At 59.6% G+C, this 54,918-nt stretch carries 56 protein-coding genes, 1 tRNA gene, 1 rRNA gene, 1 riboswitch and 1 other annotated feature (1 of these 60 only partly in view); of the genes, 47 read left to right on the forward strand and 11 right to left on the reverse strand.

The genetic code is table 11. From position 1 onward, the window contains the following. The first annotated feature begins 15 nt into the window (after positions 1-15). The 16 genes from rrf (at position 16) to D3F01_RS10445 (ending at position 13,256) form a co-directional block, all read left to right on the forward strand. Positions 16-132 (forward strand): 5S ribosomal RNA (gene rrf / locus D3F01_RS10370). Between the two features lie 153 nt (positions 133-285). Further along, complete coding sequence (locus D3F01_RS10375; protein WP_238078558.1) at positions 286-756, forward strand: LURP-one-related family protein; 471 nt, start codon at positions 286-288, stop codon at positions 754-756. 119 nt (positions 757-875) lie between these two features. Next, a complete protein-coding gene (locus D3F01_RS10380; protein ID WP_242888508.1) occupies positions 876-1,394 on the forward strand; it encodes a GNAT family N-acetyltransferase in 519 nt (172 codons plus the stop codon). Between the two features lie 66 nt (positions 1,395-1,460). After that, a complete protein-coding gene (locus D3F01_RS10385; protein ID WP_242888512.1) occupies positions 1,461-2,324 on the forward strand; it encodes a TraX family protein in 864 nt (287 codons plus the stop codon). 4 nt (positions 2,325-2,328) lie between these two features. After that, entirely contained in the window at positions 2,329-3,009 is a 681-nt protein-coding gene (locus D3F01_RS10390; RefSeq protein ID WP_242888518.1) for a response regulator transcription factor, read from the forward strand. Further along, entirely contained in the window at positions 2,991-3,932 is a 942-nt protein-coding gene (locus D3F01_RS10395) for a histidine kinase dimerization/phospho-acceptor domain-containing protein (RefSeq protein ID WP_223384337.1), read from the forward strand. Before D3F01_RS10390 ends, D3F01_RS10395 begins: the two co-directional genes overlap by 19 nt. 186 nt (positions 3,933-4,118) lie before the next feature. Beyond that, positions 4,119-5,030 (forward strand): hypothetical protein, encoded by a 912-nt coding sequence (locus D3F01_RS10400; RefSeq protein ID WP_242888521.1) that lies wholly within the window; start codon positions 4,119-4,121, stop codon positions 5,028-5,030. 103 nt (positions 5,031-5,133) lie between these two features. Continuing rightward, complete coding sequence (locus D3F01_RS10405; protein ID WP_242888524.1) at positions 5,134-5,928, forward strand: NAD(P)-dependent oxidoreductase; 795 nt, start codon at positions 5,134-5,136, stop codon at positions 5,926-5,928. Continuing rightward, a complete protein-coding gene (locus tag D3F01_RS10410; protein ID WP_154276863.1) occupies positions 5,925-6,515 on the forward strand; it encodes a dipicolinate synthase subunit B in 591 nt (196 codons plus the stop codon). Before D3F01_RS10405 ends, D3F01_RS10410 begins: the two co-directional genes overlap by 4 nt. A gap of 70 nt (positions 6,516-6,585) precedes the next feature. Continuing rightward, positions 6,586-7,902: a serine hydrolase gene (locus D3F01_RS10415; protein ID WP_242888527.1), complete on the forward strand. Its 1,317-nt coding sequence runs from the start codon at positions 6,586-6,588 to the stop codon at positions 7,900-7,902. A gap of 256 nt (positions 7,903-8,158) precedes the next feature. Then, complete coding sequence (rfbC, locus tag D3F01_RS10420; RefSeq protein WP_005935131.1) at positions 8,159-8,725, forward strand: dTDP-4-dehydrorhamnose 3,5-epimerase; 567 nt, start codon at positions 8,159-8,161, stop codon at positions 8,723-8,725. Between the two features lie 6 nt (positions 8,726-8,731). Then, complete coding sequence (locus D3F01_RS10425) at positions 8,732-9,541, forward strand: ABC transporter permease (RefSeq protein WP_223384331.1); 810 nt, start codon at positions 8,732-8,734, stop codon at positions 9,539-9,541. A 13-nt stretch (positions 9,542-9,554) separates the two neighbouring features. Then, the gene (locus tag D3F01_RS10430; RefSeq protein WP_097771572.1) at positions 9,555-10,298 is read left to right on the forward strand and encodes an ABC transporter ATP-binding protein; all 744 of its coding nucleotides are present in this window, start codon (positions 9,555-9,557) and stop codon (positions 10,296-10,298) included. Between the two features lie 3 nt (positions 10,299-10,301). Beyond that, complete coding sequence (locus tag D3F01_RS10435) at positions 10,302-12,191, forward strand: glycosyltransferase family 2 protein (protein ID WP_223455220.1); 1,890 nt, start codon at positions 10,302-10,304, stop codon at positions 12,189-12,191. After that, positions 12,188-12,724, forward strand: a complete 537-nt coding sequence (locus D3F01_RS10440; protein ID WP_097773294.1) for a DUF5662 family protein — start codon at positions 12,188-12,190, stop codon at positions 12,722-12,724. The genes D3F01_RS10435 and D3F01_RS10440 overlap by 4 nt, the downstream gene beginning before the upstream one ends. 22 nt (positions 12,725-12,746) lie before the next feature. Beyond that, the gene (locus D3F01_RS10445; RefSeq protein WP_242888529.1) at positions 12,747-13,256 is read left to right on the forward strand and encodes a hypothetical protein; all 510 of its coding nucleotides are present in this window, start codon (positions 12,747-12,749) and stop codon (positions 13,254-13,256) included. Between the two features lie 92 nt (positions 13,257-13,348). Here D3F01_RS10445 and D3F01_RS15960 read toward each other — a convergent pair whose 3' ends face one another. Then, entirely contained in the window at positions 13,349-13,474 is a 126-nt protein-coding gene (locus D3F01_RS15960; RefSeq protein ID WP_005935143.1) for a hypothetical protein, read from the reverse strand. Between the two features lie 345 nt (positions 13,475-13,819). Between D3F01_RS15960 and rsxC the strand changes: the two genes are divergently transcribed. The 7 genes from rsxC to D3F01_RS10480 all read left to right on the forward strand — a co-directional run bounded on the left by rsxC (position 13,820) and on the right by D3F01_RS10480 (position 20,162). After that, positions 13,820-15,142: an electron transport complex subunit RsxC gene (rsxC, locus tag D3F01_RS10450; protein WP_242888532.1), complete on the forward strand. Its 1,323-nt coding sequence runs from the start codon at positions 13,820-13,822 to the stop codon at positions 15,140-15,142. Beyond that, the gene (locus D3F01_RS10455; protein ID WP_005935147.1) at positions 15,142-16,101 is read left to right on the forward strand and encodes an RnfABCDGE type electron transport complex subunit D; all 960 of its coding nucleotides are present in this window, start codon (positions 15,142-15,144) and stop codon (positions 16,099-16,101) included. The genes rsxC and D3F01_RS10455 overlap by 1 nt, the downstream gene beginning before the upstream one ends. After that, complete coding sequence (locus D3F01_RS10460) at positions 16,098-16,646, forward strand: FMN-binding protein (protein WP_097771577.1); 549 nt, start codon at positions 16,098-16,100, stop codon at positions 16,644-16,646. The genes D3F01_RS10455 and D3F01_RS10460 overlap by 4 nt, the downstream gene beginning before the upstream one ends. A gap of 16 nt (positions 16,647-16,662) precedes the next feature. Further along, complete coding sequence (locus tag D3F01_RS10465) at positions 16,663-17,328, forward strand: electron transport complex subunit E (protein ID WP_005935151.1); 666 nt, start codon at positions 16,663-16,665, stop codon at positions 17,326-17,328. 1 nt (position 17,329) lies between these two features. Next, positions 17,330-17,962, forward strand: coding sequence for an Rnf-Nqr domain containing protein (locus tag D3F01_RS10470; protein WP_097771578.1), 633 nt, complete (start codon positions 17,330-17,332; stop codon positions 17,960-17,962). Positions 17,963-17,977: 15 nt separating this feature from the next. Beyond that, positions 17,978-18,895, forward strand: coding sequence for an RnfABCDGE type electron transport complex subunit B (locus D3F01_RS10475; protein WP_156069721.1), 918 nt, complete (start codon positions 17,978-17,980; stop codon positions 18,893-18,895). Positions 18,896-19,574: 679 nt separating this feature from the next. Beyond that, positions 19,575-20,162, forward strand: coding sequence for a sortase (locus D3F01_RS10480; protein WP_117534505.1), 588 nt, complete (start codon positions 19,575-19,577; stop codon positions 20,160-20,162). Between the two features lie 176 nt (positions 20,163-20,338). Here the strand turns inward: D3F01_RS10480 and D3F01_RS10485 are convergent, their stop codons facing one another. The 3 genes from D3F01_RS10485 to D3F01_RS10495 form a co-directional block, all read right to left on the reverse strand. After that, positions 20,339-21,238 carry a DegV family protein gene (locus D3F01_RS10485; protein ID WP_097771586.1) on the reverse strand — a complete coding sequence of 300 codons (900 nt, stop codon included), beginning with the start codon at positions 21,236-21,238 and terminating at the stop codon, positions 20,339-20,341. Positions 21,239-21,280: 42 nt separating this feature from the next. Then, a complete protein-coding gene (locus tag D3F01_RS10490) occupies positions 21,281-22,576 on the reverse strand; it encodes an adenylosuccinate synthase (protein ID WP_097771587.1) in 1,296 nt (431 codons plus the stop codon). 205 nt (positions 22,577-22,781) lie between these two features. Next, positions 22,782-22,985 carry a DUF896 domain-containing protein gene (locus D3F01_RS10495; protein WP_005935179.1) on the reverse strand — a complete coding sequence of 68 codons (204 nt, stop codon included), beginning with the start codon at positions 22,983-22,985 and terminating at the stop codon, positions 22,782-22,784. Positions 22,986-23,107: 122 nt separating this feature from the next. Here D3F01_RS10495 and D3F01_RS10500 point away from each other — a divergent pair, with 122 nt between their 5' ends. Next, on the forward strand, positions 23,108-23,728 hold the full coding sequence (locus D3F01_RS10500) for an epoxyqueuosine reductase QueH (protein ID WP_097773305.1): 621 nt from the start codon (positions 23,108-23,110) through the stop codon (positions 23,726-23,728). A 70-nt stretch (positions 23,729-23,798) separates the two neighbouring features. Here the strand turns inward: D3F01_RS10500 and D3F01_RS10505 are convergent, their stop codons facing one another. Continuing rightward, positions 23,799-24,929, reverse strand: a complete 1,131-nt coding sequence (locus tag D3F01_RS10505) for an MFS transporter (RefSeq protein WP_242888558.1) — start codon at positions 24,927-24,929, stop codon at positions 23,799-23,801. 269 nt (positions 24,930-25,198) lie between these two features. Between D3F01_RS10505 and D3F01_RS10510 the strand changes: the two genes are divergently transcribed. The 3 genes from D3F01_RS10510 to D3F01_RS10520 are packed head-to-tail and all read left to right on the forward strand — an operon-like array spanning position 25,199 to position 29,383. Beyond that, on the forward strand, positions 25,199-25,675 hold the full coding sequence (locus tag D3F01_RS10510; protein WP_242888562.1) for a MarR family winged helix-turn-helix transcriptional regulator: 477 nt from the start codon (positions 25,199-25,201) through the stop codon (positions 25,673-25,675). Between the two features lie 34 nt (positions 25,676-25,709). Next, positions 25,710-27,461: an ABC transporter ATP-binding protein gene (locus D3F01_RS10515; RefSeq protein WP_242888565.1), complete on the forward strand. Its 1,752-nt coding sequence runs from the start codon at positions 25,710-25,712 to the stop codon at positions 27,459-27,461. Continuing rightward, positions 27,461-29,383: an ABC transporter ATP-binding protein gene (locus tag D3F01_RS10520; protein WP_242888568.1), complete on the forward strand. Its 1,923-nt coding sequence runs from the start codon at positions 27,461-27,463 to the stop codon at positions 29,381-29,383. Before D3F01_RS10515 ends, D3F01_RS10520 begins: the two co-directional genes overlap by 1 nt. 393 nt (positions 29,384-29,776) lie before the next feature. Here the strand turns inward: D3F01_RS10520 and D3F01_RS10525 are convergent, their stop codons facing one another. Further along, positions 29,777-30,595, reverse strand: a complete 819-nt coding sequence (locus tag D3F01_RS10525; protein ID WP_242888569.1) for a PfkB family carbohydrate kinase — start codon at positions 30,593-30,595, stop codon at positions 29,777-29,779. Between the two features lie 48 nt (positions 30,596-30,643). Between D3F01_RS10525 and D3F01_RS15965 the strand changes: the two genes are divergently transcribed. The 3 genes from D3F01_RS15965 (at position 30,644) to D3F01_RS10535 (ending at position 32,961) form a co-directional block, all read left to right on the forward strand. Beyond that, complete coding sequence (locus D3F01_RS15965; RefSeq protein WP_278252036.1) at positions 30,644-30,772, forward strand: hypothetical protein; 129 nt, start codon at positions 30,644-30,646, stop codon at positions 30,770-30,772. 167 nt (positions 30,773-30,939) lie between these two features. Continuing rightward, positions 30,940-31,036: riboswitch (THF riboswitch) on the forward strand. Positions 31,037-31,183: 147 nt separating this feature from the next. After that, positions 31,184-31,693 (forward strand): folate family ECF transporter S component, encoded by a 510-nt coding sequence (locus tag D3F01_RS10530; RefSeq protein ID WP_242888571.1) that lies wholly within the window; start codon positions 31,184-31,186, stop codon positions 31,691-31,693. Then, positions 31,690-32,961, forward strand: coding sequence for a folylpolyglutamate synthase/dihydrofolate synthase family protein (locus D3F01_RS10535; RefSeq protein ID WP_242888573.1), 1,272 nt, complete (start codon positions 31,690-31,692; stop codon positions 32,959-32,961). Before D3F01_RS10530 ends, D3F01_RS10535 begins: the two co-directional genes overlap by 4 nt. 154 nt (positions 32,962-33,115) lie before the next feature. Here the strand turns inward: D3F01_RS10535 and fba are convergent, their stop codons facing one another. Continuing rightward, positions 33,116-33,979, reverse strand: a complete 864-nt coding sequence (gene fba, locus D3F01_RS10540) for a class II fructose-1,6-bisphosphate aldolase (RefSeq protein ID WP_097771599.1) — start codon at positions 33,977-33,979, stop codon at positions 33,116-33,118. 564 nt (positions 33,980-34,543) lie between these two features. On the opposite strand from fba, the gene rlmB reads away from it, so the two are divergent. From rlmB to D3F01_RS10605, 13 genes are all read left to right on the forward strand, one after another. After that, positions 34,544-35,347, forward strand: coding sequence for a 23S rRNA (guanosine(2251)-2'-O)-methyltransferase RlmB (gene rlmB, locus D3F01_RS10545; protein WP_097771600.1), 804 nt, complete (start codon positions 34,544-34,546; stop codon positions 35,345-35,347). A 45-nt stretch (positions 35,348-35,392) separates the two neighbouring features. Then, complete coding sequence (locus D3F01_RS10550; RefSeq protein WP_242888575.1) at positions 35,393-38,008, forward strand: cell envelope biogenesis protein OmpA; 2,616 nt, start codon at positions 35,393-35,395, stop codon at positions 38,006-38,008. A gap of 134 nt (positions 38,009-38,142) precedes the next feature. Next, positions 38,143-38,682, forward strand: a complete 540-nt coding sequence (gene rbr, locus D3F01_RS10555) for a rubrerythrin (RefSeq protein ID WP_242888581.1) — start codon at positions 38,143-38,145, stop codon at positions 38,680-38,682. A gap of 250 nt (positions 38,683-38,932) precedes the next feature. After that, entirely contained in the window at positions 38,933-39,919 is a 987-nt protein-coding gene (locus tag D3F01_RS10560) for an Ig-like domain-containing protein (protein WP_035394831.1), read from the forward strand. A gap of 417 nt (positions 39,920-40,336) precedes the next feature. Beyond that, positions 40,337-40,969, forward strand: a complete 633-nt coding sequence (locus D3F01_RS10565; protein WP_242888584.1) for a helix-turn-helix transcriptional regulator — start codon at positions 40,337-40,339, stop codon at positions 40,967-40,969. 127 nt (positions 40,970-41,096) lie between these two features. After that, complete coding sequence (locus tag D3F01_RS10570; RefSeq protein WP_242888586.1) at positions 41,097-42,158, forward strand: SseB family protein; 1,062 nt, start codon at positions 41,097-41,099, stop codon at positions 42,156-42,158. Between the two features lie 97 nt (positions 42,159-42,255). Next, complete coding sequence (dnaK, locus tag D3F01_RS10575) at positions 42,256-44,058, forward strand: molecular chaperone DnaK (protein WP_242888588.1); 1,803 nt, start codon at positions 42,256-42,258, stop codon at positions 44,056-44,058. Between the two features lie 81 nt (positions 44,059-44,139). Beyond that, positions 44,140-44,399: a binding site (T-box leader), on the forward strand. A 112-nt stretch (positions 44,400-44,511) separates the two neighbouring features. After that, positions 44,512-45,438: a MetQ/NlpA family ABC transporter substrate-binding protein gene (locus D3F01_RS10580; protein ID WP_035394877.1), complete on the forward strand. Its 927-nt coding sequence runs from the start codon at positions 44,512-44,514 to the stop codon at positions 45,436-45,438. A gap of 150 nt (positions 45,439-45,588) precedes the next feature. Further along, positions 45,589-46,602, forward strand: a complete 1,014-nt coding sequence (locus tag D3F01_RS10585) for an ATP-binding cassette domain-containing protein (RefSeq protein WP_097771606.1) — start codon at positions 45,589-45,591, stop codon at positions 46,600-46,602. Then, a complete protein-coding gene (locus tag D3F01_RS10590) occupies positions 46,599-47,255 on the forward strand; it encodes a methionine ABC transporter permease (RefSeq protein ID WP_097771607.1) in 657 nt (218 codons plus the stop codon). Before D3F01_RS10585 ends, D3F01_RS10590 begins: the two co-directional genes overlap by 4 nt. Positions 47,256-47,478: 223 nt before the next feature. Next, positions 47,479-48,753, forward strand: coding sequence for an O-acetylhomoserine aminocarboxypropyltransferase/cysteine synthase family protein (locus D3F01_RS10595; RefSeq protein WP_097771608.1), 1,275 nt, complete (start codon positions 47,479-47,481; stop codon positions 48,751-48,753). A gap of 171 nt (positions 48,754-48,924) precedes the next feature. After that, complete coding sequence (gene metA / locus D3F01_RS10600; RefSeq protein ID WP_005935244.1) at positions 48,925-49,863, forward strand: homoserine O-succinyltransferase; 939 nt, start codon at positions 48,925-48,927, stop codon at positions 49,861-49,863. A 120-nt stretch (positions 49,864-49,983) separates the two neighbouring features. Beyond that, the gene (locus D3F01_RS10605) at positions 49,984-51,015 is read left to right on the forward strand and encodes a P1 family peptidase (RefSeq protein WP_242888590.1); all 1,032 of its coding nucleotides are present in this window, start codon (positions 49,984-49,986) and stop codon (positions 51,013-51,015) included. An 83-nt stretch (positions 51,016-51,098) separates the two neighbouring features. On the opposite strand, the gene D3F01_RS10610 is transcribed toward D3F01_RS10605, so the two are convergent. From D3F01_RS10610 to D3F01_RS10620, 3 genes are read right to left on the reverse strand one after another with little or no spacing between them, the layout of a single operon-like run. Next, on the reverse strand, positions 51,099-51,974 hold the full coding sequence (locus D3F01_RS10610; RefSeq protein ID WP_207684595.1) for a LysR family transcriptional regulator: 876 nt from the start codon (positions 51,972-51,974) through the stop codon (positions 51,099-51,101). 11 nt (positions 51,975-51,985) lie between these two features. Further along, complete coding sequence (gene tsaA / locus D3F01_RS10615) at positions 51,986-52,678, reverse strand: tRNA (N6-threonylcarbamoyladenosine(37)-N6)-methyltransferase TrmO (RefSeq protein ID WP_242888592.1); 693 nt, start codon at positions 52,676-52,678, stop codon at positions 51,986-51,988. Position 52,679: 1 nt separating this feature from the next. Then, entirely contained in the window at positions 52,680-53,300 is a 621-nt protein-coding gene (locus D3F01_RS10620; RefSeq protein WP_242888593.1) for a S24 family peptidase, read from the reverse strand. 183 nt (positions 53,301-53,483) lie between these two features. Here D3F01_RS10620 and D3F01_RS10625 point away from each other — a divergent pair, with 183 nt between their 5' ends. After that, complete coding sequence (locus D3F01_RS10625; RefSeq protein ID WP_099357280.1) at positions 53,484-53,723, forward strand: helix-turn-helix transcriptional regulator; 240 nt, start codon at positions 53,484-53,486, stop codon at positions 53,721-53,723. Then, complete coding sequence (locus D3F01_RS10630) at positions 53,723-54,016, forward strand: SqdX protein (RefSeq protein WP_097771613.1); 294 nt, start codon at positions 53,723-53,725, stop codon at positions 54,014-54,016. Before D3F01_RS10625 ends, D3F01_RS10630 begins: the two co-directional genes overlap by 1 nt. A 39-nt stretch (positions 54,017-54,055) precedes the next feature. Here D3F01_RS10630 and D3F01_RS10635 read toward each other — a convergent pair whose 3' ends face one another. Beyond that, on the reverse strand, positions 54,056-54,220 hold the full coding sequence (locus D3F01_RS10635) for a FeoB-associated Cys-rich membrane protein (protein ID WP_097771614.1): 165 nt from the start codon (positions 54,218-54,220) through the stop codon (positions 54,056-54,058). Between the two features lie 158 nt (positions 54,221-54,378). Between D3F01_RS10635 and D3F01_RS10640 the strand changes: the two genes are divergently transcribed. Together D3F01_RS10640 and D3F01_RS10645 are read left to right on the forward strand one after the other, a co-directional pair. Next, positions 54,379-54,455, forward strand: a tRNA-Val gene (locus D3F01_RS10640). Positions 54,456-54,900: 445 nt separating this feature from the next. Then, positions 54,901-54,918, forward strand: partial view of a helix-turn-helix transcriptional regulator gene (locus tag D3F01_RS10645; RefSeq protein WP_117505945.1) — the 5' end (the start) only. 564 nt of this gene lie beyond the right edge of the window; 18 of the gene's 582 nt are visible here — the first part of the coding sequence; its start codon is at positions 54,901-54,903; its stop codon lies off the right edge, out of view.

The following is a 54,918-nucleotide window of genomic DNA, read 5'->3' on the forward strand; positions in this document are numbered from 1 at the left end:
GAACCAGTCATATTGGTCGGTGACGATGACGGTGAGGTTCCACCTGTTCCCATTCCGAACACAGAAGTTAAGCTCACTCGTGCCCAAGATAGTTCGCTGGAAACGGCGCGTGAAAATAGGTAGTCGCCGACTTAAACAAAACCCCTGAGGAAGAAATTCTTCAGGGGTTTGTTGTTTGAAAAAAAAAAAAAAATTGTAGCTTCTGCCTTAAAACCCGTCCCTGAATCGTATATGGGATAAGTATGTATTCCGTCTGCGGTGAAATCGCAAAAGAGGAGGGGCAGGATGAAGCTTTTATTCAAACAACGGATGTTTTCGTGGTTCGACAGCTACGATATCTATGATGAAAACGAGAACACGGTCTATGTGGTAAAGGGGCAGCTCTCGTGGGGGCACTGCCTGAAAATCTTCGACACGGAAGAGAACGAGCTTGGTACTGTCAAGCAGGAAGTGCTGACCTGGCTGCCCAAGTTTGAACTCTATGAAGGGGAAAACTATATCGGCTGCCTCGAAAAGGAACTGGGCTGGTTCAAGCCCAAGTACAACATCGATTTCAACGGCTGGCATGTGGAGGGGGATTTCCCTGGGTGGGATTACACCATTACAAAGCCGGTGGGAGAGACAGTCGCAACGGTTTCCAAAGAGCTGCTGCAGTGGACGGATACCTATGTGCTGGATATCGTTGACCCGGCAGACGCGCTCTATGTGCTGATGTTCGTGCTGGCTATCGATGCCGAAAAGTGTTCTGCAAAATGAAACTGGATCTGCCCGGCTGTGTGGGAATGCCCGCATGGCCGGGCTTTTTACATTGCGCAGGTTGGAAAACAGTGGTATCATTAAAAAGTACGATAAAACCTGAAAATAACGAGGTGCAAATGGAAGTATTTGAAATCGAGACAGAGCGTCTGCAGCTGCGGCAGTTCCGGGTGGAGGACGCGCAGGACGTATTTGCGATTTTCTCGGATGAGCAGACCACGCTGGATTGCGGCGGTTATCGTGCCTTTGATGCAATGGATGAGGAATATGACCGTCTGATGCAGAAATTTGCGGGACAGACCCGTTACAGCGTTGTCCGCAAGGCAGATGGGCGTGTGATCGGCGTGATCTCGCTGATGGATGCCGAGCGTGCCGTGCCCGGCTGGGAGCTGGGCATTGAGATGGCCCCGGATGTCCGGCGGCAGGGCTATGCCCGGGAAGCGCTGGCGGCTGTGATTCAGGCGTTCTTCGAGAAAACGGACACGGTGCTTTTCACGGGTGGGCATTATGCCTATAACACCATCTCCGGGGAGCTGATGAAAAAACTGGGCTTCACCTATGAGGGCATCGAACACAAGGCCATGCGCCATGCAGAGCGCGGCCCCACGGATCTGGTGTGCTATTATCTGGAAAAATAAGTTCTCCCTCAGAATTCCTACAGATTTCCCTGTTACAATGATAGCATCATCGAAAGGGGAATTTGTATGCTGACAAAATTGAAAAACGGGTTGGACGGTACCCAGCTCAAGACCATTGCACTGGCGCTGATGGTGCTGGACCACATTCATTATTTCTTTGAATTCACCGGCTGCATCCCAACAGTGTTCAGTATGTTGGGGCGGCTCAGTGCGCCGCTATTTCTGTTCTGCACGGTGGAGGGCTTTGCCCACACCCATGACCGCAGGCGGTATTTTATCCGCATCTGGGGTATCGGAACGGCCATGGCAGCGCTGGAATTTTTTATGATCTACGCCAAAGCCTTCCGGCGCGGGGATGGCTTCTACCCGCTGAACGCGATTTTCCAGGATCTGATGCTCCTGTGCATCGTCTGGCAGGGCATCGACTGGCTCCGGGAAAAGAAATGGGTCAGGGGTGTGGCGGCCATCGCGGCGGTGGCTGGCTGGCCGTTTGTGATGGTGGCGTTCCTGAGCGCTTTCCCCCAGATCCAGCAGATGCCGTGGGCTTCCACGGTGGTGGCATTTGTCATCACCAGCCCGCTGCCCCTGTGGACCAGCATCACGGACGGCGGCTGGAGCTTTCTGCTGGGCGGTGCGCTGCTGTATGCATTGCGTGGACGGCGCAAAGTGCAGCTGACGGTATGGGCACTGGTGATCTTCCTGTGTGATTTTGCGCTGACCTTCGGGATGGCTTGCCGGCAGGAGGGCTTTGTCTGGACCCAGATGTTCACCAACAACTATGAGTGGTTCGGCGTGTTTGCGGCCCTGCTGATGCTGCTGTACAACGGTCAGCGCGGCAGCGGGCATAAACAGCTGTTCTACTGGTTCTACCCGGCCCATGTGTATCTGCTGTACGGGGCGTCCTGCCTGCTTTATAACGTTTTGAGGTGATCTTGTGACAAATGTTCTGATGGTGGATGACAACCGGGACCTGTGCCAGGTAGTGCAGACGGCGCTGGAACGGGACGGCCACCGGGTGGAAACGCGGCTCTCCGGCGCGGAGCTTACTGAACAACTCTGCCGCTGGGCGGACTGCATTCTGCTGGATGTGATGATGCCCGGGGAGGATGGCTTTGCCGTCTGCCGCCGCATCCGGGGCCTGACCGATGCCCCCATTCTGTTTCTGACAGCCCGGACAGACGAAGCGTCTGTTCTGGAGGGGCTGGGCATCGGAGCAGACGATTACCTTGCAAAGCCTTTCCGGGTGGCAGAGCTGCGCGCCCGGGTGGCGGCGCATCTGCGGCGGCAGAACCGCACCCCGGTGCATCGGTTGGTGCGCGGCGGGGTCAGTTTTGACCTGTCCGCGCGGGAGGCAGCGGTGGGAGAAACTCCTCTGCCGCTGACCCGCTCCGAGTATGCCATCTGTGAGCATCTGGTGCTTCACGCCGGGCAGACCTTTACCAAGGAACAAATTTACGAAGCGGTTTTTGGTATTGACGGCACTGCGGACGACACTGCCATCACCCAGCACATCAAGAACATCCGGGCCAAGCTCCGGGCGGCGGGGGTGGCAGAGCCGGAAACACTGCTGAAAACCATCTGGGGAGTGGGATATCAATGGAAAAACGAGGGCTGATCTCCCTGCGGGGCGTACTGCTGCGATATCTGGTGCAGACCGTCTTTTGCTGTGTGCTGGCGCTGCTGTTGTGGTTTGCGGCGCTGATGTGCGTCATCAACAGCGGCCTGGCGCTCCCGGCCAATCAGGCCGCGCAGGCCTGCCAGAAGGCTGCACAGGACGTTTTGCCGGGCATGACTGCCGCCACCTTTGATGAGACCCAGCTGGACTCCTTGTGCCGTTACGCCCTGTTTGCCGCGCCGGACAGCAGCGAGGTGCTGGCCACCAACATGGATGCCGGGCACTTGCAGCGGGCAATGGAGAACCGGCAGGGGAAAACCCGCTGGCATTTTGGATACACACAGTATTATATGACATCAAAATTGCAGGACGGAACGGTCTGTCTGCTGCAATTTGACTATGCCGTACCCTACGCCGCCCCTGCGCTGCGGGGAAAGCTGCCAGACGTGCAGACGGTGCACTGCATTCTGGGCATTCTGCTCCTGGTGGGAGCGGTGGTGTGGAGCACCCACCGCTCCAGAAAGTTTCTGGCCCGGGAGACGGCCCGCCTGACCGAGGTCTCCCGGCAGGTGGCTGAGAAAAAGGGCGTGGAAGAGATCGATTTTTCCGGGGCGCAGGTGCGGGAATACGCCGAGACACTGGCTGCCCTGCAGACCATGGGGCAGGAGCTGACGGCCAGCCTGCAGGCCCAATGGAAAATGGAGCAGCAGCAGCGGGAGCAGATCATCCAGCTTTCCCATGAGCTCAAAACGCCGCTGGCCGTCATTGAGGGCAACGCCGACCTGCTGGCCGAGGACGAGGCCCTGACCCCGGAGCAGCGGGAACAGGTGGAGGCCATCCTGCGGGGCACCGAGCAGACCCGGACCTATCTGCTCAAGATCCGTGCTCAGGTGCAGACACCGCTGAAGTATAAGCGGCCCTGAGCAGACCCGAATGATGAAAAAGGAAGCCGCCCGGCTGTGTGGGAACGCCCGCATGGCCGGGCGGTTTGCATTGCAGGAGCAGAAAAACCGTGGTATCATAAAAAACGATAGGGTCTGAAAATAGAGGGGAAAATGAACACTTACGACCATTCGTTCGTCTATTCAAAAAAAGAGAGGGGAAAAACAATGAATTTTGAAGAGACAGAAGTCCTTTACAATGTTTACCGTGGAATCCTGCGGAACAATCGGAGCTTTCAACCGGGAAAGAACACGGCGGTGGAATATCGCATGGACTGCCCGGAGTATGCCGACCTCCTGAAAAAGTATCCCTTTGAGAAAATTGCAGGAAAAGGCACGGACCTGCAGCGGGCAATTCGGGTGCTGAAATACCTCTCGCCTAAGCTGACACACAGCCCGTGGTACGACGGCCATGTGGACTGCAACGCCCTGGCGCTTTTGGATTACAGTCTGGATAAACCGGAACAGGGCATCAACTGCCTGAATAAGGCTAAAATTCTGGAGGAGGTCTGCCTGGCACTGGGAATCTACGCACGGCGTGTGCGCTTCCTGCCCTATTCTCCCTTCGATTTTGATTGTCACGTTGTCACGGAGATCTACGACCGGTCGCAGGAAAAGTGGTGTATGCTGGACCCGACGACCAACGGGGATCTGGTAGATGAGCAGGGCACGATCCTGAGCCTGCTGGAAGCCAGAGAGCGGATGGCAGACACCCGATTTGTGACGTATTGCAAGGCGACGAGCAGGGAAAAGGATCTGCAGAAGCTCTACCGGAAAAATATCGCAAGAACCGCTTACTATGCAAAGAATCTGTTCCGCATTCAGGTGGACGCGGTCTCGCAGTTTGGAGAGAGTGGAAACTGGCTGAATTTCCCGCCGGAGCACTTTTCTATCCGGGAATGGAGCGTTGCAAGTGCAGAATACCGGTTGGAGATGGTGCCTGCCTACGCAAAGGGATATGCGGATTTTGATGAAGCCGTCCAGCTGCCGCGGATGCGTGAGGCCGTGGAGCGGACGCGAAACATGGAGGAGCCGGAGGCAATCTCTGCCGCCGCTCTGACCGAAAAGCCGATATCATAAAAAACAGATCGCCGCTGCTTTCCTGACGGAGAGCGGCGGCTTTTTCACACCCGGCGCTTCATGGGCATAGGATGACGCAGACCATGGGGAGGAGGGGCCGGGAATGGATGGACAAAGACGATTTGCGGTGATCGGAACGGACGCGCGGCTGGCGGCGGCAGGCCGGGCGCTGGCCCGTGCCGGGTTTGCGGTGGGCGGGCCGGAGCAGACGGCGCTGGCCGATTACATCTTACTGCCGCTGCCGCTGGACGAGAGCCGCACCCCGCTGGCGGAACTGCTGCGGGCCGCAAAACCGGGGGCACTGGCGCTGGGCGGAAAGCTCTCGGCGCAGGCAAGGCAGATCGCGGCGGAGGCGGGCGTGGAGCTGGTGGACTATTTTACCCGGGAGGAGCTGATCCTCTGCAACGCCATCCCGACAGCAGAGGGCTGCATCGGCATCCTGATGGCGGAGCGGACGCGGACGCTCTGGAACAGCGCCATCCTGCTGGCCGGTTTTGGGCCGGTGGGGCAGGCGCTTGGGGTACGGCTGGCGGCACTGGGCGCACAGGTGACGGTGGCCGCGCGGCGGCCGGCCCAGCGGGCACTGGCGGAGAGCTTCAGCCTGCGGGCGGTGGATCTGGCCCGGCTGGAACAGACTGCTCCGGCCTTTGACACGGTGGTGAACACCATCCCGGCCCCTGTTCTGACGGAAGCCGTGCTGGCAGCCCTGCGGCCCGGGAGCCTGATCGTGGATCTGGCATCCAGGCCGGGCGGCACTGACTTTGCCGCAGCCCGGCGGCTGGGGCACCGGGCCATCCATGCCCTGAGCCTGCCTGCGGCCTGCGCTCCCGAAACGGCGGGCGAGGCTCTGGCCCGGACGGTCTGTGAGATCCTGGCGGAAAGGGAGGAAACACCATGAAAAGGCAATTGCGCGGGACAGTGGCGTTTGCGGTCTGCGGGAGCTTCTGCACGCTGGGCGCGGCGGTGGCTCAGGCTGAACAGCTGGTGCGGCAGGGCTGGGAGCTGCTGCCGGTGATGAGCTATGCGGCCTCCGGCCTGAACACCCGCTTTGGCCGGGCGGATGAGTGGAAGGAGCGGCTGGAGACCCTGACCGGCCACAGGGTGCTGGATACCCTGCAGGATGTGGAGCCGCTGGGGCCGCGGCAGCTGGCCCGGGCACTGGTGGTGGCCCCCTGCACCGGCACCACACTGGCACGGCTGGCGGCGGGCCTTTCCGACACGCCGGTCACGCTGGCGGCAAAAAGCCTGCTGCGGGTCGGGTGCCCGGTGCTGCTGGCTGTCTCCACCAACGATGGGCTGGGGGCTTCCGGGGAGAACATCGCCCGGCTGATGCAGCGCAAGCACTATTACTTTGTGCCCTACGGACAGGACGATGCAGCGCAGAAACCCCAGAGCCTGAAGGCGGATCTCACCCTGCTGCCCGCTGCACTGGAGGCTGCCCTGCACGGTCAGCAGCTGCAGCCGGTGCTCCGGGAGTGGAACTGAGGGTTTCTCTTTTCAGAGGGATAAAAATGTGGTATACTATATCATAATATCTTGAGATAGAGGAACTGGAATGAAAAAACACATCGCCATGCTGTGTGCGGTGCTTTTGACCGCACTGGCGGCGTTTGCGCCGGGCGCGGCAGCTGCCGGGCCTGCACTGACGGCTACGGAAGCGTACTGCATCATCGATGCCGACACCGGTCTGGTGCTGGCCCAGCAGAACATGAACGAGGAACTGCACCCGGCATCCATCACCAAGGTGATGACGCTGGGCCTTGCCTGTGAAAAGGCCCAGGGCAAGTGGGACAATGTCAAGCTGACGGTCAGCCACGAGGATGTCTACTCGCTGGCGGGCACCGATTCCAGCCATATCGCCCTGCAGGAAGGGGAGGAAGTGCCCCTGACCGATGCCCTGTATGCCACCATGATGGCCAGCGCCAACGATGGGGCCAACCTGCTGGCCGAATACTTCGGCGGCGGCTCCATTGAGGGCGGTGTGGCCGCCATGAACGCGCAGGCAAAGGAGCTGGGGCTGGAACACACCCACTTTGCCAACCCCCACGGCATCAGCGATGAGGATCACCACACCAGCTGCTATGACATGGCGCAGATGCTGCGCTGGGCGTTGACCCAGCCCGGGTTCGAGACCCTGTTTACCCGGAACGAGATGTACACCATGGGCCCGACCAATGTCCAGCCCGTGACCCGGTACTTCCACCAGCAGGATAAAATGCGGGTGGGCTCCAGCCGGTACTATATCCCGGCCATCCTGGGTTCCAAGATCGGCTACACCAACATTGCCCGGTACAGCTATGTCTGCCTGGCGGAGCAGAACGGTGTGCGGCTGATCTGCGTGACCATGCAGAGCCAGATCAAGACCGACAAATACGACGATGTCCGCACCCTGCTGGACGATGCCTTTGCCCGCTGCACCGGCTACACCGAGATCCCTGCCCAGGGCGTGACCGGGGAGCTGGAAGTGGCAGGCGGCGGCAGCACGCTGGGCACGGTGACGGTTTCTGACCCGGGCGTGAAGCTGCTGCTGGCCGACGGCCTGACCGCTGCGGATGTGTCGGTCACACTGGAACTGCCCGAACGATACCTCTTGGGGGTTGACCCGGCGGTGTATGCGGTGTATACCATTCATGGGCGGGACGTGCAGGAAACGGCCAGCGTCCGGGTGCCTGCCGCTGTGACCGGGCTGGAAGAGCTGCTGGCCAAGAGCGCCAACGCCACCCTGCCCGCCTCCCGGGATGTGGGGCCGAAGAGGATCGCAGGCGGCCTGCTGGCCATCTCGGTCGGTGCTACCGTGCTGGCCGCCCTTGCGGCGTTCGGCGTGGTGCGGCTGAGGGCGAAGCTCCGCAGGAAACAGAAGGCGAGACATTGACGGCCTCGCCCTCTCAGGCGCTTTGCGCCAGCTCTCCCGAAGGGAGAGCCGATAGCAGCTCATGGCCAGCAGCAGCTGGATCCAGGAGATGCGTTGCCTCTCCCTTTGGGAGAGGTGGCAGCGCGCAGCGCTGACGGAGAGGGTGGGCTTGACAGGCAACGAGCCGTCTGAAAATCGCGCAAAAGCCCGCAAGGACTTTTCCATATACTACAAATAGACAAAATTTTCTGAAAGAAAACAGAGAGGAAAAAGAAATATGGGCAAGTTTACGTTTACTGAGACCGAGATCCCTGGTGTTGTGGTCATTGAGCCGCAGGTGTTCGGTGATGACCGCGGTTATTTCATGGAGACCTACCAGAAGGATCAGTTTGCTGCTGCCGGCATCGACAAGGAGTTCGTGCAGGACAACCAGAGCCGCTCCACCCGCGGCGTGCTGCGCGGCCTGCATTTCCAGAAGAACCACACCCAGGGCAAGCTGGTGCGTGTGACCAAGGGCGAGGTCTATGATGTTGCCGTGGACTGCCGCCCCCACAGCGCCACCTTTGGCAAGTGGGTGGGCGTGACCCTGAGCGAGGAGAACAAGAAGATGTTCTATATCCCCGAGGGCTTTGCCCACGGCTTCCTGGTGCTGAGCGATGTGGCCGAGTTCTGCTACAAGTGCACCGATGTCTATGACCCCACCAGCGAGGGCGGCATCCCCTACGATGACCCCACCGTGAACGTGCAGTGGCCCGACTGCGGCTGTGAGCACAAGACCAGCGCAAAGGACAAGCTGCATGAGCCCTTTGCAGCCCAGAAGTTTGAATTCTTTGAAAAGTGGTGATAGCCCGTGGCGAAACTGAAAGGAATGTTCAACGGCTTCTGGCGCTACCGCTATCTGCTGTGGAATCTGGTCAGCCGTGATTTCAAGCTGAAATACCGCCGCAGCGTGCTGGGTGTGCTGTGGAGCGTGCTGAACCCCCTGCTGATGTGCCTGGTCTACTGGGCTGTGTTCAGCAGCCTGATGGATATGCGGGGCAGCGGCATCGACAACTTCCCGGTGTTCCTGATGTGCGGTCAGCTGCTCTTCAACTTCTTCAACGAGGCCACCTCCTCCAGCATGAGCAGCGTGCTCAGCGCTGCCCCCCTGCTGAAAAAGGTGTATATCCCCAAGTATATCTTCCCGCTGGAAAAGTGCTGCTTTGCCATGGTGAACTGCGTGTTCAGCTTTGTGGCCCTGCTGCTGGTGATGATCTTTACCGGTGCGCCCTTCCACCTGACCCTTCTGGAAGCGCTCTACCCGCTCATCACCCTCTTCTTCTTCAGCCTGGGGGTGGGCCTGTTCCTGGCGGCGGCAACGGTGTTCTTCCGGGACATCATGCACATCTGGAGCGTGTTCATCACGGCGCTGCTCTACTTCTCCGCCATCTTCTATGACCCCACCCAGATGACCTTTTCCATCGGCGGGTTCAACATGCAGCAGATCATCAAGCTGAACCCCATGTACTGGTATATCACCGGCTTCCGCCGCACCCTGATGTGGGGCATCCCGCTGGACCTCAACATGTTTGCGGTCTGCGGCATCTGCGCAGTGGTCTCCATGTGGGTGGGCGTGCACATGTTCCGCAAAACGCAGGATCGTTTTGTGCTGCATATTTAAGGAGGGGAGAAGAATGGAACCGATCATCAAAGTGGACAACGTGTCCATGTGCTTCAACCTTTCCACCGAAAAGCACGAGAGCCTGAAGGAATATCTGCTGGCCATGGTGCAGGGCCGCCTGCAGTACGACGAGTTTTACGCCCTGAAGGACGTGAGCCTGGACATCATGCCCGGCGATTTTTACGGTCTGGTGGGCCTGAACGGCTCGGGCAAATCCACCCTGCTCAAGACCATTGCGGGCGTGTACAAGCCCACCAGGGGCAAGGTCACCGTCAACGGCACCATCGCCCCACTCATCGAGCTGGGTGCGGGCTTTGATATGGACCTGACCGCCCGGGAGAACATCTACCTCAACGGCACGGTGCTGGGGTTCTCGCCCAAGTATCTGGACGAGAAGTTCGACGAGATCGTGGAGTTCAGCGAGCTGCAGAACTTTCTGGATGTACCGCTGAAAAACTACTCCTCCGGCATGGTGGCCCGCATCGGCTTTGCCATTGCCACCATCACCAAGCCCGATATCCTGATCGCGGATGAGGTGCTCTCGGTGGGCGACTTCCTGTTCCAGCAGAAATGCGAAAAGCGGATGAAGGAGCTGATGGCAGGCGGTACCACCGTCATTCTGGTGTCCCACTCCATCGAGCAGATCGAGCGGATGTGCAGCAAGGTGGCATGGCTGAGTCACGGCCACCTGAAAATGAACGGCGATACCGAGACAGTCTGCGCGGCCTACAAGGCCACCCAGCGCGGCGAGGCCTGAGCCATGAATGTGCGATTGAAACGTGCCAGAGAGCTGGCAGGCTATGCGGTCCAGCTGACAAAGGACGAGGGTCTGGGCACCATGCTGGCTCGGGGCGCGGGCTTTGTCAGGCGGCGGTGCTTTGGCAAAAAGGCCCGCTACCTGCCCGCAAAAAAGGTGCTGGAAGCCCAGAGAGCCGAAATGGCAGGAAAAAATTTTGAAAACTGCCAACTTTCGACGATTTCCGTGTTGACACCGTTGTATAATACTCCTGAGGTGTTTCTGCGGCAGTTTCTGGATTCCTTCGTGAACCAGACCGCCCCCAACGGTGAGCTCTGCCTGGCGGATGCCTCGGATGCCGCCCACAGCAGTGTGGGGGATATCGTAAGGGAATATCAGGCGAAATATCAACACATCGTATACAAAAAGATCGAAAACAAGGGCATTGCGGCAAATACCAACGCCGCCGCTGAACTGGCATCGGGGGAATATCTGGCGCTGGCCGACCACGATGACATCCTTGCGCCCCACGCCATGTACACCATGGGTCAGGCGATCCGGCAGCTGCGTGAGGCAGGGGAGCCGGACGGCTTCCTGTACAGCGACGAGGCCCTCTTCACCAAAAAGATCGAAAAGCCGCTGGTGGCCCACTTCAAGCCCGATTACGCCCCGGATTACCTGCTCTGCTGCAACTACATCTGCCATCTGGCCGTGTTCCGGCGGGAGCTGTTCGAGCAGGTGGGCGGGGAACGCCCCGAATGTGATGGCAGTCAGGACCACGACCTTTTCCTCCGGCTCATTGAGCAGGTGGGCGGCGCGGCCCATGTGCCGCAGGTGCTCTACTACTGGCGGGTGCACGAAGGCTCGACCTCCGGCGGCACTGATGCCAAGCCTTACGTTGCCAAAGCGGCAAAGAAGGCGCTGGCCGACCATCTGGAGCGCACCGGCCGCACCGGTACCATAGAGGATGGCCTGTACCCCAGCACCTATCGGGTCAGGTGGGATATTGTGGGGGAGCCGAAGGTGAGCATCCTCATCCCCAACAAGGATCACACCGAGGATCTGGAAAAGTGCCTGCAGAGCATCTGGAAAAAGACCACCTGGGACCGGTTCGAGGTCATCGTCATTGAGAACAACTCCACAGACCCGGCCACCTTTGCCTATTACGAGAAGGCCCGGCAGCGGTACGATGGCCTGAAGGTGGTCACCTACCCGGACAAGGGCTTCAACTTCTCGGCCATCAACAACTTTGGCCGGAAAGCGGCAGAGGGCGACTACCTGCTGCTGCTCAACAACGATGTGGAAGTGGTGAACGGCGACTGGCTCACGGAGCTGCTCCGGCAGTGCGCCCACCCCGGCGGCGCGGCGATCTGCGGTGCCATGCTCTGGTACCCGGATGAGACCATCCAGCACGCAGGGATCGTGACGGGTCTGGGCGGCTACGCGGGCCACAGCCACAAGTATAAGAAGAAGGGCGGCAGCGGCTATCTGTTCCGCACCTCTACCGTGCAGGACTTCTCCGGTGTGACCGGTGCCTGCCTGCTGGTAAAGACCGCCGTCTATGACGAGATGCACGGGCTGGACGAGCAGTTCGCCGTGGCCTTCAACGATGTGGACTTCTGCCTGCGGGTGCGGGATGCAGGCTACCGCATTGCCTGGACCCCCTACGCCGAGCTCATCCACTATGAGAGCAAGAGCCGGGGCGGGGATGAAAAAGACCCCGTCAAGGCGGCCCGCTTTGCGGCGGAACAGCAGCGGCTCTACACCATCCACGGCAAGGAAAACATTCTGGATGACCCCTACTACAACCCCAACCTGACCCGTGACCGGGAGGATTTTTCGGAGAGCGACGATCTGCGCAGGTTGAAAGAGGGCAGGGTAACGGTAAGATTCCGGGGAGGTACCCTCCAATGAACATCAAGGGACACTTTGAGACCATCACCCGGCATAAACTGCTGGTGATGAAATATTGCTTTGAATGCGGCCTTTATCAGCAGGGCCTGACCCATGACCTGAGCAAGTACAGCCCCACCGAGTTCATCCCGGGCTGCATCTACTATCAGGGCGACCACAGCCCCAACGAGGCAGAGCGCGCCGCCCGGGGCTATTCCTCGGCATGGCTCCACCATAAGGGCCGCAACAAGCACCATCTGGAATACTGGATCGACTACACAACCAACAAATCCGGCCTGGGCGGCATGAAAATGCCCCTGCGCTATGTCTGCGAGATGGTCTGCGACCGCGTGGCGGCCAGCCAGATCTATCTGGGCGACAAGTACACCGACGCATCCCCGTGGCAGTATTATGAAAAGAGCAAGGATCACTATCTGCTCCATCCCGAAACAAGGGCACTGCTGGAAAAGCTGCTGCTGATGGTCCGGGATCTGGGGCAGGAGCGCACCTTTGCCTACATAAGATTTCTGCTCGGGTGTGAAGATAACGATTAAATAACATCAAGGAGGCATTGCAATGAAACGTTTCAAAAAAGTTCTGGCACTTGTTCTGGCCGGTGTTCTGGCACTGGCAATGCTGACCGCCTGCGACGGTGGCACCACCGACTCGGATAAGATCATGCCGGACGATGGCACGGTCGAAGTGGTTATGACGATCAATAATACCGCAGCTAATAAGGGCCTGGGTCAGGTCGAATACAGTGCAAAATACAGTGCTGTGACCAAGGCATTGCTGGAAAACTGGCTGGAATGGCGTAATGACGGCAGCAATACAAAGTATCGTGAGAATTATGATAAGATCACGGCAGAGCTGGGCAATGTCAAGATCGTGGTTGGTCTGACCAAGGATACAACTCCGTTTGCAGCGCAGGCCAACTATAATCCGGCTACCAGAACCAGCTTCAAATATGATCCTCTGTTCAAGGACGAGAGCGCATTCAATCTGGCTGAAAAGATCGGCGTTGCATACGTTACCACTTCTAACGGCACTGTCTATCAGGCGGTCTGCCTGTTCGACGTGAACTGAGCATCACACAACGCCAAAACAGCATAACGCATAAAAAGCCCCCGGAAGCGGCGCGAACCGCTTTCCGGGGGCTTTTGTGTCAGAGAAACTGCTTACTGCTCGTTCTCGTAGATCTTGATATAGTGGGGGGCGTTTCTGTCCTGCACAAAGAGAAGCGTGCAGGTAAGTGCGGCGGCTAAGAACGTGAAGATGGCAAGCAGAGCTTTGAGAACTTTCATGGTATCCGATCCTCCTTGGCGGGCATGGCCCGGTCGTTCAAATGCGGAGCAGGGGACGTTCCGCAGGGTCATTAGCAACAGTATACCATAATCCCGGCAGAAAGGCAAACGGCAGTAAAGTTGCGTGAAGTTGGTGGTTGTTAATAAAAAAACAATTAGTTAGATACGACTAATCGTTAAAAATGGCAAAGAAAATTGAGGAAATTGCATCATTTTGGTGCTGTTGTCGTTGAACTTCCGGCTGTAAAATGATACAATAACGGTGTTAAGCAGCTGCTGTCCCTGCCGCAGTGCGCCCGCATGAGGGCAGGGGTGGCAATTCAAGCAGAATGGGGGATTTATTCCATGTTGAACAAGCTGAAACGTGCGGCGCTTGGCGCGCATACGCCGCATGACAAGGCAACCGCTGCAAGCAAACCAGTTCCGATGCCTCTGCCCGCGCAGGTACGCATCCTGATGAGCCAGCACATCGGCGCTCCGGCGAAAGCCCTGGTCAAAAAGGGCGACGAAGTGTTTGTTGGCACCAAGATCGGTGAAGCAGGCGGTTTCGTCTCTGCAAATATCCACTCCAGTGTTTCTGGTACCGTGGCCGCTGTGGAACCCTTCCGTCTCTCCAATGGCCGGATGTGCGACTCTGTTGTCATCAAGACCGATGGCAAGCAGACCGTGGACCCTGCCGTGAAGGCACCCGAGGTCACCGACAAGGCCAGCTTCCTGGCAGCCGTGCGTGAGTGCGGCCTGGTGGGTCTGGGCGGCGCAGGCTTCCCGACCGATGTCAAGCTGCAGCCCAAGCAGACCGTGGACACCCTGCTCATCAACGCTTCCGAGTGTGAAGTCTGGCTGACCAGCGACACGCAGGAGATGCTGAACTGCAGCGATGATATCGTCCGCGGCATCGAGGCCGTGCTGAAGTATACCGGCATCCCGAAGTGCATCATTGGCATTGAGAACAACAAGCCCGAGTGCATCGAGCTGTTGAACCAGAAGACCAAAGACAAGCCCGCCATCGAGGTCAAGGCACTGCCCAGTGTTTACGGCACCGGCGCAGAGCTGATCCTGATCGAGAAGTGCCTGGGCCGCGAGGTGCCCCACGGCGGTCTGCCCGCAGATGCAGGTGCCATCGTGATGAACGTGACCTCTGTTTCTACCCTGGGCAAGTACCTGGCTACCGGTATGCCGGTGGTCGAGCGCACCATCACCGTGGACGGCGATGCCTGCGCAAAGCCCCAGAACCTGATCGTTCCCGTGGGCACTGCCTACGAGGATGTTCTGAACGCTGCCGGCCTCAAGGGCGGCGTGGAGCTGGGCAAGGTGGTTGCCGGCGGTGCCATGATGGGCCCCGCTGTGGAGAACCTGAGCTACCCCACCACCAAGACCACCTCCGGCCTGATCATGCTCAGCGCCGCTGCTGCAGAGTCCCCGCAGGTCAACCCCTGCATCCGCTGCGGCCGCTGCGTGGAGTACTGCCCCATGGGTCTGGAGCCCGTGGAGGTCAACCAGGCTTACGCTGCCCGCGACGTTCAGGAGCTGGGCAAGCTGCATGTTGATTACTGCTTCAACTGCGGCTCCTGCACCTTTGTCTGCCCGGCAAAGCGCCCCTGCACCCAGATGATGGGCCTGGCAAAGGCGTTCTACCTTGGTGAAATCAAAAAAGGAGGCAATAAGTAATGGATACGAAGCTTATTGTTTCGGCCTCCCCGCACCTGCGCAGTGAGGAAACGACCCAGAGCCTGATGGCCAACGTGATCGTTGCCCTGTGCCCCTGTGTGGTGGCCTCTGCAATCATCTTTGGCGCGCGTGCCCTGCTGGTCACTGCAGTGTCCGTTGTGGCATGTGTGGCCTTTGAGTGGCTGTACTGCAAGCTGCTGAAGAAGGCAAACCCCATCAGCGACCTGTCCGCTGTGGTCACCGGCATCATTCTGGCCATGAACGTGCCCGTGGGCATGCCCATCGGCCAGCTCATCATTGGCGACCTGGTTGCCATCATCGTGGTCAAGCAGCTGTTCGGCGGCATTGGCATGAACTTTGCAAACCCTGCACTGGTGGGCCGTATCGTGCTGTTCATCAGCTTTGCCGGTTCCATGAACAATTGGGTGTTCCCCGATGCAGCGGTTGACCAGCTGTCCAGCGCTACCCCGCTGGCTGTGGCTGACACCAGCAAGCTGAGCCTGCTGGACCTGTTCATGGGCGTGCACGGCGGTGTTCTGGGCGAGACCTGCGCTCTGGCCATCCTGCTGGGCCTGATTTATATGGTGGCCACCAAGACCATCAGCATCGCCATCCCCGCTTCTTACATCGGCAGCATGTTTATCTTCTACCTGATCTCCACCGGCAGCCTGCACGGCGCACTGGTCGGCATCCTGTCCGGCGGCCTGATGTTCGGTGCTGTGTTCATGGCAACGGACTATGTCACCAGCCCCTTTACCCTGAAGGGCAAGCTGATCTACGGCCTGTGCCTGGGCATCGTCACCTTCGCCATCCGTCAGTGGGGCAGCTACGCCGAGGGCGTTTCCTTCGCGCTGCTGTTTATGAACCTGTGGGTCCCCTTTATCAACGATTGGACCCGTCAGACTCCTTACGGCTATGTTAAGCCTGCAAAGAAAGCAAAGGAGGGTGCTGGCAAATGAATAAGAATTCTTCCTGGGAGACCAGTGTAAAGCCTGTTGTTGTGCTGAGCGTGATCGCACTGATCGTCAGCCTGCTGCTGGCCATGGTCAACTCCTTTACGGCTCCCATCATTGAGGAAAACCAGAAGGCCGCAACGCTGGCTGCCTATGTGGACGTGATGCCCACCGTTTCCAGCGCCTCCGATCTGGACGAAGTGACCGACTACACCACCGAGAACATCACCGGTGCTGTAAAGGCCACCGACGGCTCCCTGGCCATCAAGGCTGAGGAAAAGGGCTTTGACGGCGGCATCCTGTCCGTCATCATCGGCTTCGACACCAACGGCACTGTCACCGGCATCTGGGTGGACGCTTCTACCCAGACCAAGGGCATCGGCAGCAACGTTGCCACCGACAGCTTCCTTGCTCAGTTCGATGGCATGGATGGCACCCAGAACATCACCCTGGGCCAGGGCTACGACGCATACAGCGGCGCAACCATTTCCTCTAAGGCTCTGTTTGCCGCCATCAACGATTGCATCAACTGCTACAACGAGTTGGCATAAAGGAGGTTGGTAAGAAATGGCAAGCGAAAACAAGTCCAAGGTAAGCATCCTTACCAACGGCATCATCAAAGAAAACCCCGTTCTGCGTCTGGTTCTGGGCACCTGCTCCTGCCTGGCTGTTACCACGGCAGTTTCCAGCGCGCTGGGCATGGGCGCAGCCTTCACCTTCGTGCTGGTGTGCTCCAACATCCTGATCTCGCTGCTGCGCAACGTGATCCCCGCTAAAGTCCATCTGCCCTGCTACATCGTCATCATTGCAGGCTTCGTGACCATCGTTCAGATGGTGATGCACGCCTACATGGACAGCCTGTACACCGCACTGGGCGTGTTCCTGCCCCTGATCGTTGTCAACTGCATCATTCTGGGCCGTGCCGAGATGTTTGCCTGCAAGAACAATGTGGTGGATTCCGCACTGGACGGCATCGGCATGGGCATCGGCTACACCCTTACCGTGGTGCTGATGGCCTCCATCCGTGAGATCCTGGGCAGCGGCACCTGGCTGGGCTTCCAGGTTCTGCCCGAGAGCATGGCCAAGATGAGCATTATGACCCAGGCTCCCGGCGCATTCTTCTGCTACGGCGTGCTGATGGCCGGCTGCGTCTGGCTGGAAGGCAAGCTGGATGCCCGCATCGAGCGCAAGAGCTGCTGCGACCTCGACAACCTGAAGAAGGAGGCAGAATAAGATGTTAGTCAAACTTGCTGCGATCTTCTTCAGCATGATCCTGGTGAACAACTACGTGCTGGTGAAGTTCTACGGTATCTGCCCGTTCCTGGGCGTTTCCAAGAAGCTGGATTCCTCCATTGGTATGTCCGGCGCTGTTATCTTTGTTATGCTGGTGGCAACGGCTGTCACCTTCCCCATCCAGATCTTCGTTCTGAACCCGGCTGACCTGGGCTACCTGCAGACCATCGTGTTCATCCTGGTCATTGCAGTGCTGGTGCAGTTCATCGAGATCTTCCTGAAGAAGTATGTTGTTGCACTGTACAATTCTCTGGGCGTTTACCTGCCCCTGATCACCACCAACTGCTGCGTGCTGGCCGTGACCATTCTGGTCGTGGACGACTACGGCGCAGACGTTGCTACCCTTGGCTTTGCCGCTGCCTACATTGAGGCTCTGGTCTGTGCCGTGGGTGCAGGTGTCGGCTTTATGCTGGCCATGGTCATGTTCAGCGGCGTGCGCAAGCGTGTGGAAGCCTGCGATCCCCCGGCACCCTTCAAGGGCCTGCCTATCACCCTGATCGCAGCAGCCATCACCAGCCTGTCCTTTATGGGCTTCGGCGGCCTCGTCGAAAACCTGTTCAACGTGACGCTGTAAGGGAGGAACAGGATTATGAATATTGTATCTGCTGTGATCCTCTGTACCATTGTGGGCGCGATCGGTGCCGTTGTTCTGGTGCTGGCCGCAAAGTTCATGGCGGTTGAGGAAGACCCCCGTATTGAAGAAGTTTCTGCCTGCCTGGCCGGTGCAAACTGCGGCGGCTGTGGCTACGCTGGCTGTGCCGACTACGCAAAGGCCGTTGTTATGGACGGCGTTCCCTGCGACAAGTGCGCACCCGGCGGCCCCAAGGCTGCTGCCGCCATTGCCAAGATCATGGGCGGTGAGGCAAGCGCCGTGGAGAAGAAGGCTGTGGTCCAGTGCCAGGGCAACTCCGAGCACTGCAAGCCCAGCTACGAGTACAAGGGCATCCAGACCTGCGCTGCTGCTGCCACCCTGTACGGCGGCCCCAAGACCTGTACCTTTGCCTGCATCGGCCTGGGCGACTGCACCAAGGTGTGTAAGTTCGATGCCATCCACATTGTGGACGGTGTGGCCAAGGTGGACAAGGACAAGTGCACCGGCTGTGGTGCCTGTGCCAACATCTGCCCCAAGCACGTCATTATGATCGACGCAGGCGGCCCCCGCAAGCCCGTGGTCATGTGCTCCAATCAGGATAAGGGTGCTGTGGCAAACAAGCTGTGCACCACCTCCTGCATTGCCTGCGGCATGTGCGAGCGCACCTGTAAGTTCGATGCCATCCACGTTGTGGACGGCGTGGCCCGTGTGGACTACGACAAGTGCAAGGGCTGCGGCATGTGCGCCCAGAAGTGCCCCAAGCACATCATCCTCTTCCCGCTGAAGGATGACCCCAATCCCCCCAAGCCCGTGGTGAAGCAGGCTCCGAAGCCCGCTGCCGCTCCTGCCGCTCAGGCAGAGCCCGCCGCAAAGGCTGAGGAGGCAAAGGCTCCCGAGGCCCCCAAGGCTGAATAAGCGGAACCCATTGTAATAGGGTAAAGCGCCCCCATTGCTCCTTTGAGTGATGGGGGCGCTTTTTGGTGAGGCACGCCCTCTCAGTCTCGCATTCGCTCGACAGCTCCCCCGAGGGGGGAGCCAACGCATCTGCAAGGGAAACGGGAGCTTTGGGCAGGCTTTTGGGCGGTAAATGCCGCTGAAGGTCGAGCCGCAATTGGCTCTCCCTTTGGGAGAGCTGGCAAAGCCGTCAGGCTTTGACTGAGAGGGTTCCGAAAACTTTTTTCAAAAAATCCCGAAAAAAAGTGAAAGAAATCTGCGTTTCATGTATTATAGAGAGTGAAACTGCGAATGTACAACACAAAACTGCGCGGTATATCAATGCGGCGGGCGGTGCGGATAAGTTAGACTGCACTACTCCCCGCAATATATTACGGCGGTTCATAACGTGCTGTATATCGCAGAATATTTTGTCTGAAAAGGGGAAGGAAAAATAAAATTTCACTATTGAAAATACTGGATATACATGCTATAATTACGATAATGGGTTTGTCTGGTAAAAATAACCTGCCGAGAGAAAGAAGGCCGACAAAGGTTGGATATCTTTTTCCTCGGCTTTGCCAAAAATACTATGATGCAGGGAGGGCTCCACTGTGCGGAAAAATCATCACGGAAAAAAAGATAGGCTAACGTGAAAAGAATGCGTAAAGTATCCCCCGGGCTCGTCTGCATCGTGCTGGGTGTGGTGCTCCTGCTGGCGGCGGGCGGCCTGTACGCCTACAACCGCTACGAGGATGCCCACGCCGGTGCCGAGGCCCAGACCGTGGTGGCCGACCTTCAGCAGAAGGTGGAGACCCCGGAACCGGAGGCAGAGAGCGGCCCCCTGGACCCCGAGCTCCCGGTGGTGGAGATCGACGGCAACGAATATGTGGGTGAGATCTCCATTCCCGCCATCGGCATTGACCTGCCGGTGATGAGCGAGTGGAGCTACCCCCGCCTGAAGATCGCCCCCTGCCGCCAGTTCGGCTCTTCCCGCACCGATGATCTGGTCATTGCGGCGCACAACTACGAGAGCCATTTCGGCAAGCTGACCTCCCTCACAGCGGGGGACAGCGTCACCTTCACCGATATGGACGGCATCGTAAATGAGTACGTCGTGAACAAGGTCGAAGTGCTTGACCCCCACAGTGTGGAGGAAGTGGAACACAGCGGCTACGCCCTGGTGCTGTACACCTGCACCTATGGCGGCAAGACCCGTGTCACCGTCTTCTGTGATCGTGCATCGTAAAAATCAAGGCTGAAAAAAAAAAAAGAAGCCCCGACATTCGTCGGGGCTTCTTTTTTACTATGTGGGAACTCCCTCCGTCATTGCTGACGCAATGCCACCTCCCTCTCAGAGGAAGGCTTTTCGCTGCCGTAAGGCTCCCTCCTAGAGGGAGCTGTCGCCGGAGGCGACTGAGGGAGTTACTGTTTTTTCCACCGCCGCATCACGCCCATGCCCAACGCATAGGGGCCGGTGTGCACGGCAATGGTGCAGCCGATCTGCAGCAGGACCACATTGCACTCGCAGGTGGGGTACTTGGCGCGCAGGGCGGCGCGGGTCTGCATCCAGAGCCGCTTGCCCTCGTCGGCATCGTAGCCGTAGCCCACCGTGATGCAGTAGTCATCGGGTGTGCCGTTGTGTTCGGCCAGATAGGTCATCAGCAGGTCGAGGGCCTTCTCAAAGCTCTTCTGGCGGCCGCGGGCCACACCAGCGGAGAAGATCTCGCCCTCCTTGAACAGGATCATGGGCTTGATGCCCAGAATATTGGCGGCACGGCCCGTGACTTTGCCGATGCGCCCGCCCTTGATGAGGTAGTCCAGATTACCCACCGTGAAGAAGATCTGGTTGGTGATCTTCTCCGCTTCCAGCCAGGTCACGGCTTCGTCCAGCGTACAGCCTGCATCCCGCATGGCCACCGCGTTTTCCACCACGATGGATTCGGTCACGGTGGCGGCGGTGCTGTCAATGACCTCGATCTTTGCGTCGGGGAAATCCTCCAGCACCAGCTCTCGGGCGTTGCGGGCACTGCCCACGCAGCCGCTCATCTTGCTGGTAAAGCAGATGCAGAGCACCGGGCGGCCCGCCTCGGCATGGGCCCGGAAGGCGGTCTCAAAATCCTCCAGAGAAGGCAGGCTGGTCTTGGGGTAGGCCGCGGGGTTATCTACCATGAACTGGTAGAAATCCCGCACGGCGATCTCCTTGCCTTCCTTGCGGTAGTGCTCACCGTCCAGCGAGACATAGAAGGGGATGATCTCAATATTCAGTGTTGCGGCCGTCTCAGGGGTCAGGTCACAGGCGCTGTCCGTGATGATATCAAACATAGTCACGCTTCCTTTTCAATGCGGCGGGTTCTGTGGCGCGGATCAGACGTTGTGATGGATGTAGGCCTCACGCTCGGCACCCACGGAGATGTAGGTGATCTTGCAGCCAATAGCCTTTTCCAGATACTCAACGTAATCGCGGGCTTCCTGGGGCAGATCCTCCCACTTGCGGGCGGCAGTGATATCGCAGTGCCAGCCGGGCAGATACTCCACCACGGGCTGTGCGGTGTCCAGAGCCATGCCCATGGGGAAGCGCTTGGTGATGGTGCCATCGGTCAGCTTGTAGCCGGTGACCATGGGGATCTTCTCCATGTAGTCCAGCACGTCCAGCAGGGTCAGGGCAACCTCATCGCAGCCCTGGCAGAACACGCCGTAGTGGCTTGCCACCAGGTCGATGGGGCCAACGCGGCGGGGACGGCCGGTGGCTGCACCGTACTCGTGGCCAGCCTCACGCAGGGCGTGCTTCTCTTCCTCGGTCATGGCCAGCTCAGTGACAAAGGGGCCGTCGCCCACGCAGGAGGAGTAAGCCTTCATCACGCCGATGCTGTTGGTCAGCTTATGGCCCGGGATGCCTGCGCCGATGGGGGCGTAAGCGCCGATGACGTTGGAGGAGGTGGTGTAGGGGTAGATGCCGAAGTCGATGTCGCGCAGAGCGCCCAGCTGGGCCTCGAACAGCACCTTCTTGCCGGCGGCATCTGCGTCAGCCAGATACTGGCCCACGTCGCAGATGTAATCCTTGAAGATGGCGGCATACTTCTCCAGCCATGCCCACATCTCGTCCACGCTGATGGGGGCGGAGTGGTAGCTGCCCTCCATCACCAGGTTCTTGGAATCAACCATGGTCACCAGGCGCTTCTTCACGCTGTCGTCCAGGTGGAGCAGGTCGCCCATGCGCAGGGTCTTCTTCATGTACTTGTCACCGTAAGTGTAGGCGATGCCGCGCTTGGTGGAGCCGAACTGTGCGCCGGTCTTGGCCAGGCGGGCCTCTTCCAGGCCGTCCTGATCGACATGGTAGGGCATGGTGATGGTGGCCCGGTCGGAGATCTTCAGGTTATCGGGGGTGATGGAAATGCCCTGCTCCCGCAGCTTGTTGATCTCGCCGTCCAGATGGTGCGGGTCGATGACCATACCGTTGCCCATCACGCAGACAACGTTGGGGCGCAGGATGCCGGAGGGCAGCAGGTTCAGCACGAACTTGCCGCGCTCGTTCTTCACGGTGTGGCCTGCGTTGTTGCCGCCCTGATACCGTGCAACGATGTCATACTCCTGGCTGATCAGATCGACCATGCGGCCCTTGCCCTCATCGCCCCAGTTGATACCCGTAATTGCAGTAAGCATAATAAATGACCTCTTTATCATTTTTTCAAAAGACAGCCTTTTCCGTGCACCTTGCCCGGGATACGCCACCTTGGGAATCTGTACCGCCCGCGGAAATGTCCGCAACAATACAATTATAGTATAGCACGAAACGCGGAACAAAAAAAGAGGGAAGAAATACTTTTCTCTCAATTATCCACAGGGCGCTCCTCTTCGTGATGCTGCTTTAGTTCTTCTTCCCCAGCTTGTGGACCGTGCCATCCGGCTCTTTGATCGAGGTGTTGTTCAGCTGGGCGCGCAGGCTGGCCTTTACGTCCGCAACATACTCCTGCCGCAGGGCCTGCTGCTCTGCCTTTTCGGCATCGGTCAGGCCGGTGGTCTTGCTCTTTTTTGCCAGCTCGTTGATACGGGCAATCTTCTCGTTTGTCATCGCAGTTCTCCTATTAGATAAAATGTGATATAATATGACCGGGATGCCTCTTCCGGCAGCTGCGGCTCTTTTGGCGAGGCAGCAGGAGGGAGCTATTTGAATCAAAGCAAGTATAACAAAGGATGAAACCGATGTCAAAACAGTTGAATTTTGCACAGCAGATGGACGAAGTGTTGAAAACGCTGGGGCCGCAGCGGCCAAAGCTGCTGCTCCACGCCTGCTGCGGGCCCTGTTCCAGCGCCGTGCTGGAAAAGCTGTGCCGGTATTTTGAGATCACGGTGCTTTACTATAACCCCAACACCTGGCCTGCCGAAGAATACTACCGCCGGGGCGAGGAGCTGAAAAAGTTCGTAGCGCAGGCGCACCCGCTGGGGGTCACGGTCATCGAGGACCACTACGATCCGCAGGAGTTCTACACGGCTGTGCAGGGGCTGGAAAACGAGCCGGAGCGGGGCGGGCGGTGCACCGTCTGCTACCGTTTGCGGATGCGCCGGGCGGCACAGTACGCAAAGGAGCACGGCTTTGATTGGTTCACCACTACGCTCTCCATCAGCCCCCACAAGGATGCTGCCCGCATCAATCAAATCGGGCAGGAGCTTGAAGCCGAATTCGGCATCAGGCACCTGCCCTCGGATTTCAAAAAGCAGAACGGCTACCTGCGCTCCCTCCAGCTCTCGGAGGAGTACGGGCTTTACCGTCAGGATTACTGTGGGTGTGAGTTCAGCGCAAAGGCGAGGGGATGAACCGCTCAGTCGCCTGCTGCTTGCCTCTCCTACCAGGAGAGGCGGCATTGCAAAGCAATGACGGAGAGATTTACTCCTCCCGCATTCTGGACACCAGAATTGCAAAGATGATCAGCCCCACACAGGGCACGATGTTGGTTGCCATACCAACAGCAAGACCAGCGCTTTCAGCTACCTTGCCGATGACCCAGGGCATCAGGATCGCGCCGCTGGATGCCACCGGCAGCATGATGCCCATGCTGGTCACGGTGGTCATTTTACCGGCGCTGGCCACGGCTGTGGGGTTCATACCGGCCATGGAGAAGGCAAAGGCGAACAGCAGCAGGATGGCAGGCAGCTGGCTGTGGGTCTGCATCATGGCAAAGTAGAAGGCAGTGCAGAAAACCGCCATAAACACCATGGCCTTGCGGGGCTGTTTGAGTGGGAACACAAAGGCGATGAGCAGGCGGCCGATCAGGGTGGCACCCCACATCACGGTGACGGTATAGGCCGCCAGCGTGCCTGCAATGATGCCGCTGTCCTTGAAGTAGGTGACCATCCAGCCCACAACGCTCTGCTCGGCGGCGTTCTGGCAGAACAGCAGGCCGGTGAGCAGCCAGAAGCGGGAGGAGCGCAAAAAGCTCCAATCGGTGACAGCTTCTTTGGCCTTGGCGCGGCCTGCCATGGGGGTGAACAGGTATACCAGCCAGAGCACCAGACCCAGCGCCGCCAGTGCCAGAACGGCCAGCGTGGTGCTGACCCTGGCCGCGGCAGAGATCAGAAAGGGGCAGAGCAGGGCACCGCAGGCGTAGCAGGCGTGCATGGTGTTCATGCCCCGGGTGCGGTCTGCAGAGTTTCCGCTGACAAGGATGGTGCAGGTGTTCAGGACACTGCCCTTGGCAATGCCCACAATGAAGAAGGCCAGCGCCAGCAGAATGGGCAGGCCGGTCAGGCCCATCAGGCCGTAGCCCACCGCATAGCCGATGGTCAGCAGCAGGACGCTGGGCTTCATGCCCATTTTTCCCACCAGCGCACCGGCCAGCAGGCCCGCCAGCAGGTTGCCGATGCTCAGCAGGCTGAGCAGGGTGCCGGTCATGCCGTAGGCAAAGCCGTATTCCTCCTGCAGCAGGCTGACCACCACACCGCTGGAAATGGTGCAGATGCCGCTGAAAAAGAAGGTGACGAAGCCCGCGTTCCGCAGGCGGGTGTTCCGTTGTTCCATGGGATTCTCCTTGCAGTATTCGGGGGGCGCAGTGCCCGTAGTTGCTTTTATTAAAGCATATTCTGGTCAGAAAGCAAGGGCTGTTGAGCCAGCAGAAGCAAAATCAGCGCCCAGTGGAGGCACCCTGCCGTTCGTTCGGTGGGGCGCTTCTGTATTTTATTTTGCGTCTTCTATTGACAAAGATCGAATCGTGCGTTATGATATTGTACGGAATCGAACAGTTCTAAAGAAAACAATCCTGTCACAAACAATTCAAAAGGGAAACCATTATGCACGATGAAAGCAAAAAACAGCCCTGCTGCAACCCCCCATGGGAGCCGCCGCAGGTCATCCCGGCACAGGTGCGCCGGGTGAACAACCTGATCTTCCGCAAGATCAACCAGTTCCACCGGGAGAACAACGTGGACAACGTGACCCCCATGCACGACTGGATCATGAGCTACCTCTACTGGCACAAAAATGAGGCCGTATACCAGCGCGATATCGAGCGGGAGTTCTCCATCACACGCTCGACCGTGACGAACATCCTGCAGCTGATGGAGCGCAAGGGCTACATCGAGCGCCAGAGCGTGCCGCAGGATGCCCGGCTCAAACGGCTGATCCTGACGGAAGAGGGGGGCCGCGTCCATGAAAAGACGATACTCTCCCTGCACCAGACCGATGAGTTTGTGGCCGGATTGCTGACGGAAGAGGAAAACGCAGAGCTTCTGCGGTTGTTGAACAAGCTGCGCAAGGGGCTGGAATGACCCCTGCAAATAAACTTCAGGAGGATTACAACAGATGATCAAAAAACTTGTGTCACATCTGGGCGAGTACAAGCGCGCCGCGATCCTGACACCGATCCTATCTGCTCTGGAAGCCATCATGGATGTGCTGCTGCCCACCATCATGGCCTTTATCATTGACCAGGGCATTGAAAAGGGCGATATGAACGCCGTTATCAAGTACGGCCTGCTCACCTTCCTGGTGGCGGCCATTGCCCTGCTGCTGGGCTTGCTGGCCGGCAGGTTTGCCGCTACGGCATCCACCGGCTTTGCGGGCAACCTGCGCGATGCGATGTATGAGAATATCCAGCATTTCTCGTTCTCCAACATCGACAAGTATTCCACGGCCGGTCTGGTCACCCGCATGACCACCGACGTGACCAACCTGCAGAACGCGTTCCAGATGATCGAGCGCATGTGCGTGCGTGCCCCCGTCCATCTGGTTTTCGCGCTCATCATGGCCTCCATGATCAGCCGCTCGCTGACCATGGTGTTCCTGGTGGCGATCGTGTTCCTGGTGGCAGTGCTGGCAGGCATCATGGTCCCCACCTTCGGCATCTTTGATAAGGTGTTCAAGAACTACGATAACCTGAACGCCTCCGTGCAGGAGAATGTCTCGGCCATCCGCGTGGTCAAGAGCTTTGTCCGGGAGCACTTTGAGAACGAGAAGTACACCAAGGCCTGCGAGAGCCTGTACAAGCAGTTCGTCCACGCCGAGAGCCGCCTGAGCTTCAACAATCCCGCCATGCTGGTCTCTGTGTACGGCTGCAACATCGCCCTGAGCTGGTTCGGCGCACATTACGTCCTGAACGGTGCGATCACCACCGGCCAGCTGAACGCCCTGTTCGGTTACATTATGAACATCCTGATGGCCCTGATGATGCTGAGCATGGCTTTTGTGATGATCGCCATGTCCGCCGCTTCCGCCCGCCGTATCGTGGAGGTGCTGGACGAGACCACCGACCTGCCCCCGGCAAAGCAGCCGGTGCAGCAGGTGGCAGACGGCAGCATTGAGTTTGACCACGTTACCTTTAAGTATAAGCACGGCTCCGGCCAGCCTGTCCTGAACGATGTCACCTTCAGCATCCGGCCGGGCGAGACGCTGGGCATCATCGGCGGCACCGGCAGTGCAAAATCCAGCCTGGTGCAGCTGATCCCCCGCCTGTATGATGCCGAGACCGGCTCTGTCAAGGTGGGCGGCGTGGACGTTAAGGATTACAGCCTGGATGTCCTCCGCCGGGAGGTCTCCATGGTGCTGCAGAAGAACGTTCTGTTCAGCGGCACCATCCTCGACAACCTGCGCTGGGGCGATGAGAACGCCAGCGAGGAAGAGTGCATCCGGGTGGCCAAGCTGGCCTGCGCCGATGAGTTCATCGAGCGCTTCCCTGATAAGTACAATACCTGGATCGAGCAGGGCGGCTCCAACGTGTCCGGCGGCCAGAAGCAGCGCCTGACCATTGCCCGCGCGCTGCTGCGCAAGCCCAAGGTGCTGATCCTGGACGACAGCACCAGCGCCGTGGATACCGCCACCGATGCCAAGATCCGCAAGGCCTTCCGGGAGGAGATCCCCGGCACCACCAAGATCATCATTGCACAGCGCATCTCCTCCGTGCAGGATGCAGACCGCATCCTGGTGCTGGACAACGGCCAGATCAACGGCCTGGGCACTCACGAGGAGCTGCTCAAGACAAACAAGATCTATCAGGAAGTTTACAACAGCCAGACCCAGGGCGGCGGCGATTTTGACAAGCAGGGAGGTGAGCAGTAATGGCACAGGTGAAAGAAGTAAAGGGCCCCGGCCCCCGTAGGATGGGCGGCCCCAAGCCGAAGGTCGAGAACCCGGGCAAGCTGCTCAAGCGGATCATGGATGAGGTGTTCAAGCACTATCTGCCCCACTGCATCCTTGTGCTGGTCTGCATCATCGTCAGCGCGCTGGCAAATGTGCAGGCAAGCCTCTTCCTCAAGACCCTGATCGATGATTACATCGTCCCCATGACCAGGCAGGCCACGCCGGACTTCGGCCCGCTGGTAGGCGCATTGATGCGCATCGGCTGCATCTACGCCATCGGCGTGCTGGCCGCATGGCTCAACGCCCGCATCATGGTCAACGTGACCCAGGGCACCCTGCGCAACCTGCGCGTCCAGCTTTTCACCCACATGGAAAGCCTGCCCATCCGGTATTTTGACTCCCACCCCCACGGCGATATCATGTCGGTGTACACCAACGATGTGGACACCCTGCGCCAGATGATCAGCCAGAGCATCCCCCAGCTGGTGTCCAGCGCCATCACCATCGTGTCCGTGTTCACCAGCATGTGCCTGATGAGCTGGCAGCTCACCGTTGTCACCATGCTGATGGTGGCCCTGATGCTGTTCTGCTCCAAGAAGATCACTGCCATGAGCGGCAAGTACTTTGTGGCACAGCAGAAGGATCTGGGCAAGGTGAACGGCTACATCGAAGAGATGATGGAGGGCCAGAAGGTCGTCAAGGTGTTCACCCACGAGCAGAAGGCTCTGGACGGCTTCCGGCAGCTGAACGATAAGCTGAAGGAAAGCGCCAAGCAGGCCAACAGCTACGCCAACATCATCATGCCCGTTACCGCACAGCTGGGCAATATCAGCTATGCAGTCTGTGCTCTGGCAGGCGCGGCCATGGCCGTTGGCAATGTCGGCGGCATGACCCTGGGTACCGTGATGGCTTTCCTGAGCCTGAACAAGAGCTTCAATATGCCCATCAGCCAGGTGTCTATGCAGGCCAACAGCGTGATCATGGCACTGGCCGGTGCAGAGCGTATCTTCAAGATGATGGACGAGACCAGCGAGACCGATGAAGGCTATGTCACCCTGGTCAACGTCAAGTATGGCAAGGATGACGAGCTGGTGGAGACCACCGAGCGCACCGGCATCTGGGCCTGGAAGCATCCCCACCACGACGGCACCACCACCTACCACAAGCTGGCGGGTGACATCACCTTTACCGATGTCGATTTTGGCTATGTGCCTGAAAAGACTGTTCTGCACGGGATCAACCTCTATGGCCGCCCGGGCCAGAAGATCGCCTTTGTCGGCTCCACCGGTGCCGGCAAAACGACCATCACCAACTTGATCAACCGCTTCTACGATATCGCAGACGGCAAGATCCGGTATGATGGCATCAACATCCGCAAGATCAAAAAGGACGACCTGCGCCGCTCTCTGGGCATCGTGCTGCAGGATACCCACCTGTTTACCGGCACGGTCATGGAGAACATCCGCTATGGCCGCCTGGATGCCACCGATGAGGAGTGCATTGCCGCCGCAAAGCTGGCCAATGCCGATGGCTTTGTCAAGCGTCTGCCCGATGGCTACAACACCATGCTGACCAACGACGGCGCAAACCTGTCGCAGGGGCAGCGCCAGCTGCTGGCCATTGCCCGCGCCGCGGTTGCCGATCCCCCGGTGCTGATCCTGGACGAGGCGACCTCCTCCATTGATACCCGCACCGAGGCGCTGGTCCAGCGGGGCATGGACGGCCTGATGTATGGCCGCACCAGCTTTGTCATTGCCCACCGTCTGTCTACCGTCCGCAATGCAGACTGCATCGTGGTTCTGGAGCAGGGCCGCATCATCGAGCGCGGCAGCCACGACGAGCTGATCGCCAAGAAGGGCAAGTATTACCAGCTCTACACCGGTAATCTGGCTGAAAATTAAAGAAAAATCGTAAAAAACGGAGCCGCTGTACAAAATGATGTGCAGCGGCTCCGTTTATTTTCAATTTGTTCAAATTCCTCACAAAGAAACTCCATTTTTATCCTGTACAATAAGGGTGCAGTCAGGGAGGAACAGAAAAACAACCTCCCAAGATGCCATGCAGGCAATGAAAACCGCGCATCTCCGGCAGAAACCGGGCGGCGCGGCCCCTTTAAAAAACACTGTCCCCTGCTGATGCGAGGCAATAGCCAAGGCAGCGGACAGACTACCAACCATCTCCTGACAGCCGCAAATGTTTGGGAGTTCTCATACACAGCCAGCGCCGCTTTCTCCTCCTTTCCACGGCGCTGGCTGTTTTTGTTCGGTTCCCGCCGCCATCTCAGCGGCAGGGGGCTATCCGATCAGCGCGTTCAGCTCAGATTCCTTTAATCTGGGCAGAGAGGAGACAGGAAGCATCATTTTCTCCATCCGATACAAGACCAGAGCGGGGCTCTGGTCTTTTTTTGCGGCAGAAGCCATAACGCTGCGTGTAAAGGCGAGAATCCTGTCCTTTTTGTAGAAAAAGATCAGCTGCACATGGCCGGTGAACAGGGCAAACAGGGCTGTGCGCAGCTCCCGGGAGCCGAAGAGGAGGAGCAGGTCGCTCTCCTCTAAAAAGAGAACGTCTGCCCGGTCAAGAAACTGCAGGGCGGTCTGGCACAGGGCCTCCCGCTGCGGCCAGTAGGGCGCGGCCTGCGCCAGCCGGGGAAGATAGCAGCAGAGCGCCCCGGCATCCCGGGCGGCGGCAAGGGCCTCGAGGTGGGCCAGCCGCAGGGGGCTGTCCACCAGCCCGGCGGAGGAAAAGCAGAAGGCAGAGGCTCCCCGGAACGGGGCGGCCTCCAGCTGCTCCGGCCCAAGGGCCAGCCCGGCGGTGTGGGCACGGTAGGGCAGAGCGGTGTCTGCTCCGGTGAACACCACCGGCGTGGGGAAGGCATCCGTGAAGCAGAGCAGGGAGCAATCCACACCATCCCGGGCAAGCTGGGCCGCCAGCTTGCGGCCAAAGGGGTCGGCTCCCAGCTGGGCCAGCAGAGCCGCCTGTCCGCCCAATGCGGCGTACCGGCGGCAGAAGCCTGCACCCCAGCCGCCGGTCTGCGCCCGGAACGTCTCCGTCAGCTCCGGAGCCGTGGCAGCGTTCAGCTCCAGCCAGACTTCGCCCAGACACAAAACGGACATGTGCACCCCTCCCTCCGCAAATAAAAATCGGGTTACAGTATACACGATTTGCCCACCGGATGCAACCGATCCGGGGCGAACCTCTACGCCCGTGGTCAGGGTGCAGACAAGTTCCGCGGCGTGTATGACAACACCGAGATCTTCCACAAGCTGGCTGAGCTGACCGATGTGCAGTAATTGACCAGACCCTTTGTACCCCAAAGCCCTCCGGGACGAGACGCACCGGAGGGCTTTTTGTGTAGGCCGGAATTGTGCACCCCGCCAAAAATCTGCCCCGCGAATTGGGAAAGATGATGGGAGTTGTGGTTGCAATGGGCCGGAAAAAGGCATATAATAAGACCATCAACAGAGTAAGGCCATGCGCGTTAAGTGCCGCATCAACGGGGAGTTGTGCTGCGGACGAAGGTAAGACCCGCGGTGCATGGCCTGCATCCCGCTGCTGCATGGACTTGGGTGCAGATGGGGCCGTCTGCGGCCCCGTCTGGATGTGAACCGTTGAATCACGCCCTCCTTTGTGCGGTTTGTCACAGGGGAGGGCGTTTTGCATTGCCCGCCCCGCGGTTCCCGAAACAGGGGAGGACAATTGATATGAATCATTCCAAAAATTCCGTCCGCAAGCTCACCATGCTGGCCCTGCTCACTGCCATGAGCATCGTGTTTGCCCGGGTGCTGAGCATTTCCACCGGCTTTGTCCGGTTCAACCTGGGCAGCCTGCCCACCCTGCTGGCCGCTGTGCTGTTCGGGCCGGTGGAGGGCTTTGCCGTGGGTGCAGTGGCCGATATGATCGGCGGCACCCTTTCCGGCTACGCCATCAATCCGCTGATCACGCTGGGGGCTGGCTCCATCGGCCTGACGGCGGGCCTTCTCTGGCGCGCCCTGCCCAACCTGCGGCTGGGCCTGCGCACCCAGATCAGCGTGTTTGCCGGCCATGCGGTGGGCTCCATTGTCATCAACTCGCTGGCACTCCACCTCTTCTATAACTATCCGTGGAGCGTGCTGGTGACCCGCATTCCCAACGCGCTGGTCCTGGCGGCGGTGAACACCGTGCTGGTGCGCCTGCTGCTGGAAAACAAAACGATCCGAGGCATTGCACAATGAACTATGAAGAAGCACTGAACTATATCCACGCCGTCCAGTGGGTGGGGCACAAGCCGGGCCTGACCCGCACCCGGACCCTGCTGGCCGCACTGGGGAACCCGCACAAGCAGCTGAGATTCATCCATGTGGCGGGCACCAACGGCAAGGGCAGCACGGCGGCCATGCTGGCCTCCTGCCTGCAGGCGGCGGGTTACCGGGTGGGCCTGTATACCTCGCCCTTTATCAACCGGTTCAACGAACGCATTCAGGTAAACGGCCAACAGATCCCGGACGAGGCGCTGGTGCGGCTGGTGGAGCGTGTGAAGCCCGCTGCCGATGCCATGACCGATATCCCCACCGAGTTCGAGATCATCACGGCGTTGGGGATGCTCTGGTTCGCTGAGACGAAATGCGACATCGTGGTGCTGGAGGTGGGCCTGGGCGGCACGCTGGATTCCACCAACGTCATCGACCCGCCGGAGTGCGCGGTCATCACGGCGCTGGGTATGGATCATGTGAAGGAGCTGGGCCCCACCCTGGCCGATATCGCGTCGGCCAAGGCGGGCATCATCAAGCCGGGCAGTCCGGTGGTGAGCTATGGCGGTGTGCCCGAGGCCGATGCCGTCATCGCCCGTGCGGCGGCAGAGCGGCACGCGCCGCTGACCGTGGTAGATCTCAGCAGGCTGACCATCGAGGACGGGGATCTGGATGCTGTCACCTTTGATTTTGACGGCCTGAACGGCATCCGCCTGCCCCTGATCGGCAGCTATCAGCCCCGGAACGCCGCCACGGCCATTACGGCCCTGCGGGTGCTGCGCAGCCGGGGCTGGAACATCCCGGACAGTGCCATCCGTGCCGGTCTGGAACAGGTGCGCTGGCCGGGCCGGTTCGAGCTGCTGCGGCATTCGCCCGCCTTTTTGCTGGATGGCAGCCACAACGCCCACGGAATGCGGGCCACCGTGCAGAGCCTGCGGGATCGCTTTCCGGGGCAGAAGTTCGTGTTCCTGCTCAGCATCATGGCGGATAAGGATGTGGACGAGATGCTGGCACTGCTCCTGCCGCTGGCCGGGCAGTTCGTCACCGTGGCGGCCCATACCCCCCGCGCCATGCCCGCCGAGACGCTGGCCGAACAGATCCGCGCCCGGGGCGGCAGGGCCGAGCCTGCTTCCACCATTGAAGCCGGTGTGGCCCGGGCGGTCGCCCTTGGGGGCACCGGCCCCGTGTGCGCGCTGGGCACGCTCTACTTCTCCGGCGATGTGCGGAAAGCGTTTGCAAAATTGAACCAGTAAAGAAGAGGGGCTGCGGCACACGGGAAAAACCGGTGCAGCAGCCCCCTTTTTGCGGATTGGCTTACAAAAAAATGCCCCGCTGTTTTGTGATGCACAGAACAGCGGGGCAATATCATTTATGGGGCGGGAATGTGCTCAGGAGATGCGCTTCGGCTCAGGCCTTGCCTGCGCAGCCGAACAGCTCGATCTTCTCCTTGCACTTGTCAACGATGGCCTGAGCGCCGGGAGCCAGCAGCTTGCGGGGGTCGAAGCCCTTGCCCTGCTGATCCTTGCCAGCCTCGATGTACTTGCGGGTGGCCTCAGCAAAGACCAGCTGGCACTCGGTGTTGATGTTGATCTTGGAAACGCCCAGGCTGATGGCCTTCTGGATCATCTCGTCGGGGATGCCGGTGCCGCCGTGCAGGACCAGAGGAATGTTGTTGGTAGCCTTGTGGATGCGGTCCAGAGCCTCAAAGTCCAGGCCCTTCCAGTTGGCGGGGTAAACGCCGTGGATGTTGCCGATGCCGGCAGCCAGGAAGTCGATGCCCAGATCGGTGATCTTTGCGCACTCAGCGGGGTCTGCGATCTCGCCAGCGCCCACAACGCCGTCCTCAACGCCGCCGATGGAGCCGACCTCGGCCTCGATGCTCAGGCCCTTGGAGTGTGCCAGAGCGACCAGCTCCTTGGTCTTTTCCACATTCTCCTCGATGGAGTAGTGGCTGCCGTCGAACATGATGGAGGAGAAGCCGGCCTCAACGCAGGCCTTGCAGCCCTCGTAGGTGCCGTGGTCCAGGTGCAGGGCAACGGGAACAGTGATGCCCATGGTCTCCACCATGGAGCTGACCATGGCGGCAACGGTCTTGAAGCCGGTCATGTATTTTCCTGCGCCCTCAGAGACACCCAGGATAACGGGGCTCTTCATTTCCTCGCAGGCGGTCAGGACTGCCTTGGTCCACTCCAGATTGTTGATGTTGAACTGGGGCACACCGTAGTGGCCATCGCGTGCCTTGATCAGCATTTCGGTTGCATTTACCAACATTATTCATTACCTCCGCAAAATCATTTTGGGGTGAAAAAGCCGTTTTGGATACAAGATTGCGCATCCTTTAACGAACCTAAGGGTAGTATACCCCAATTACAGGATAAAATCAAGGCGGTTCCCGCGGCGTTTTCAACACAAATTCACATTGGGCATTTTGATGTTGGAGATTCTGGCAAAAACCACTGGATCTCCCTTCAAAAATTGTCATAATTCCGACTTGAATTTTACAAAAAGTACGGCGGGAAGTTTGCATGTCGAACCTGGGAGGTTGAAAACTCGGTGGAAACTGTGGAATTCCACCTGGAAAGTGGGCGTACAAACTTGATTTTTGAACATTTTCCACCGGGTTTTCAACATGTGGAAAAATTTGAGCCGAATTACCGATTGTATAGCCTGCTGAATGTGGAAAACTTTTGCCTTCGGCAAACATTGCGAAGAATGCCGGGGTATGCTATACTTTAGAATGTATCAGTGTCAAAATATAGTAAAACTGAAACAGAACGAAACCATGGCGCGGCTCAAACGGCCCGCCTTGCCATAGAATGGAAGGAGAACACATCAATGGACGAACAGAAAATGCCGCGCCGCCCCCGCCGCAGCAGCACGGAGGAGCAGCCCAGGAATGAGAGCCTGGTCTACGGCAAAAACCCCGTGACCGAGCTGCTCAAGAGCGGTTCCGGCGTGGATACCGTGCTGATCGCGGAGGGCATGGCCCCCGCCGTGGCAGCTTACTATACCGCCATGGCCAAGGAGGCCGGGGCCACGGTCAAGCGGGTGCACCCCAACAAGCTGCGCCTGATGACCGGCACCGAGAGCCACCAGGGCGTGGCTGCCTTTGCCAGCGAGATCGAATATGTGACCGTGGAGGACCTGCTGAACGTTGCCAGAGAGAAGGGGGAGCCCCCTTTCCTGGTGCTGAGTGACGGCATCGAGGACCCCCATAATCTGGGCGCGGTGATGCGCTCTGCTCTGCTGTGCGGAGCCCACGGCATCGTCATCCCCAAGCGGGGCGGCGCGTCCGTGACCCCCACCGTTATCAAGTCCAGTGCCGGTGCGGCCGAGCGCCTGCCTGTGGCCCGCGTGGCCAACATCGGCGAGACCATCCGCCGCCTGAAGGATCAGGGGGTGTTCGTCTACTGTGCCGATATGGACGGCGTGCCCCTGCGCAAGAACAACCTGACCGGCCCCATCGCACTGGTGCTGGGCAGCGAGGGCAGCGGTGTATCCCAGCTGGTGAAAAAGCTCTGCGATGGTGTGGTGCGGCTGGATATGGCCGCTCAGGGCACCGGTGTGGACAGCTTCAATGTCTCGGTGGCGGCTGGCATCATCCTGTACGAGATCCAGAGCCAGCGCGCCGCAGAGTAAGAAACAGCGGCCAGACCGCCGTGACCAGAACAGGGAGGGACTAGGATGCCAAAGGATGATAAGCGCAAAGAGCTGACACAGGAAGAGATCGATGCGCAGAACGAGAAGTTCCGCACGTTTTTCAGCACCAGCGTGGCACAGGTGCCCGAAGAGATGAAGCGCCGCGATGAGGAAAAGGAGAGCACCGGCAGCCTGCTGGGCAAGCTCTTTCACCGCGAAAAGGACAAAGAGGAGCCTGCCGCCGCCCCGGCTGTGCAGAATGAGCTGCCGCCCACGGGTGAGATCGTGCTGGGCCATGAGGAAGAAGCCGAGGCCGGCCTGGAGCTGGCATTGGAGCCCGAAGAGCTGGAGGAAGCAGAGCCTGTGGCTCTGCCCACCGCGCCGGAAGCCCCCGCAGCGCCGAAGCCGGAACCCCGGCCCGCACCCCAGCCCGAGAAAAAGCCGGAGCCGCCCCGCCGCCGGGAACCCCTGACCCCGCAGGAGCAGCAGGAGGATGCAGAGATGGCCGAACTCAAGGCCATGCTCTATGGCACCCCCAAGCCCGCCCCGGTGGAGGAGGTGCAGGATGCCCCCGAAGAGGTGCTGGCCGTGGAGCCGGAAGCTCCCGCAGCGCCTGAGGGCCCGGCCATCCCCATGGTGTTTGCCGAGGATCAGTCGGTAAAGCAGGCGAAGTCTGCCCCGGAAGCCGCGCCAGAGGTTGAGCCGGAACCGGAAACGGCTTTCCAGTTCTTTGGCAAGGGCGCGGACGAGAACGAGCCGCAGGCCCCTACCCGCACCGAGGCCCCCAGCAAGGACGACAGCATGAGCCTGCCGCTGATGGGGCTGGAAGAGGACGAAGCACCCGCCCGGCCTGCCGCCCCGGCAGGGGAGGCCCCGGCCCAGCCTGCTGAGAAAGCGGCCCCTGCCGCGCCGGAGGCTGAGGAAAAGCCTGAAGAGGAAGCCGAGCCGGAAACGCCCGAGCAGGTGGGGGAGAAGCTCCGCCGGATGGGCGCGGAGCTGACGCTGCGGTGTGTGCTGGAGGGCATCCTTGCCGTGGTACTGCTCCACTTTGGCCTTGTTGCCGAGGGGCTGCTGGCCCCTGTGGCCTCCCTTGACCCCGTGATCGCCCCGGCGGCGTTCTATGCCGCCAACCTGCTCTTTCTGGCCGGTGCGCTGGTTGTGGGCTGGCCTGTCCTGCGGGATGGCCTGCAGGGCCTCAAGGGCCGCCCCAGTGCAGACACCATGCCGGCGCTGGCTGCCTGCGGTGCGCTGGTGCAGGCTGCGGTCGCCCTGCTCAACGCCCAGAGCTATCAGAACTCCAGCTGGACGCTGCTTTCCGGCGTGGCCGCACTGGGCCTGTTCCTGGCCCTGCTGGGCAGCCGTGTCCTGCTGACTGCCGTCAGAAACGGCTATGACCTTGCCGCCCGATCCCCTGAGGGGCTGCAGGGCGCATTCCGTGTCCGGGATAAGGACCTGATCCGGGTGCTGGCCCGGAGCCTGGATCAGAAAGACCCCTGGGTGCTGCTCAGCCGCCCTGTCCAGTGGGACGAGGCGCTGGTGGAGCAGAGCTTCGGGGAGCGCGCCAGTGAGCGCCGCGCCCGCAAGACGGCCCTGATCCTGCTGGGTGCCGCCGTGCTCAGCGGGCTGGTGTTCCTGCTGTTTGGCGGCGGGCCCAACGGCATGGCCGCAGCCCTGACCTCCATGCTCTGCATGGGTGCACCGCTGTCCTCCACCCTGGTTGCGGGCATCGCTTCTCTGCGCCTGCAAAAAAACGCAGCCGCCGCCGGTGCCGTGGTGCCCGGCTGGGCTGCCATTGAGGAGCTGGGCGGCGTGGATACTGTGCAGGTGGATGCCGACGAGCTCTTTACCGCCGACAGCGTGAATCTGGAGGATATCCGCATCTTCAAGGGCGGCCGCATCGACCGCGCCATCCTCTATGCGGCCAGCATCCTCAACCACAGCTGTGAGACCCTGCGGGGCCTGTTCCGCCAGATCATCGAGGACCGCACCGAGATCCTGTACCCTGTGAAGGATCTGGAGGTCCACCACGGCCTTGGCTTTGCTGCCTGGTGCGATAACAACCGGGTGCTCATCGGCAACCGGCTGTACATGGAGCGGGAGGGCGTGCCCCTGCCTGAGCAGGAGTACGAGGATGAGCACTCCCAGAACGGCGCGCTGCAGATCCTGTATCTGGCTGTTTCCGGAAGCCTGCACGCCATGTTCGTGCTCCATTATGTGGGCGGCCGCAACGCCGCCCGCGGTCTGGAGGTGCTGCAGCGGGAGAACATCCGCCTGCTGGTCACCTGTGAGGACCCCAGCCTGACGGCCCGCCACATCACCGAGGCTTACCATCTGCCCGAGGGGATGATCACTCTGCTGGATCAGGAGCAGTGCAGCGCGCTGACCCCTGCCCAGCCGGACGAGACCGCCCGCTGCTGTATGCTGCATGATAAAGGTTTTGCCAGCCTGATCGGCGGTCTGCGCGCGGCGGAAAAGGCCCAGAACGCCGAGACGAGCGCCACCACGGTGCAGATGGTCTCGGTCTGGTTCTCGGTGGTCATCGGTGCTCTGCTGACCTACGCAGGCAGCATCGGCACCCTGTCGGTGGCCGCTGTCCTGATGTATCAGGCGGCATGGAGCGCTTTGAGCATTGCGGTCTGCGCTCTGAAACAGCATAACTGAGAAATGTTCTTAAAATAAATAGGAATTATTCTTGATTTCAATTCGGAACTCTGGTATAATCAGTGCAGAAGGAACGCCCCGGCGGTCACCGGCGGCGAAATGATACACCGCACAAACAAAAGGAGAGCATGAATATGGAACTCAAGGGTACCAAGACCGAGAAAAACCTGTGGGAAGCCTTTGCAGGCGAGAGCCAGGCCCGCAACAAGTATACCTTCTTCGCCAGCGTGGCCAAGAAGGAGGGCTATGAGCAGCTGGCAGCGATCTTTGAGGAGACGGCTGCCAACGAGAAGGAGCACGCCAAGATGTGGTTCAAGGCCCTGAACGGCGGCTCCATCCCCGATACCATGACCTGCCTGGAAATGGCAGCCGGCGGCGAGCACGACGAGTGGACCGAGATGTACCCCCGGATGGCCGCAGAGGCCAAGGAAGAGGGCTTTACCCAGCTGGCTGCCCTGTTCACCATGGTGGCGCAGATCGAGAAAGAGCACGAGGAGCGCTACCGTGAGCTGGCCGAGAACCTGAAGAACGGCAAGGTTTTTGCCCGGGAAGAGCAGCAGGTCTGGCAGTGCCGGAACTGCGGCTACACCTATATCGGCAAGTCGGCTCCCCTGAAGTGCCCGGTCTGTGCACATCCCCAGAGCTACTTTGAGCTGAAAAAGCACAATTATTGATCCTGTCCGGAACGCCGCAGCTCCCACGCCGGGACTGCGGCGTTCTTTTTGCACAAAATTTTCCGGAAAAACTGGTATAGTCCACGAAATCGGGTGCGAAAGCACAGCACTTTGGGCGAAAAACTTGACCCACATTGGCCGGACGTGTAAAATAAATCAATAGTGAGAAAAATCATGGACGCGAAATTTTTCCATGTGTGCGGCATTCCTTTGATCCCATGGGATGAAACAAGGAGGGAAGTTCGACCCAATGAAATGGAAATTCCAAACCGCGGGGCGGCTTCTGGCCCTGCTGGCTCTGAGCGGGGCCCTGCTGGCTGCCCCTTTGCCCGCGCAGGCCGCGCCCGGTGTGCTGACAGGCCTGACCGGAACCGGCTCCAAGCTGGAACTGGAGCTGACCGAGATGGAGCTGGAGATCACCGATGATGACCCCCGCCCCAAGGGCTACCTGTACACCAGCGGACAGAGCGATTATTACTTCATCGTCTGGATGAGCAGCAACTCCAATGTTGCCACGGTGGATGGCGACGGCAAGGTGACGGGCCGCAATGCGGGCACTGCCATCATCACCGCCATCTCCGACCACGGCGAACGTGCCGCCTGCAAGGTGACCGTGACCCGCAAAAATGAAGAAGCAGCCAGAAAAAAGCCCACGCTGGACACCACCAGCCTGAGTCTTGTGCTGCAGTACAATGACCTGCACCCCACCCACCAGCTCCAGCTGACCAACAGCGATCACTCCTTCCTCTATGTCTACCAGTGGATGAGCAGCAACCCTGAGGTTGCCACAGTCAGCGACAAGGGCCTTGTCACGGCTCAGGCGGCGGGCACCACCACCATCACGGCAATGGTCTCCAACGGCCAGGCTTTGCGGTGCAGCGTCACGGTGACTTCGGATATCGGCAAGGTGACCTTGAACAAGAGTGACCTGCTGCTCCGCACCGTGGGCACCCAGGAGCGCCTGACGGCCACCGTTGCGGTGGAGGGCGGCGGCAGTGTGCCCATTACATGGGTCAGCAGCAACCCGGGTGTCGTTACCGTGGATGCGGATGGCGTGGTGACCGCCATTGCCGATGGAGAAGCCAAGGTCACGGCCCTTTCGCCCGCCGGACGCTTTGACGTGTGCAGCGTTGTGGTGGGCATGGCGGCGGAGAAGTACGAATCTGAAGCCGACCTTGCTGACGAGCTCAAGCTCCCTGACCCCTACGTTGCCGTACGGCTGAACAAACTGGCATAAAGAAAAAGCACCCGCCCATGGCTGTTTTTGACGGCTATGGGCGGTTTTTGCGTGTACGGAATCGGATACACTGGGAAAAACTTGCCGCAGAGGAATTTTTTGCAAAAAATATTTTGCGTTGCATGTTGTGGTGTACCTGACACATCCGGCCGCCTCCGGCAGGTGAAAAAGGACAAAATGGCCCGAATGTTGTTTAAGACAGGGGGCGGATGCCCCACGGAGTGGCAAAATCTCTGCAAAAAAGGCGGCTGTCCGGATTGAATGACACATTTAACAAAAATTTGACGTGAAGTGATTGAATTTGCAACTCTTGACAGAAGGCGGGACAAACCATTATCCTTTTATCAGAGGAAAGTATTTTATGTCGCCAGACGTTGGAATGCCTGGTGGACAAGTGTGTGTCAGGAGGGAAAGAATATGACCAACTACCGGAACCGAATCGGGGAAGCCATTGCCTTTGCCCGGAACGTGGCGGGCAGATCCCAGCAGGAGCTTGCGGATATGCTGGGGCGGGACAAGCGTACCATTCAGAAATGGGAGCGGGGCGAGATCCGCATTGCGCTGGAGGATTATCTGGATGTATTCGATACTCTGCACCTGCCGGTGGGGCCCTATGAAATGTGGATCCGGCATCCGGAACTCTTTCCGCGCGGCATGGAGGATATCAAGGGCTTCAGCACCGAAAAGAAGCGGAGGACACTGGCGGATTATTATCTGCATCAGGCTGCACCGCTGGAGATCGAGCAGGAGTATTACATCCTGTTCGGCGACCACGGCAGCAACAGCTGCGGCATCCGGCAGGAGCTGCTGGCCAACCTGCAGACTCCGCTCCGTGACCGCAAACGGATCGTGAACCAGATCATCGACAACTACTATGAGGCCCGGGCCATCGGACATCTGACCGACCCGGAGGGCCAGCAGCCAGTGATGCCCATTCTGGAAGCCTGTTACGATGCCAGTGCACGGAGCGTGGAAGCCAACGAGAACCGGTACAGCATCGGCAGCATCGAGGACTATCTGGACGATGCGGAGGAACCGGCAGAAGAGTGAACCGAACAGCAGACGGCCATGTGCAGCCGCCTGCTGTTTCTGCGTTCGGCTGCCTGCGGGAAAATATTGTGAAATTTGCGGATTCCTGCTATACTTATCCTATTGATGAAAAAGAAGGGTGAGATAAATGGCATACAACATGGGCGGTCGGCGCTTCCGGCCGGTGGGCAGCGGAAAAAAGCGGACTGCGCCGCAGTACGGGCCGGTGGGCACAGGCTGCCCGTTTGTGGAGGAGGCCGTGGCGCGGCTGTACCGGGAGCAGAACGAGGAACATTTCTGGAGCCTGATGAACGCCCTGAACTATGCGCTGGAATTGCAGACCAAGGTACTGGTGCCGCTGGATGCGGCGGTGGACCCCCAGAGCGGGGCCGCCCCCTGGGCGCATCTGCCCATCCCGGAGGAGCGGGCCGAGGGCCTGCCGCCCTGGCTGCTCCACGCCCGGAAAGAGCGGCACTATCTGCCGCTGTTCACCTCGGTAAAGAACGCCGAGGCGGAAAAGGCCAGCGCAACCCGCCCCATGGTGGAGCGCAGCCTGCGCAGCGCCATGGAGTATGCGCTGGAAACGGACGGCATCGATGGTGTGGTGCTGGACCCGTGGACAAGCTCTGCCACGCTGGATGTCTCCCTGCTCAGCGGGCTGCTGAAATCGGAGCGGGGGAGCGACAACCCCGGCGCTCAGGAGCTGGAAGCCGGGCACGCCGCCGCCCGGGCCGGGGATTGGCCGGAGGCAGCGGCCCGCTACACTGCCGCCGCCGAGGCGGGCAGCGCAGAGGCGCTTTCTGCCCTGGGGGACTGCCTGTATTATGGCCGGGGTACCCGGAAGAATAAGACCCAGGCCCGGCGGATGTGGAAAAAGGCCGCACAGGCCGGGGAGGTGCAGGCCATGATCGCCCTGGGGGATGACTGTGCCGCATCGGGCGGGGAGATGGCGGAGACCCTGCAATACTACCGCCGCGCCCAGAACGCTGCCCGGGAGGTGCCGGACATCGCCTACACCCCGCAGGTCTGCCTGCGTCTTGCCCAGTACGAGACCCAGTACCTCTCCCGCAAAAAGGCGCTGCTGCAGGTGGCCGAAGCCGTGCAGGGCTTTCGGATCCTGCAGGCCGAGGGCGAAACGGATGCTGCCGACTGGCTGCGGGAGGCTGAACTGCTGACCGATCAGCTGCTGGCCGACGATAAAAACGCCTGAAACACAGTTTCTTTACATTTGTTCTAAGAAATCGTCATAGGAAACCGGTAAGATATTCAAGGAAATATTCTGCGCCGAAGAAAAGAGGACAAGCACTATGAGCAAAGTGATCGGAATCGACCTTGGCACCACCAACTCCTGCGTGGCGGTGGTGGAGGGCGGCAAGCCTGTGGTCATCACCAACGCCGAAGGCGAGCGCACCACCCCCAGCGTGGTGGCCTTTACCAAGGATGGCGAGCGTCTGGTGGGCGGCGCGGCAAAGCGCCAGATCGCTACAAACTCCGGCCGCACGGTGTCCAGCATCAAGCGGCACATGGGTTCTGATCACCGGGTGCATATCGATGGCAGAGACCTGACCCCGCAGGAGATCAGCGCCATGATCCTGACCAAGATCCGCCGCGATGCCGAGAGCTATCTGGGCGAGCCGGTGACCGAGGCCGTCATCACCGTGCCTGCCTATTTTGACGACAGCCAGCGCAAGGCCACTCAGGACGCGGGCCGCATTGCGGGCCTGAATGTTCTGCGCATCATCAACGAGCCCACCGCCGCCGCGGTGGCCTATGGCCTGGACAACGAAGCTCCCCAGAAGATCCTGGTCTACGATCTGGGCGGCGGCACCTTTGATGTTTCGATCATCGAGATCGAGGACGGCACCTTTACGGTGCTGGCCACCGGCGGCGATACCCATCTGGGCGGCGATGACTTTGACGAGCGCATCGTTGAGTGGGCTGTGGCGGAGTTCCGCAGATCTGACCGCATCGATCTGACCAAGGACCCCGCCGCCATGGGCCGCCTGAAGGAGGAGGCGGAAAAGGCCAAGAAGGAGCTTTCCAGCGCGCTTTCCGCCCAGCTGAACCTGCCGTTTATCGCGGTGGGCAAGGATGGCCCCCACCATCTGGATCTGAGCCTGGGCCGCCCCCAGTTTGAGATGATGACCGGTGACCTGCTGGCCCGCACCGTTCAGCCGGTGCAGAACGCCCTGCGGGATGCCGGGATTTCCGCCAGCCAGCTGGGCAAAGTCCTGCTGGTGGGCGGCAGCACCCGGATGCCCGCTGTGGAGCGGCAGGTCCGGGAGCTGCTGGGCTGTGAGCCCAGCCACACCCTGAACCCCGATGAATGCGTGGCCATGGGTGCCGCCGTGCAGGGCGGCCTGCTGCAGGGCGGCGGAAAGCTGGCCGGTGCCACCGGTGCGGCCGCGCAGGGCCTTGTGCTGATGGATGTCACCCCGCTGACGCTGTCCATTGAGACGCTGGGCGGCGTGGCCACCCCCCTCATCACCCGCAACAGTATGATTCCCACCCGCAAGAGCCAGATCTTTACCACGGCCCGCCCCATGCAGACCAGCGTGGAGATCAACGTGCTGCAGGGCGAACGCCACTTTGCCCGCGACAACAAGAGCCTGGGCAAATTCAAGCTCACCGGCATCCGCTCCGGCTTCTCCTCCAAGCCCCAGATCGAGGTCACCTTTGACATTGATGTGAACGGCGTGGTCAAGGTGTCTGCAAAGGATCTGGGCACCGGTCGGGAGCAGAACATCACCATCACCGGCAGCACCAATCTTTCTGAGAACGAGATCCAGCGCGCCATGGCCGATGCCGCCGCCTACGAGGAGGAGGATACCCGCCGCAGGGAGCGGCTGGAGCTCCACAATCAGGCCGAGATGCTGGCTTACAAGGTGGATGAGGCCCTCTCCAAGTGCAAAAAGGAGCTGGACAAGGACGAGAAGAACCGAGTCAAGAACGACCTTGCCGGCCTGCGCCGCTGCCTGCGCAAGGATAAGCCCGAAAAGATGAACGAGACCGAGGAAGCGAACCTCCGTCAGGCAAAATCCCAACTGGAAGCCAGCGCCAACCACCTGATGGTGCTGTACAGCACGGAGCAGGATGCCGGCCAGCAGTAAGCGGGCATTTCCCTACTGAAAAACTTCGTTGAAAGGGTTGACAAACCCGGAAGAGTGGGGTATTATGTATGCAATATCACAAAAATGGCTGTGAAGAGAAGAGTAGGTTTTCGCATTGATCCTTCCAGAGAGCCCGGGCGGTGGAAAAGGGCAGGAAACAGGGAACTGAAAATGGTCTCGGAGCCGCGGGGGCGAAGTGCAAGAGTGCTAAGCCTGCGACGGGAACGCCCGTTACAGCGTCCGGTTGTCGCGTTGCAAAACGCCGCAGCAGTGAGGCTGTCTCTGTGAGGAGGCAGTAAACCAAGGTGGTACCACGGAAGTTTTACGCTTTCGTCCTTGTGGGTGTATGCCCGCTGAGGACGGAAGCGTTTTTATTTTGCTTCCGGTGCAAAGGGTGCGGATTGTGCCGCACCGCACAAAAATATTTTTGTAAAAGTAGAGAGGGAAAACAAAATGTCTAAGATCACTCGTCGTAATTTTCTGAAAGTATCCGGCGTGGCCGCTGCTGCCGCTGCCCTGACCGCCTGCGGCGGCTCTTCCTCCACCGCAAGCTCCGCCGCTTCCGGCGCTGCATCCTCTGAGGCTGCCTCCACCGCTGCCAAGCTGGACAAGATCAAGGTCGCTGTTCCCAACGACACCACCAACGAGGCCCGCGCTCTGACCCTGCTGGAGAAGAACGGCTTCTTCAAGCTGAAGGCAGATGCAGGCCTGACCGCCACCAAGAACGACATCGAGGAGAACCCCCTGAACGTCAATGTGGACGAGGTCGAGGCTGCTCAGGTGCCCAACGTCCTGCAGGATGAGGACTACGCTGTCATCAACTCCAACTACGCCATCTCCGCCGGTCTGGACCCCATGACCGACGCTCTGGCCATGGAGGATGGCACCTCTGCCTACGTCAACGTTCTGGTCTGCAAGGAAGGCAATGAGGAGGAGCCCAAGATCAAGGCTCTGGTCGCTGCCCTGCAGAGCCAGCAGGTCAAGGACTTTATGACCGAGAGCTACGGCGGCGCTGTGGTCTCTGTTGTGGAAGACCCCACCGACGGCTATGATCCTTCCATCGATTATGACGCACTGAACGGTGAGACTGTCAGCTGCGCTGCCACCCCCGCCCCCCACTGCGAGATCCTGGAGGTCTGCAAGCAGATCTTGGCCGACAAGGGCATTACGCTGGACATCCAGGAGTACGATGACTATGTGATCCCCAACACCATCGTTGAGGATGGCCAGTGCGACACCAACTACTTCCAGCATCAGCCCTACCTGGACAACTTCAATGAGGAGAAGGGCACCCACCTGGTCTCCGTTGCCGGGATCCACGTTGAACCCATGGGCATCTACGGCGGCAAGCAGAGCGATCTGAGCCCGATCGAGGGTTAAGCGAACTCCCCCAGTCACCTTGCGGTGACAGCCCCCTCGGGGAGGGGGCCTTTGCCTGACCGTTCTGTTTCAGGCTCCCTCCATGAGGGAGCTGGCAAACCCGCAAGGGTTTGACTGAAGGAGTTTATTCAACAGCAAGGAGCAATTTCTGTGATCGAGATCAAACACCTTTCCAAGACCTTCCAGATGAAGGACGGCGCAGTGAATGCGCTGAAGGACATCAGCCTGACCATCCCGGATGGTTCGATTTACGGCATCATCGGCATGTCCGGCGCGGGCAAATCCACGCTGGTGCGCTGCATCAACCTGCTGGAGCGCCCCACCGAGGGCAGCGTGGTCATTGACGGCGTGGAGATGGAAAAGCTCACGCCCGCCCAGCTGCGCCAGCGCCGCCGGGAGATCACGATGATCTTCCAGCAGTTCAACCTGCTGATGCAGCGCAGCTGCCTGAAGAACATCTGCTTCCCCATGGAGCTGGCAGGTGTGAAGAAAGAGGAAGCCGAAAAGCGCGCCAAGGAGCTGCTGGAAATGGTGGGCCTGCCCGATAAGGCCAACGCCTACCCGGCCCAGCTCTCCGGCGGCCAGAAGCAGCGCATTGCCATTGCCCGCGCACTGGCAACTGACCCCAAGGTCCTGCTCTGTGATGAGGCCACCAGCGCGCTGGACCCCAACACCACCCACTCCATCCTGACCCTGATCAAGGACATCAACCGGAAGCTGGGCATCACGGTGGTGGTCATCACCCATCAGATGAGCGTTGTGGAGGAAATCTGCGATCACGTTGCCATTCTGGACGGCGGCGTTGTGGTGGAACAGGGCGAGGTGAAGGAGATCTTCGCCAACCCCAAGACCGCCGCGGCAAAGCGTCTGGTGGCTCCCAACGGCGGCAGCGCAGCCCGCGACCTGTCCAGCTTTGCGCCGGACGATCATGTGGTGCGTGTGACCTTCAACGGTTCTTCCGCCGCAAAACCGCTGGTGGCAAGTCTTGCCGCCGAAAAGGGCATTCTGGTGTCGGTGCTCAGCGCCGATACCCGCGATCTGAGCGGCCAGTGCTACGGCTCCATGCTGCTCAAGCTGCCCGCTGATCTGGACGAAGCAAAACAGGCTGCTGCTTACATGCGGGCACAGCCCGGCATTACGGTGGAGGAGGTGACCGGAGAATGACCATTGCAGATTATGGCTTTGCCATCTGGGAGACCTTCTATGTGACGGTGCTCTCCACCGCGTTCTCTCTGGTCATCGGCCTGCCGCTGGGCGTGCTGCTGGTGGCCGGTGATAAGGACGGCATTCTGCCCCTGCCCGGCTGGCTGATGCACCTGCTGAATATCATCATCAACATCCTGCGCAGTGTGCCTTTCCTGATCTTGATGATCTGCGTTTTTCCGCTGACCCGTATCATCGTGGGCACCACCGTAGGCACCAAGGCCACCATCGTCCCGCTGGTGGTCGCGGCCTTCCCGTTTGTGGCGCGTCTGGTGGAGACCAGCCTGCGCGAGCTGGATGAGGGTGTGGTGGAAGCCGCCCAGAGCATGGGTGCGACCCCATTCCAGATCATCACCAAGGTAATGATCCCCGAGTGCCTGCCCGGCCTGATCTCCAGCATGACCACGGCCCTGACCACCATTCTGGGCTACTCGGCCATGTCCGGTGTCATCGGCGGCGGCGGCCTGGGCAAGATCGCCCTTTCCTACGGCTACTACCGCTACCAGACCAACATTATGATCGTCTGCGTCATCCTGCTGGTGCTGCTGGTGCAGATCTTCCAGACCGTTGGCACCTTCTGGGCCACCAGAAGCGATAAGCGGCTGAGGAAGTAACTCCTTCAGTCGCACTTCGTGCGCCAGCTCCCTCGGAGAGGGAACCTTAAAGCCTCCCTCTTTGAGGGAGGTGGCAAAGCCGAAAGGCTTTGACGGAAGGAGTTCTCTCCTCATTTCGTCCCGGACGGGAAGTAAAATTCAACGTTTCAATTCCCCGCCGGAGGCATGTGCTCCTGCGGGGAATTGTGCTATTCGGACAAACCCAGTAAAGGAGTATGTTGCAATGAACCGTGATACCATCTGTGTGCAGGGCGGTTATACGCCCGGCAATGGCGAGCCCCGCCAGATCCCCATCATCCAGTCCACCACCTTCAAATATGCCACCAGCGAGGATATGGGCAAGCTGTTCGACCTGGAAGCCGACGGCTACTTCTACTCCCGCCTGCAGAACCCCACCTGTGACCTTGTGGCCAAGAAAATCTGCGAGCTGGAGGGCGGCACTGCCGCCATGCTGACCTCCAGCGGTCAGGCAGCCAACTTCTTTGCCCTGTTCAACCTCTGCGAGGCCGGTGACCATATCGTGGCATCCAGCACCATCTACGGCGGCACCTTCAACCTCATTTCTGTCACCATGAAGAAGATGGGCATTGAGGCCACCTTTGTGGACCCGCTGTGCACCGAGGAGGAGCTGAACGCCGCTTTCCGGCCCAACACCAAGGTGGTGTTCGGCGAGACCATTGCCAACCCCGCCCTGACCGTGCTGGATATCGAGAAATTTGCCAAGGCTGCTCATGCCCACGGCGTGCCCCTGATCGTGGACAACACCTTTCCCACGCCGGTCAACTGCCGCCCCTTTGAGTGGGGTGCGGATATCGTGACCCACTCCACCACCAAGTACATGGACGGCCACGGCGCAGTGCTGGGCGGTGCCATTGTGGACGGCGGCAAGTTCGACTGGATGGCCCACGCCGAGAAGTTCCCCGGCCTGTGCACCCCGGACGACAGCTACCACGGCATCACTTACGCCGAGCGCTTCGGCAAAGAGGGTGCCTTTATCACCAAGGCAACGGCTCAGCTGATGCGGGACTTCGGCTCCATGCAGTCCCCGATGAATGCCTATATGCTGAACCTCGGCCTGGAAAGCCTGCATGTCCGGATGCAGCGCCACTGCGCCAACGGCATGGCCGTGGCAAAGTTTCTCGAAAGCCATCCCAAGGTGGCCTATGTGAATTACTGCGGCCTGGAGTCCAGCCCCTACCACGCACTGGCTGAAAAGTATCTGCCCAATGGCAGCTGCGGCGTGGTCAGCTTTGGTCTGGCCGGCGGCCGCGAAGCCGCCAGCACCTTTATGAAGGAGCTCAAGCTGGCCGCCATTGAGACCCATGTGGCCGATGCCCGCACCTGCTGCCTGAACCCGGCTTCCAGCACCCACCGCCAGATGAACGATGAGCAGCTGAAAGCCGCCGGTGTGCCCGCAGAGCTGGTGCGCATGAGCTGCGGTCTGGAAAGCGCCGAGGATCTGATCGCAGATATCGCACAGGCTTTGGATAAAATTTAACGGTCTCGCCCTCTCAGTCACCTGCGGTGACAGCTCTCCCAAGGGGAGAGCCAATTGCGGCCCATGGTCAGCAGATGCTGAACCTGGGAGATGCGCTGCCTCCCCCTTTGGGGGAGGTGGCATTGCAGAGCAATGACGGAGAGGGCAAGCCATCTAAAGGAGTAACCATCTATGCCCCTCATCATCCCGAAAACGCTCCCCGCCTACGATGCCCTGTACGAGGAAAACGTCTTTGTCATGCACCGGGAGCGGGCAGCGTCCCAGCATATCCGCCCGCTGGAGATCCTGATCCTGAACCTGATGCCCACCAAGATCGCCACCGAGACCCAGATCGCCAGGCTGCTGGCCAACACGCCGCTGCAGGTGCACATGACCCTGCTGCAAACGGTCAGCCATGAGGCAACGCACGTCTCCGCGGCCCATCTGGAGGCCTTTTATAAGACCTTTGACGAGGTGAAGCATAACCGCTACGACGGCATGATCATCACCGGCGCTCCGGTGGAGACCATGGACTTTGAGCAGGTGGATTACTGGCCGGAGTTGTGCGAGATCATGGATTTCAGCGAGACGAACGTCTATTCCACCCTGCATGTCTGCTGGGGCGCGCAGGCGGGCCTGTACTACCACTACGGCATCCGCAAGGAGCTGCTGCCTGCCAAGATGTTCGGTGTGTTCGAGCACCGGGTCATCCGGCCCTCCAACCCACTGGTGCGCGGCTTTGATGAGGTGTTCTATGCCCCCCACAGCCGCCACACCGCCATGAGCCGGGAGGATATCGACCACTGCAGTGCGCTGCGCATCCTTGCCGAGAGCGATGAGGCAGGGCCTTTCCTGATGAGCACCGAGAACGGCCGGCAGATCTTTGTCATCGGCCACCCGGAGTACGACAAATACACGCTGGATGCGGAGTATAAGCGGGATGTGGCCAAGGGTCTGCCCATTGCAGTGCCCAAAAACTACTACCCCAACGATGACCCCAGCCAGCCGCCGCTCTTCCGCTGGCGCGCCCACGCCCATCTACTGTATGAAAACTGGCTGAACTACTACGTCTACCAGAACACCCCCTATGATCTGGGGGAGATGCAGCGCGTGAAGCACTCTGAGGGGTGACCCCCTTCAACCGCCTGCGGCGATAGCTCCCCCATGGGGAAGCCGGGTTTACGCACGACTGTTTTTCTGCCTTTCGGATCAGGAGGGGCGGTATTGGAAAGCAATAACGGAGAGGTATTTATGGGAATCGATAAGAATGAATGGGGCTTCCGGGTGGGGCATCTGCCCCACGGGGAGCGCAATAAGATCAGTGATGTGCCGGGCGTGACGGTGGGCCATTGCACACTGGCAGATGGCGACATCCAGACCGGTGTGACCGCGCTGCTGCCCCACCCCGGGGATGTGTTCCATGATAAGGTGCTGGCGGCCTGCCATGTCATCAACGGCTTCGGCAAGACCACCGGCCTTGTCCAGATCGATGAGCTGGGTACACTGGAGACCCCCATCCTGTTTACCAACACCCTGAGTGTGGGCACCGTGGAAACGGCGCTGGTCAGATATATGCTGGAGCGCAACCCCGATATCTGCGAGACCACCGGCAGTGTGAACCCGGTCGTCTGCGAGTGCAACGACAGCGGCCTGAACGATATCCGGGGCCTGCATGTCACCGAGGCACATGTGGCTGCCGCTCTGGCAGACTGTAAAGCTGATTTCGCCGAGGGTGCAGTGGGTGCCGGACGCGGAATGCGCTGCCACGGGCTGAAAGGCGGCATCGGTTCTGCCTCCCGGCTGGTGGAGCTGGACGGTAAGTCCTACACCATCGGGGCACTGGTGCTCTCCAATCATGCCACATTCGATGACCTCATCGTGGCGGGCACACCCATCCACGAGCTGTTGGAAGCCCGCATCCCGCCCCATGAGGACAAGGGCTCTATCATCACGGTGCTGGCAACGGATATCCCCCTGAGCGAGCGCCAGCTGCGGCGGCTCTGCCACCGGGCGCTGGTGGGGCTTTCCCGCACCGGCAGTGCCTGCGGCAACGGTTCGGGTGAGATCGTTCTGGCCTTTACCACGGCCAACCGGATGCCGCATTACTCGGACAAAGCCCTCCTGCCCATGGAGATGCTCCACGATGATGCCATCAACCCGCTGTTCCGGGCGGTGGCCGAGTGTGTGGAGGAAAGCGTCCTGAGCAGCCTGCTCCACGCCGAGACCGTCACCGGCTACCATGGCCGGACGGTGCAGTGCCTTTCCGACCTGTTGAAAAAATAATGTAAATAACAAGCCTTTCCGTGTGGTGCACCTCACAGTGCGACACCAACGGAAAGGCTTGTTTTTTTTTTTTATCGCTGTCTTTATCTCTGCACCAGCGCGATGAAGGCTTTCATCTGGGGGGTGAGCCATTTATCCTTGTGGTAGAACAGCTGCCGCCGCATCTCCACGCGGCAGGCGGGGACATTCAGGCGAGCCAGCGTTCCGGCGGCGAGGGCATTCTGTACGATGTACTCGGGCAGGAAGGAGAGCCCCATGCCGTGCTCGACCATCTGGCAGAGCAGGGAAGCGCTGCCCAGCTCGAGGAAGGGCTTGATGGCCAGCCCCTGCGCCGCCATGCACTGGTCGAGGGCATCGCGGTAGCTCATACCCCGCTCGGTCAGCAGGAACTCCTGCCCGGCCAGTTCCTGAAGCGTGACTTCCGCCTGCCCGGCCAATGGGTGCCCGGCGGGGGCCACCACGCAGATGGGCTCCGGCTCATCCACAGCCAGCACAAAGCTGGGCTGCAGCAGCGGCTTGTCCAGCGTGTATGCCAGGTCGATCTGATTGGAACCCAGCATCTGGAGCATCTCATCGTCGGTGGCGGTGCGGAGCACCAGCTCCACCTGCGGGCAGAGGGCGTGATACCGCTGCAGCAGGTCGGGCAGAAAGGTGCTGCAGACCGAATCCGCCAGTGCCACCCGCAGGGTGCCGCTGACCTGCCGGGCAGGCTGCAGGGCCGCTTTGGCCTGCTCGGCAGTGGCCAGCAGGGAGCGGGCATAGGTCAGAAAGGTCTGCCCGGCATCGGTCAGGCGGACCGTTTTGCCCACCCGGTCGAAGAGCGGCGTTTCCAATTCGGCTTCCAGCTGGGCCACCTGTGCGGAGACCGCCGACTGGGAATACCCCAGCTCCCGTGCTGCACGGGAAAAGCTGTGCAGCTCCGCAATATGCAAAAAGGTGTTGATGGTACGCAGTTCCACGGCGGCACCTCTCAGCGGCGGGTGATGCCGGTCACGGTCAGAACAGCACCATCTACGACAAAATGGACTTCTAATCCTGAAAATTCCATTCCGTATACCCGTTCCGGGTCGTGCTGGTAGGAGGGACGGGGGTCGTTTTCCAACACGCCCCGCAGGCCATCCCGCTCGGCGGCGGGCACGGTCTCCCACAGCTCCGGCGGGCATTCGACCTGCAGCCTGTGCGTCTGGGTCTGGGCCGTGAAGCCTGCCGCCGCGTCCGGGTGACAGTCGGCGTAGGGGATGTAGGGCTTGATGTCGTAGATGGGAGTGCCGTCCATCAGGTCTGCGCCCCGCACGATGAGCACCGGGCCCACCTCCGGGCGGTGCTCGATGGCCTCCAGCCTGACGCTGGAAAGGCCCAGCGGATTGGGTCGGAAGGGGGAGCGGGTGGCAAACACGCCCATCCGGGTGTTGCCGCCCAGGCGCGGGGGCCGGACGGTGGGAGACCAGCTCTCCCGCACCGCGCCGGAGAATTGCCACACCAGCCAGATGTGGCTGAAATCCTCCAGTCCGCGCAGGGCATCGGCGTTGCGGTATTCCGGGGTGAAGATGATCTCGCCCCGCAGGCCGTCCACCAGCCCGCTCTGTCGGGGGATGCCGAACTTGGTGGGGAAGGCGGTGTGGATGTGTGCGATGACCTTCAGGGTCATGGTTTCGTTGCTCATATTATAAACCTCTGCAGAAGCCTACGGCTCTGCCCTCGATCTGGATCTCGTTCAACTGCGGCCCGGCATAGATCATGGGCGGGCAGACGGCGGCGTTGTCGGCCAGAAGCATAACGGTGTCGCCCTGCCGATGAAAATGCTTTAAGGTGGCCTCGTCGCCGATTCGCACGGCGGCGATCTCGCCCTGCTCCACCTCGGGCTGGCAGCGGATGCAGACGATGTCACCATCGCAGATGGTGGGGGCCATGCTGCTGCCGTGGCAGGTCAGGGCAAAGTCGGCGTGCCATGCGGCAGGAACGCCGATGTAGCATTCGATGTTCTGTTCGGCGGTGATGGGGGTGCCGCAGGCGATGCTGCCCACCAGCGGTACCCGCACCATTTCGGGCAGGGGCTCAAAGCCCGGCGGGACAGACGCAGTGTTTTCCAGCCCCATCAGCCATGCGGGGGTGGTCTCCAATGCAGCGGCAAACTCCTCCACCTTGGACTGCGGGATGTCGTTGACCCCTTTTTCTAGCTTGGTGATGGAGGATTTGGAGCGGTAGCCCATCCGCTGGGCAAGCTCTTCCTGAGAGAGCCCCAGCTCGAGCCGACGCTGTAAGATACGGCGGGAAAGTTCTGACATGGCAGAGACCTCGCTTTTCCTGAAAAAGAATGTTCTGCCGTGAGTATATCAGAAAAGTTCTTAAAAATCAACGATTTTCGCGCGATTTTGGTAAAATAGTTGACAAAAAATCAACGTCGAACTATAATACAACCAAAGATTGTGAAACGACACGCAGAGATCCAGATGAAAGGAGAACCTTTGATGACAAATACCACACAGATCCGCGCCTACATTGAAAGCCAGGGCCTCAAGCTGGGCCATGTGGCACGGGTGCTGGGCATCAGCAGCAGTGCTTTGCACCAGAAGCTGAATGACGAGAGCGATTTCAAAGTCAGCGAAGCCGACCGGCTTTCTGCCATGCTGGGGCTGACCATGGAACAGCGGGATGCCTGCTTCTTTGGCCCGGGCACCCGGATGTGCCAAAGAAAGGGGGCGGCGTGATGACCGCTGAACAGCGCAGAAAGACCCGGGAGGCCCTGCAGAACTACGGTACCCGCCAGTGGGCCCGCAGCCCGGCCAACTGGGGCTGGACCCGGGCCATCCAGCAGACGCAGGAGTATTACCGCACCGCCGACCCCATCCGTGCAGGCCTGCTCCAGCTGCGCTACCTGGAGCGCCGCAAGGAGGAGGATGTGCTGGAGCGGCTCTGCATCGGACGCACCACCTACCAGAAAGCCCAGCTCGATCTGCTGAGCACCGTAGCCGTTTTTGCTGCCCGCTACGGTGCCCTGTGACGCAAAATGCCCCCGGACAGCCATCCGGGGGCATTGCAGTCAGTGCGTTTTCTTTTCCGGAGTATCGCAGTGCTGGTGGCAGGAGGCGCAGTTGCCGCCGCAGCCTTCGCCTTTCCAGCCGCCCTGCTTGGAAATCCAGACCACTGCCAGGGCAAACAGCCCTGCCAGCACCAGAATGGTAATGATCCCACGAAGTGTCAGCATTGAAAAAACCTCTCTTTTTGCGCTGGAATGCGCAATTTCAGTATACACCATTTTGCGCAAAAGAGCAACTGCCTCGCAGTGGGAAAAAATTGCGAAAAAATCAAAATTAGGGCTTGCCAATCCACTTCGGTTGTGGTATAATTCTCTTGTTCCGATTCGGAGGATTAGCTCAGCTGGTTAGAGCACCTGCATCACACGCAGGGGGTCTGGGGTTCGAGTCCCTAATTCTCCACCATACAGTTCGTACTCGAACCCGATTCTTTACGAGAAAGGGTTCGGGTACGTTTTTTGTTTACAGGAAGTTCTGCGGAGGGAGTACGCAGAGCGGTAAGCGAGAACGAGTAAAGGCAGGGTATCATCATGGGCGATGGTATCCTGCCTTTTGCTTTGCGGGATCAAGTTCGCTTTGTGCGAACTTGGTCGTCCACCCTATATGGCGCATTGAGGGCTAATCGCTGCGTACGTCCGTACATGGCCGGTACGCACGTACGCAGAAAAAAGGGAAAGTTCTGACATATAGGGGTGTTCTTTCAGCTGGTAGTATGGTATACTCGGCTCAACAAATCGGAAGTTAACGGTATGTAAAAGACCTTTGACACACGGAAAACACAGATGTCAATGTCCTTTGATTGCGAAAATACAATCTTTTGATTAGTATGAGTATGCAAGGAGGTGAAGAGATGGAACTCGGAAAGCAA

Source organism: Faecalibacterium sp. BCRC 81149, assembly GCF_022750605.1.
Classification (GTDB): Bacteria; Bacillota; Clostridia; order Oscillospirales; family Ruminococcaceae; genus Faecalibacterium; species Faecalibacterium duncaniae.

What these genes read in the sequence shown, in the direction of transcription:
- D3F01_RS10375 (WP_238078558.1), top strand. Translation starts at nt 286, where the DNA reads ATGAAGCTTTTATTCAAACAACGGATGTTTTCGTGGTTCGACAGCTAC.
- D3F01_RS10380 (WP_242888508.1), top strand. Translation starts at nt 876, where the DNA reads ATGGAAGTATTTGAAATCGAGACAGAGCGTCTGCAGCTGCGGCAGTTC.
- D3F01_RS10385 (WP_242888512.1), top strand. Translation starts at nt 1,461, where the DNA reads ATGCTGACAAAATTGAAAAACGGGTTGGACGGTACCCAGCTCAAGACC.
- D3F01_RS10395 (WP_223384337.1), top strand. Translation starts at nt 2,991, where the DNA reads ATGGAAAAACGAGGGCTGATCTCCCTGCGGGGCGTACTGCTGCGATAT.
- D3F01_RS10400 (WP_242888521.1), top strand. Translation starts at nt 4,119, where the DNA reads ATGAATTTTGAAGAGACAGAAGTCCTTTACAATGTTTACCGTGGAATC.
- D3F01_RS10405 (WP_242888524.1), top strand. Translation starts at nt 5,134, where the DNA reads ATGGATGGACAAAGACGATTTGCGGTGATCGGAACGGACGCGCGGCTG.
- D3F01_RS10410 (WP_154276863.1), top strand. Translation starts at nt 5,925, where the DNA reads ATGAAAAGGCAATTGCGCGGGACAGTGGCGTTTGCGGTCTGCGGGAGC.
- D3F01_RS10415 (WP_242888527.1), top strand. Translation starts at nt 6,586, where the DNA reads ATGAAAAAACACATCGCCATGCTGTGTGCGGTGCTTTTGACCGCACTG.
- rfbC (WP_005935131.1), top strand. Translation starts at nt 8,159, where the DNA reads ATGGGCAAGTTTACGTTTACTGAGACCGAGATCCCTGGTGTTGTGGTC.
- D3F01_RS10430 (WP_097771572.1), top strand. Translation starts at nt 9,555, where the DNA reads ATGGAACCGATCATCAAAGTGGACAACGTGTCCATGTGCTTCAACCTT.
- D3F01_RS10435 (WP_223455220.1), top strand. Translation starts at nt 10,302, where the DNA reads ATGAATGTGCGATTGAAACGTGCCAGAGAGCTGGCAGGCTATGCGGTC.
- D3F01_RS10440 (WP_097773294.1), top strand. Translation starts at nt 12,188, where the DNA reads ATGAACATCAAGGGACACTTTGAGACCATCACCCGGCATAAACTGCTG.
- D3F01_RS10445 (WP_242888529.1), top strand. Translation starts at nt 12,747, where the DNA reads ATGAAACGTTTCAAAAAAGTTCTGGCACTTGTTCTGGCCGGTGTTCTG.
- D3F01_RS15960 (WP_005935143.1), bottom strand. Translation starts at nt 13,474, where the DNA reads ATGAAAGTTCTCAAAGCTCTGCTTGCCATCTTCACGTTCTTAGCCGCC.
- rsxC (WP_242888532.1), top strand. Translation starts at nt 13,820, where the DNA reads ATGTTGAACAAGCTGAAACGTGCGGCGCTTGGCGCGCATACGCCGCAT.
- D3F01_RS10455 (WP_005935147.1), top strand. Translation starts at nt 15,142, where the DNA reads ATGGATACGAAGCTTATTGTTTCGGCCTCCCCGCACCTGCGCAGTGAG.
- D3F01_RS10460 (WP_097771577.1), top strand. Translation starts at nt 16,098, where the DNA reads ATGAATAAGAATTCTTCCTGGGAGACCAGTGTAAAGCCTGTTGTTGTG.
- D3F01_RS10465 (WP_005935151.1), top strand. Translation starts at nt 16,663, where the DNA reads ATGGCAAGCGAAAACAAGTCCAAGGTAAGCATCCTTACCAACGGCATC.
- D3F01_RS10470 (WP_097771578.1), top strand. Translation starts at nt 17,330, where the DNA reads ATGTTAGTCAAACTTGCTGCGATCTTCTTCAGCATGATCCTGGTGAAC.
- D3F01_RS10475 (WP_156069721.1), top strand. Translation starts at nt 17,978, where the DNA reads ATGAATATTGTATCTGCTGTGATCCTCTGTACCATTGTGGGCGCGATC.
- D3F01_RS10480 (WP_117534505.1), top strand. Translation starts at nt 19,575, where the DNA reads ATGCGTAAAGTATCCCCCGGGCTCGTCTGCATCGTGCTGGGTGTGGTG.
- D3F01_RS10485 (WP_097771586.1), bottom strand. Translation starts at nt 21,238, where the DNA reads ATGTTTGATATCATCACGGACAGCGCCTGTGACCTGACCCCTGAGACG.
- D3F01_RS10490 (WP_097771587.1), bottom strand. Translation starts at nt 22,576, where the DNA reads ATGCTTACTGCAATTACGGGTATCAACTGGGGCGATGAGGGCAAGGGC.
- D3F01_RS10495 (WP_005935179.1), bottom strand. Translation starts at nt 22,985, where the DNA reads ATGACAAACGAGAAGATTGCCCGTATCAACGAGCTGGCAAAAAAGAGC.
- D3F01_RS10500 (WP_097773305.1), top strand. Translation starts at nt 23,108, where the DNA reads ATGAAACCGATGTCAAAACAGTTGAATTTTGCACAGCAGATGGACGAA.
- D3F01_RS10505 (WP_242888558.1), bottom strand. Translation starts at nt 24,929, where the DNA reads ATGGAACAACGGAACACCCGCCTGCGGAACGCGGGCTTCGTCACCTTC.
- D3F01_RS10510 (WP_242888562.1), top strand. Translation starts at nt 25,199, where the DNA reads ATGCACGATGAAAGCAAAAAACAGCCCTGCTGCAACCCCCCATGGGAG.
- D3F01_RS10515 (WP_242888565.1), top strand. Translation starts at nt 25,710, where the DNA reads ATGATCAAAAAACTTGTGTCACATCTGGGCGAGTACAAGCGCGCCGCG.
- D3F01_RS10520 (WP_242888568.1), top strand. Translation starts at nt 27,461, where the DNA reads ATGGCACAGGTGAAAGAAGTAAAGGGCCCCGGCCCCCGTAGGATGGGC.
- D3F01_RS10525 (WP_242888569.1), bottom strand. Translation starts at nt 30,595, where the DNA reads ATGTCCGTTTTGTGTCTGGGCGAAGTCTGGCTGGAGCTGAACGCTGCC.
- D3F01_RS10530 (WP_242888571.1), top strand. Translation starts at nt 31,184, where the DNA reads ATGAATCATTCCAAAAATTCCGTCCGCAAGCTCACCATGCTGGCCCTG.
- D3F01_RS10535 (WP_242888573.1), top strand. Translation starts at nt 31,690, where the DNA reads ATGAACTATGAAGAAGCACTGAACTATATCCACGCCGTCCAGTGGGTG.
- fba (WP_097771599.1), bottom strand. Translation starts at nt 33,979, where the DNA reads ATGTTGGTAAATGCAACCGAAATGCTGATCAAGGCACGCGATGGCCAC.
- rlmB (WP_097771600.1), top strand. Translation starts at nt 34,544, where the DNA reads ATGGACGAACAGAAAATGCCGCGCCGCCCCCGCCGCAGCAGCACGGAG.
- D3F01_RS10550 (WP_242888575.1), top strand. Translation starts at nt 35,393, where the DNA reads ATGCCAAAGGATGATAAGCGCAAAGAGCTGACACAGGAAGAGATCGAT.
- rbr (WP_242888581.1), top strand. Translation starts at nt 38,143, where the DNA reads ATGGAACTCAAGGGTACCAAGACCGAGAAAAACCTGTGGGAAGCCTTT.
- D3F01_RS10560 (WP_035394831.1), top strand. Translation starts at nt 38,933, where the DNA reads ATGAAATGGAAATTCCAAACCGCGGGGCGGCTTCTGGCCCTGCTGGCT.
- D3F01_RS10565 (WP_242888584.1), top strand. Translation starts at nt 40,337, where the DNA reads ATGACCAACTACCGGAACCGAATCGGGGAAGCCATTGCCTTTGCCCGG.
- D3F01_RS10570 (WP_242888586.1), top strand. Translation starts at nt 41,097, where the DNA reads ATGGCATACAACATGGGCGGTCGGCGCTTCCGGCCGGTGGGCAGCGGA.
- dnaK (WP_242888588.1), top strand. Translation starts at nt 42,256, where the DNA reads ATGAGCAAAGTGATCGGAATCGACCTTGGCACCACCAACTCCTGCGTG.
- D3F01_RS10580 (WP_035394877.1), top strand. Translation starts at nt 44,512, where the DNA reads ATGTCTAAGATCACTCGTCGTAATTTTCTGAAAGTATCCGGCGTGGCC.
- D3F01_RS10590 (WP_097771607.1), top strand. Translation starts at nt 46,599, where the DNA reads ATGACCATTGCAGATTATGGCTTTGCCATCTGGGAGACCTTCTATGTG.
- D3F01_RS10595 (WP_097771608.1), top strand. Translation starts at nt 47,479, where the DNA reads ATGAACCGTGATACCATCTGTGTGCAGGGCGGTTATACGCCCGGCAAT.
- metA (WP_005935244.1), top strand. Translation starts at nt 48,925, where the DNA reads ATGCCCCTCATCATCCCGAAAACGCTCCCCGCCTACGATGCCCTGTAC.
- D3F01_RS10605 (WP_242888590.1), top strand. Translation starts at nt 49,984, where the DNA reads ATGGGAATCGATAAGAATGAATGGGGCTTCCGGGTGGGGCATCTGCCC.
- tsaA (WP_242888592.1), bottom strand. Translation starts at nt 52,678, where the DNA reads ATGAGCAACGAAACCATGACCCTGAAGGTCATCGCACACATCCACACC.
- D3F01_RS10620 (WP_242888593.1), bottom strand. Translation starts at nt 53,300, where the DNA reads ATGTCAGAACTTTCCCGCCGTATCTTACAGCGTCGGCTCGAGCTGGGG.
- D3F01_RS10625 (WP_099357280.1), top strand. Translation starts at nt 53,484, where the DNA reads ATGACAAATACCACACAGATCCGCGCCTACATTGAAAGCCAGGGCCTC.
- D3F01_RS10630 (WP_097771613.1), top strand. Translation starts at nt 53,723, where the DNA reads ATGACCGCTGAACAGCGCAGAAAGACCCGGGAGGCCCTGCAGAACTAC.
- D3F01_RS10635 (WP_097771614.1), bottom strand. Translation starts at nt 54,220, where the DNA reads ATGCTGACACTTCGTGGGATCATTACCATTCTGGTGCTGGCAGGGCTG.